Annotated in this window: 45 protein-coding genes and 1 tRNA gene (2 of these 46 cut by a window edge); 41 read left to right on the top strand and 5 right to left on the bottom strand. The window is 73.1% G+C overall.

What is annotated here, in order from left to right; genetic code table 11:
* Positions 1 to 736, bottom strand: the 5' portion of a protein-coding gene (locus tag IF27_RS19895; RefSeq protein ID WP_052851019.1) for a hypothetical protein. It extends 371 nt beyond the left edge of the window; only the first 736 of its 1,107 coding nucleotides appear in the window; it begins with the start codon at positions 734 to 736; its stop codon lies beyond the left edge, outside the window.
* 193 nt (positions 737 to 929) lie between these two features.
* Between IF27_RS19895 and IF27_RS19900 the strand changes: the two genes are divergently transcribed.
* From IF27_RS19900 to IF27_RS19990, 19 genes are all read left to right on the top strand, one after another.
* Positions 930 to 3,557 (top strand): valine--tRNA ligase, encoded by a 2,628-nt coding sequence (locus IF27_RS19900; RefSeq protein ID WP_052851020.1) that lies wholly within the window; start codon positions 930 to 932, stop codon positions 3,555 to 3,557.
* Positions 3,558 to 3,683: 126 nt separating this feature from the next.
* Complete coding sequence (folC, locus tag IF27_RS19905; RefSeq protein ID WP_052851021.1) at positions 3,684 to 5,234, top strand: bifunctional tetrahydrofolate synthase/dihydrofolate synthase; 1,551 nt, start codon at positions 3,684 to 3,686, stop codon at positions 5,232 to 5,234.
* The gene (locus IF27_RS19910) at positions 5,234 to 5,569 is read left to right on the top strand and encodes a DUF4233 domain-containing protein (RefSeq protein WP_052851022.1); all 336 of its coding nucleotides are present in this window, start codon (positions 5,234 to 5,236) and stop codon (positions 5,567 to 5,569) included. Before folC ends, IF27_RS19910 begins: the two co-directional genes overlap by 1 nt.
* Positions 5,570 to 5,699: 130 nt before the next feature.
* A complete protein-coding gene (ndk, locus tag IF27_RS19915; RefSeq protein ID WP_052851023.1) occupies positions 5,700 to 6,113 on the top strand; it encodes a nucleoside-diphosphate kinase in 414 nt (137 codons plus the stop codon).
* A 351-nt stretch (positions 6,114 to 6,464) separates the two neighbouring features.
* A complete protein-coding gene (locus IF27_RS19920) occupies positions 6,465 to 7,484 on the top strand; it encodes a rod shape-determining protein (protein WP_052851024.1) in 1,020 nt (339 codons plus the stop codon).
* Positions 7,485 to 7,586: 102 nt separating this feature from the next.
* A complete protein-coding gene (gene mreC, locus IF27_RS19925; RefSeq protein ID WP_110946064.1) occupies positions 7,587 to 8,708 on the top strand; it encodes a rod shape-determining protein MreC in 1,122 nt (373 codons plus the stop codon).
* 3 nt (positions 8,709 to 8,711) lie between these two features.
* Positions 8,712 to 9,419 (top strand): rod shape-determining protein MreD, encoded by a 708-nt coding sequence (mreD, locus tag IF27_RS19930; RefSeq protein ID WP_052851025.1) that lies wholly within the window; start codon positions 8,712 to 8,714, stop codon positions 9,417 to 9,419.
* Positions 9,416 to 11,524: a penicillin-binding protein 2 gene (gene mrdA / locus IF27_RS19935; RefSeq protein WP_052851026.1), complete on the top strand. Its 2,109-nt coding sequence runs from the start codon at positions 9,416 to 9,418 to the stop codon at positions 11,522 to 11,524. Before mreD ends, mrdA begins: the two co-directional genes overlap by 4 nt.
* A 53-nt stretch (positions 11,525 to 11,577) precedes the next feature.
* Positions 11,578 to 12,768 (top strand): FtsW/RodA/SpoVE family cell cycle protein, encoded by a 1,191-nt coding sequence (locus tag IF27_RS19940; RefSeq protein WP_052851027.1) that lies wholly within the window; start codon positions 11,578 to 11,580, stop codon positions 12,766 to 12,768.
* 119 nt (positions 12,769 to 12,887) lie between these two features.
* Positions 12,888 to 14,810, top strand: coding sequence for a TIGR03960 family B12-binding radical SAM protein (locus IF27_RS19945; RefSeq protein WP_052851028.1), 1,923 nt, complete (start codon positions 12,888 to 12,890; stop codon positions 14,808 to 14,810).
* A gap of 32 nt (positions 14,811 to 14,842) precedes the next feature.
* Positions 14,843 to 15,376, top strand: coding sequence for a GNAT family N-acetyltransferase (locus IF27_RS19950; protein WP_223291118.1), 534 nt, complete (start codon positions 14,843 to 14,845; stop codon positions 15,374 to 15,376).
* 177 nt (positions 15,377 to 15,553) lie between these two features.
* Positions 15,554 to 16,324: a TIGR03936 family radical SAM-associated protein gene (locus tag IF27_RS19955; RefSeq protein ID WP_052851030.1), complete on the top strand. Its 771-nt coding sequence runs from the start codon at positions 15,554 to 15,556 to the stop codon at positions 16,322 to 16,324.
* A gap of 198 nt (positions 16,325 to 16,522) precedes the next feature.
* Positions 16,523 to 20,596, top strand: coding sequence for an Rne/Rng family ribonuclease (locus tag IF27_RS19960; RefSeq protein WP_052851031.1), 4,074 nt, complete (start codon positions 16,523 to 16,525; stop codon positions 20,594 to 20,596).
* A 207-nt stretch (positions 20,597 to 20,803) separates the two neighbouring features.
* Complete coding sequence (rplU, locus tag IF27_RS19965; protein ID WP_052851032.1) at positions 20,804 to 21,127, top strand: 50S ribosomal protein L21; 324 nt, start codon at positions 20,804 to 20,806, stop codon at positions 21,125 to 21,127.
* 14 nt (positions 21,128 to 21,141) lie between these two features.
* Complete coding sequence (gene rpmA / locus IF27_RS19970; RefSeq protein WP_052851033.1) at positions 21,142 to 21,402, top strand: 50S ribosomal protein L27; 261 nt, start codon at positions 21,142 to 21,144, stop codon at positions 21,400 to 21,402.
* A gap of 136 nt (positions 21,403 to 21,538) precedes the next feature.
* Positions 21,539 to 22,981 (top strand): GTPase ObgE, encoded by a 1,443-nt coding sequence (obgE, locus tag IF27_RS19975; protein ID WP_052851034.1) that lies wholly within the window; start codon positions 21,539 to 21,541, stop codon positions 22,979 to 22,981.
* A gap of 290 nt (positions 22,982 to 23,271) precedes the next feature.
* Entirely contained in the window at positions 23,272 to 24,783 is a 1,512-nt protein-coding gene (locus tag IF27_RS19980; protein WP_052851035.1) for a bifunctional cytidylyltransferase/SDR family oxidoreductase, read from the top strand.
* Positions 24,784 to 24,848: 65 nt separating this feature from the next.
* Positions 24,849 to 26,840 (top strand): hypothetical protein, encoded by a 1,992-nt coding sequence (locus IF27_RS19985; protein WP_223291128.1) that lies wholly within the window; start codon positions 24,849 to 24,851, stop codon positions 26,838 to 26,840.
* A 48-nt stretch (positions 26,841 to 26,888) separates the two neighbouring features.
* On the top strand, positions 26,889 to 29,636 hold the full coding sequence (locus IF27_RS19990) for a CDP-glycerol glycerophosphotransferase family protein (RefSeq protein WP_223291119.1): 2,748 nt from the start codon (positions 26,889 to 26,891) through the stop codon (positions 29,634 to 29,636).
* A 52-nt stretch (positions 29,637 to 29,688) separates the two neighbouring features.
* On the opposite strand, the gene IF27_RS19995 is transcribed toward IF27_RS19990, so the two are convergent.
* Entirely contained in the window at positions 29,689 to 30,792 is a 1,104-nt protein-coding gene (locus tag IF27_RS19995) for an acyltransferase family protein (RefSeq protein ID WP_052851038.1), read from the bottom strand.
* A 72-nt stretch (positions 30,793 to 30,864) separates the two neighbouring features.
* Here IF27_RS19995 and IF27_RS20000 point away from each other — a divergent pair, with 72 nt between their 5' ends.
* On the top strand, positions 30,865 to 31,509 hold the full coding sequence (locus IF27_RS20000; protein WP_052851039.1) for an alpha/beta hydrolase family protein: 645 nt from the start codon (positions 30,865 to 30,867) through the stop codon (positions 31,507 to 31,509).
* Positions 31,510 to 31,564: 55 nt separating this feature from the next.
* On the opposite strand, the gene IF27_RS20005 is transcribed toward IF27_RS20000, so the two are convergent.
* Positions 31,565 to 33,802 (bottom strand): hypothetical protein, encoded by a 2,238-nt coding sequence (locus IF27_RS20005; RefSeq protein ID WP_052851040.1) that lies wholly within the window; start codon positions 33,800 to 33,802, stop codon positions 31,565 to 31,567.
* A 366-nt stretch (positions 33,803 to 34,168) separates the two neighbouring features.
* On the opposite strand from IF27_RS20005, the gene proB reads away from it, so the two are divergent.
* The 10 genes from proB (at position 34,169) to IF27_RS20050 (ending at position 43,346) form a co-directional block, all read left to right on the top strand.
* Positions 34,169 to 35,290, top strand: a complete 1,122-nt coding sequence (proB, locus tag IF27_RS20010; protein ID WP_052851041.1) for a glutamate 5-kinase — start codon at positions 34,169 to 34,171, stop codon at positions 35,288 to 35,290.
* 189 nt (positions 35,291 to 35,479) lie between these two features.
* Positions 35,480 to 35,881, top strand: a complete 402-nt coding sequence (locus tag IF27_RS20015) for a hypothetical protein (protein WP_052851042.1) — start codon at positions 35,480 to 35,482, stop codon at positions 35,879 to 35,881.
* Between the two features lie 74 nt (positions 35,882 to 35,955).
* Positions 35,956 to 37,242 carry a glutamate-5-semialdehyde dehydrogenase gene (locus IF27_RS20020; protein ID WP_052851043.1) on the top strand — a complete coding sequence of 429 codons (1,287 nt, stop codon included), beginning with the start codon at positions 35,956 to 35,958 and terminating at the stop codon, positions 37,240 to 37,242.
* 50 nt (positions 37,243 to 37,292) lie between these two features.
* Complete coding sequence (locus IF27_RS32065) at positions 37,293 to 38,204, top strand: SCO2584 family spore wall biosynthesis protein (RefSeq protein ID WP_052851044.1); 912 nt, start codon at positions 37,293 to 37,295, stop codon at positions 38,202 to 38,204.
* A 138-nt stretch (positions 38,205 to 38,342) separates the two neighbouring features.
* A complete protein-coding gene (locus IF27_RS20030; protein ID WP_052851045.1) occupies positions 38,343 to 39,413 on the top strand; it encodes an SCO2583 family membrane protein in 1,071 nt (356 codons plus the stop codon).
* Positions 39,414 to 39,604: 191 nt separating this feature from the next.
* Complete coding sequence (locus tag IF27_RS31195) at positions 39,605 to 39,778, top strand: hypothetical protein (protein ID WP_190233042.1); 174 nt, start codon at positions 39,605 to 39,607, stop codon at positions 39,776 to 39,778.
* Positions 39,779 to 39,785: 7 nt separating this feature from the next.
* On the top strand, positions 39,786 to 40,424 hold the full coding sequence (nadD, locus tag IF27_RS20035) for a nicotinate-nucleotide adenylyltransferase (protein WP_420822034.1): 639 nt from the start codon (positions 39,786 to 39,788) through the stop codon (positions 40,422 to 40,424).
* Between the two features lie 22 nt (positions 40,425 to 40,446).
* Positions 40,447 to 42,174, top strand: coding sequence for an LCP family protein (locus IF27_RS20040; RefSeq protein ID WP_052851047.1), 1,728 nt, complete (start codon positions 40,447 to 40,449; stop codon positions 42,172 to 42,174).
* Positions 42,175 to 42,255: 81 nt separating this feature from the next.
* A complete protein-coding gene (gene rsfS, locus IF27_RS20045) occupies positions 42,256 to 42,699 on the top strand; it encodes a ribosome silencing factor (RefSeq protein ID WP_052851048.1) in 444 nt (147 codons plus the stop codon).
* Complete coding sequence (locus IF27_RS20050; protein WP_052851049.1) at positions 42,696 to 43,346, top strand: histidine phosphatase family protein; 651 nt, start codon at positions 42,696 to 42,698, stop codon at positions 43,344 to 43,346. Before rsfS ends, IF27_RS20050 begins: the two co-directional genes overlap by 4 nt.
* Before the next feature lie 43 nt (positions 43,347 to 43,389).
* On the opposite strand, the gene IF27_RS20055 is transcribed toward IF27_RS20050, so the two are convergent.
* Positions 43,390 to 44,226 carry a helix-turn-helix transcriptional regulator gene (locus IF27_RS20055; RefSeq protein ID WP_052851112.1) on the bottom strand — a complete coding sequence of 279 codons (837 nt, stop codon included), beginning with the start codon at positions 44,224 to 44,226 and terminating at the stop codon, positions 43,390 to 43,392.
* Between the two features lie 108 nt (positions 44,227 to 44,334).
* Between IF27_RS20055 and IF27_RS20060 the strand changes: the two genes are divergently transcribed.
* The 5 genes from IF27_RS20060 to IF27_RS20080 all read left to right on the top strand — a co-directional run bounded on the left by IF27_RS20060 (position 44,335) and on the right by IF27_RS20080 (position 49,437).
* Positions 44,335 to 45,801: an MFS transporter gene (locus IF27_RS20060; RefSeq protein ID WP_110946065.1), complete on the top strand. Its 1,467-nt coding sequence runs from the start codon at positions 44,335 to 44,337 to the stop codon at positions 45,799 to 45,801.
* A 180-nt stretch (positions 45,802 to 45,981) separates the two neighbouring features.
* Complete coding sequence (locus tag IF27_RS20065) at positions 45,982 to 46,215, top strand: hypothetical protein (protein ID WP_052851050.1); 234 nt, start codon at positions 45,982 to 45,984, stop codon at positions 46,213 to 46,215.
* Positions 46,216 to 46,322: 107 nt separating this feature from the next.
* Positions 46,323 to 46,395: transfer RNA gene (locus tag IF27_RS20070), tRNA-Ala, on the top strand.
* 289 nt (positions 46,396 to 46,684) lie between these two features.
* Complete coding sequence (locus IF27_RS20075; protein ID WP_052851051.1) at positions 46,685 to 47,119, top strand: DUF6228 family protein; 435 nt, start codon at positions 46,685 to 46,687, stop codon at positions 47,117 to 47,119.
* Between the two features lie 578 nt (positions 47,120 to 47,697).
* Entirely contained in the window at positions 47,698 to 49,437 is a 1,740-nt protein-coding gene (locus IF27_RS20080; protein WP_052851052.1) for a hypothetical protein, read from the top strand.
* Between the two features lie 430 nt (positions 49,438 to 49,867).
* Here IF27_RS20080 and IF27_RS20085 read toward each other — a convergent pair whose 3' ends face one another.
* Positions 49,868 to 50,215 carry a DUF427 domain-containing protein gene (locus IF27_RS20085; protein ID WP_052851053.1) on the bottom strand — a complete coding sequence of 116 codons (348 nt, stop codon included), beginning with the start codon at positions 50,213 to 50,215 and terminating at the stop codon, positions 49,868 to 49,870.
* A gap of 104 nt (positions 50,216 to 50,319) precedes the next feature.
* Here IF27_RS20085 and IF27_RS20090 point away from each other — a divergent pair, with 104 nt between their 5' ends.
* The 6 genes from IF27_RS20090 to IF27_RS20115 form a co-directional block, all read left to right on the top strand.
* Positions 50,320 to 51,426 (top strand): pyridoxal-phosphate dependent enzyme, encoded by a 1,107-nt coding sequence (locus IF27_RS20090; RefSeq protein ID WP_223291120.1) that lies wholly within the window; start codon positions 50,320 to 50,322, stop codon positions 51,424 to 51,426.
* A 41-nt stretch (positions 51,427 to 51,467) separates the two neighbouring features.
* On the top strand, positions 51,468 to 53,156 hold the full coding sequence (locus IF27_RS20095) for an ABC-F family ATP-binding cassette domain-containing protein (RefSeq protein WP_052851054.1): 1,689 nt from the start codon (positions 51,468 to 51,470) through the stop codon (positions 53,154 to 53,156).
* A 2-nt stretch (positions 53,157 to 53,158) separates the two neighbouring features.
* The gene (locus tag IF27_RS20100) at positions 53,159 to 53,713 is read left to right on the top strand and encodes a GNAT family N-acetyltransferase (RefSeq protein WP_052851055.1); all 555 of its coding nucleotides are present in this window, start codon (positions 53,159 to 53,161) and stop codon (positions 53,711 to 53,713) included.
* 14 nt (positions 53,714 to 53,727) lie between these two features.
* Complete coding sequence (locus IF27_RS20105) at positions 53,728 to 54,186, top strand: GNAT family N-acetyltransferase (protein WP_223291121.1); 459 nt, start codon at positions 53,728 to 53,730, stop codon at positions 54,184 to 54,186.
* 170 nt (positions 54,187 to 54,356) lie between these two features.
* Positions 54,357 to 57,200, top strand: a complete 2,844-nt coding sequence (gene leuS / locus IF27_RS20110; RefSeq protein ID WP_052851056.1) for a leucine--tRNA ligase — start codon at positions 54,357 to 54,359, stop codon at positions 57,198 to 57,200.
* 84 nt (positions 57,201 to 57,284) lie between these two features.
* A protein-coding gene (locus IF27_RS20115; RefSeq protein WP_190233043.1) for a hypothetical protein crosses the window boundary here: on the top strand, positions 57,285 to 57,671 show its 5' portion. 234 nt of this gene lie beyond the right edge of the window; the window shows 387 of its 621 coding nt (coding positions 1-387); the start codon lies at positions 57,285 to 57,287; the stop codon falls past the right edge of the window.

A 57,671-nucleotide genomic window follows, 5' to 3' on the forward strand; every position in this document is an offset into this window, starting at 1 on the left:
CGATGACGTTGAGCGTCGTCACCGTGCGCTCGCCCAGCTCCGAGGGGTCGGTCATGCCGAGCAGCTCGGTGGGGGAGATGCCGCCGACGTACTGGGCCGTGGTGCCCTCCGCGTCCTGAAGGCCCAGGCGCGCCAGCTCCTCGGGCGGGGCGTCGCTTGAGTCCTGCGCCGGGGCGAGGATCGCGTAGTCGCCGGAGAGGCTGGGCAGGTCGAGCCGGTAGGAGACGCCTTCGGCGAGCTGCCCCTCGCCGTCCCCGCCGCCACCGCCGCCCGGCTCGTCGTCGTCACCGCCGGAGAGCAGCACGATCCCGCCGCCCACCAGGACGGCGAGGACCACGACGACGGCGCTCACGATGCCGATCGTCTTCCCCCGGCCGCCGCCGCCCGGCGGCGGCACCTGGCCGTAGGAGGGCTGCCCGTACGGCGGTTGCCCGGGGGGCTGCTGGCCGTAGGCCCCCGGCTGCCCGTACGCCCCCGGCTGCCCGTACCCGCCCGGCTGGCCCTGCGGCGGCTGCGGCTGCCAGTACGGGCCCGGCTGCGCGGGAGGCTGGTGCTGCGGGTATCCGTAGCCCTGTCCGCCGGGCGCCGCGCCACCCTGCCCGAACGGCCCGGGCCCGGCGGGCTGGCCGTAGCCACCGCCCTGCGGGGCGCCGTACGGGCCCGGCTGACCTGGCTGCCCCGGCGGCGGTCCCTGCGGGGGCTGCTGCCCGTACGGTCCGGGTTGGTTGTGACTCATCGTTGCATCCCCTCACAAGCGCTCCGTGCGGCGCTTCCGCTCATCCTGTCGGACGGCATGCATGTATGTACATCTGATCGCGGTGCGATGCCCCACACCCCCCTCGTCATCCTCCGTCATGCCGGGGGGTTCCGGACGGGGAGGGGGCATTCTGGTTCGAACTCGGGACACGCGTCCTCGTAGACTGACCGTCGTGACCGAGAACACTCAGCCGCCCGCCTCCGGGCCCCACAGCACCCCAGCCGATCTGCCGACGCAGTACACACCGGCCGACGTAGAGGGGAAGCTGTACGAGCGCTGGGTAGACCGGGGCTGGTTCAGGGCCGACGCGAAGAGCGACAAAGAGCCGTACACCGTCGTCATCCCGCCCCCCAACGTCACCGGCAGCCTGCACGTCGGCCACGCCTTCGAACACACGCTGATCGACGCCCTGACCCGCCGCAAGCGCATGCAGGGGTACGAGACGCTGTGGCAGCCCGGCATGGACCACGCGGGCATCGCCACGCAGAACGTCGTCGAGCGCGAGCTGGCCAAGGAGGGCCTGTCCCGCCACGACCTCGGGCGCGAGGCGTTCGTCGAGCGCGTCTGGCGCTGGAAGGACGAGTCGGGCGGCCAGATCTCCGGCCAGATGCGGCGCCTCGGCGACGGCGTGGACTGGGACCGTGAACGTTTCACCATGGACGAGGGCCTGTCGCAGGCCGTCCAGACGATCTTCAAGCGCCTGTACGACGACGGGCTGATCTACCGCGCCGAGCGCATCATCAACTGGTGCCCCCGCTGTCTGACGGCGCTGTCCGACATCGAGGTGGAGTACCAGGAGGACGAGGGCGAACTCGTCTCCATCCGCTACGGCGACGGCGAGGACTCGCTGGTCGTGGCGACGACCCGCGCCGAGACGATGCTCGGCGACACCGCCGTGGCCGTCCACCCGGACGACGCGCGCTACCGGCACCTCGTCGGCCGCCGGATCGCCCTGCCGCTGACCGACCGCACCATCCCGGTCGTCGCCGACGCGCACGTGGACCCGGAGTTCGGCACGGGCGCCGTCAAGGTGACGCCCGCGCACGACCCGAACGACTTCGAGATCGGCCGCCGCCACGACCTGCCGCAGATCACGGTCATGGACGAACGCGCCGTCATCACCGTGCACGGCCCGTTCCTCGGCCTCGACCGCCTTGAGGCCCGCTCCGCCGTCGTCGCCGCGCTGCGCGCCGAGGGCAGGATCGTCGCCGAGAAGCGCCCGTACACGCACTCCGTCGGGCACTGCTCGCGCTGCAAGACCACGATCGAGCCCCGCGTCTCGCTCCAGTGGTGGGTCAAGGTCGGCCCGCTCGCGAAGGCGGCGGGCGACGCCGTGCGCGACGGGCAGGTGACGATCCACCCGAAGGAGATGACCTCCCGCTACTTCGACTGGGTGGACAACCTCCACGACTGGTGCATCTCACGGCAGTTGTGGTGGGGCCACCGCATCCCGGTCTGGTACGGGCCCGACGGCGAGGTCCGCTGCGTCGGCGCCGACGAGGAGCCGCCGACCGGCGAGGGCTGGCACCAGGACACCGACGTCCTCGACACCTGGTTCTCCTCGGCCCTGTGGCCGTTCTCCACGCTCGGCTGGCCCGAACAGACCGAGAGCGTCGAGAAGTTCTACCCGAACTCGGTCCTCGTCACCGGCTACGACATCCTGTTCTTCTGGGTCGCGCGGATGATGATGTTCGGCCTGTACGCGATGGACGGCACCCCGCCGTTCCACACGATCGTGCTGCACGGCATGGTCCGCGACCAGTTCGGCAAGAAGATGTCCAAGTCCTTCGGGAACAGCGTCGATCCGCTCGTGTGGATGGACGCGTACGGCTCGGACGCCGTCCGCTTCACGCTCGCGCGCGGCGCGAACCCCGGCGTGGACGTCCCCGTCGGCGAGGACTGGGTCCAGGCATCCCGCAACTTCGCCAACAAGGTCTGGAACGCCACGCGTTTCGCCCTCCTCAACGGCGCGACGGTGACCGGCCCGCTGCCGGACGCCGCCGAACTCGGCCCCGCCGACCGCTGGATCCTCTCCCGGCTGAACGCCGTGGTCGCCGAGGTGGACGGCTACTTCGAGGACTACCAGTTCGCCAAGCTCAGCGACGCCCTCTTCCACTTCGCCTGGGACGAGGTCTTCGACTGGTACGTCGAGCTGTCCAAGACGACGTTCGCCGCGGGCGGCCGGGCCGCCGAGGTGTCCCGCCGCGTCTTCGGCGAGGTCCTGGACGTGACGCTGCGCCTGCTGCACCCGCTGATGCCGTTCGTCACCGAGGAGATGTGGACGTCGCTCACCGGCGGCGAGTCCGTCGTCGTCACCGACTGGCCGACCGACTCCGGCTTCCGCGACCGCGCCGCCGAGGACGAGCTGGCCGCCGTCAGGAAGCTCGTCACCGAGGTGCGCCGGTTCCGCGCCGACCAGGGCCTCCAGCCGGGCCAGCGCGTCCCGGCCACCCTGGACCTGTCGGGCACCGGCCTGGAGGCGCACGAGGAGGCCATGCGCGCCCTCCTGCGCCTCCAGGCGCCAGGCGAGTCCTTCGAGGCCACGGCGACCCTCCCGGTCGGCGGCGCCACCGTCGCGCTCGACCTCCACGGCGTCATCGACTTCGAGGCGGAACGCAGGCGGCTCACGAAGGACCTGGCCACGGCGGAGAAGGAGCTGGCCCAGACCACCGCGAAGCTGGGGAACGAGGCGTTCCTCGCCAAGGCCCCCGACCACGTCGTGGACAAGATCCGCGGTCGCCGCGCCGCCGCGGAGGCCGACATCGCCCGCATCGGGACACAGCTCGCACAGCTCCCGTAGCGGGCCTGTCGGTGGTCCTCCGTACACTGGCCCCATGAACGGCACACCCCGTGTCCGGCCCCGCCGTCAGGCGGCGGTCCGGGCGCGGGGTGGGGGCGTGGGCGGAGAAGCGAACGGAATGACGCAGTGACTGACAGTCCTACCGGTGGCAGCCCCAGGGACGAGTTCCCCGGGGACGAGGGGCACGTCCCCGCGGACCCGTTCGAGGAGATCGTCGCGGCCGAACGCGACCGCGACCCCGACCTCGCCGTCATCGAGGCGGGCAGCCGCACGCTGCGCTCCCAGCCCGGCACCGCGCGCGCCGAGGACATCCCGGCGCGCCCCGCCGACCCCGCGCTCGACCAGGCCCTGCGGGAGGTGGAGGCCGAGCTGTCCGGGCGCTGGCCCGAGACGAAGCTCGACCCCTCCGTCGTCCGCATCCAGGCGCTCATGGACGTCCTGGGCGAGCCGCAGCGCGCCTACCCGTCGATCCACATCACCGGGACCAACGGCAAGACCAGCACGGCCCGCATGATCGAGACGCTCCTCACCGCCTTCGACCTGCGCACCGGGCGGTTCAGCAGCCCGCACGTCCAGTCGATCACCGAGCGCATCAGCCTCGACGGCGCGCCGGTGTCGGCCGAGCGCTTCATCGCCGCGTACGAGGACATCAAGCCGTACGTCGAGCTGGTGGACGCCCGGCAGGACTACCGGCTGTCCTTCTTCGAGGTGATGACGGGCATGGCGTACGCCGCCTTCGCCGACGCCCCGGTGGACGTCGCCGTGGTCGAGGTCGGCATGGGCGGCACCTGGGACGCCACCAACGTCATCGACGCCCAGGTGGCCGTCCTCACCCCGATCTCCCTGGACCACACCGACCGGCTCGGCGACACCCCGGCACGGATCGCCGTCGAGAAGTCGGGGATCATCAAGCCGGACGCCCGCGTCGTCCTCGCCCAGCAGACCGTGGAGGCCGCCTCCGTCGTGCTGCGCAAGGCCGTCGAGGTGGACGCCACCGTGGCCAGGGAGGGCCTGGAGTTCGGCGTCCTGTCCCGCGAGGTCGCGGTCGGCGGGCAGCTGCTGACGCTGCGCGGCGTCGGCGGCGACTACCCCGACATCTTCCTGCCCCTCCACGGCGAGCACATGGCGCACAACGCGGCGGTCGCCCTCGCGGCGGTCGAGGCGTTCTTCGGCATCGGCGGCGGCCGGGAGGCGGGCACGCTCGACCAGGACGTCGTCCGGGGCGCGTTCGCCACCGTGACCTCGCCAGGACGCCTCGAAGTGGTCCGCAGCAGCCCCACCGTCATCCTCGACGGCGCGCACAACCCGGCCGGGGCCCAGGCCGCCGCCGCGGCGGTCACCGAGGCGTTCGGCTTCAGCCGCCTCGTCGGCGTCGTCGGCACGAGCGAGGGCAAGGACGCGCGCGGCCTGCTTGAGGCGTTCGAGCCGGTCATGACCGAGGTCGTGATCACCGGGAACACCAGCCACCGCGCCCTCGACCCCGACCGGCTGGCCGCGCTCGCCGTCGAGGTGTTCGGCGAGGACCGCGTGCAGGTCGAGCCCCGGCTCGACGACGCCCTGGAGGCGGCCATCGCGCTCGCCGAGGAGGAGCACGAGTACGCAGGGGCCGGTGTCCTGGTCACCGGCTCGATCATCACGGTCGGCGAGGCCCGCCTGCTGCTGGGGAGGAACCGCTGATGCGCACGCTCTGCGCCAGTACGCTCGTCGGGGAGTTCATCGTCATCGCGCTCGCCGGGCTCGCCCTCGGCCAGCTGTCCGACGTCCCCACCGGCACCCTGTGGACCGTCAGCGGCATCGCCATGGCGCTGTGCCTCCTGGTGTGCGGGCTCATCACCCGCCCCGGCGGGATCCAGCTCGGCTGGGTGCTCCAGGGCGGGCTGATCGCGTCCGGGTTCGCCCTGCCCGCCATGTTCGTCCTCGGCGCCGTGTTCGCCGGTCTGTGGTGGGCCTCGATCCACTACGGCCGCCGCGTGGACGACATACGCGCGGCCCGCGAGCGCGCCACCGCCTGACGTCGCGTCCCCACCCCGCGCCCGCTCCGGCCCACGGCCATGTCAACTGCCGGGCCCTGATGCGGAAGGGTGTGCGCCAGCGGGTAATCTTGCTGCCCCGCCGTCCTCCCTGTTGTCAGGAGCCGCGTCCATGAGCCAGCGCACCCTTGTCCTGTTGAAGCCGGACGCCGTCCGCAGAGGACTTGTCGGTGAGATCCTCGGCCGGATCGAGCGCAAGGCCGACTGGACCATCGCCGCGCTGGAGTTGCGCACCCTGGACCGCGCCACGCTGGAGACGCACTACGCCGAGCACGTCGGCCGCCCGTTCTACGAGCCGCTGCTCGCGTTCATGTCCTCGGCCCCCAGCGTCGCGCTGGTCGTGGAGGGGGAGCGGGTGATCGAGGGACTGCGCGTCCTCGCCGGTCCCACCGACCCGATCACCGCCGCGCCCGGCTCCATTCGGGGGGATTACGGCACGATCGTGCGCGAGAATCTGATTCACGCCTCGGATTCCGAGGACTCGGCCGAGCGCGAGTTGAAGATCTTCTTTCCCGGGCTCGACTGAGCGGAATGAGCGACACGGCCTGAGCTGACGTCACGTCAGCGGAAACGGGGCGCCACGCCCGGTTCACCTGAAAGCAGTCCGCCATTCCGGTATGTACAGTCGAACGAGGGAACCCTTCACCCGAACACGACGTCACCATGACGGAGGGTGGGCCGGGTTCCGCCGACAATGGCGAGAGCGGCGCTCCGGCGCTCCGTGTCCGACCGGCGGTGGCTACGATGGCAACACCGCGACTCTCCTCCGCCCCGGGCGGGGAGGGCCCGCCTGGCGCTCCGTTCCTCGCAGCCCCGCCGACCTCCCCGCACAAATCGCTCCAGCTGGAAGGCCAGATGTATCCCTATGGCGAACAATATGTCGTTCATCGGCCGTGACATGGCAGTTGACCTCGGGACGGCCAACACGCTGGTGTACGTCAGAGGTCGCGGGATTGTTCTCAACGAGCCGTCCGTCGTCGCCATCAACACCAACACGGGTGGCATTCTCGCGGTGGGTGCCGAGGCGAAGAAGATGATCGGCCGCACGCCCGGCAACATCGTCGCGGTCCGCCCGCTGAAGGACGGCGTCATCGCCGACTTCGAGATCACCGAGCGGATGCTCCGCTACTTCATTCTCAAAATCCACAAGCGCCGTTATCTGGCACGCCCGCGCGTGGTCGTCTGCGTCCCCTCCGGCATCACCGGGGTGGAGCGCCGCGCCGTCATCGAGGCGTCCACCCAGGCCGGGGCCCGGCAGGTGCACATCATCGAGGAGCCGATGGCCGCCGCGATCGGCTCGGGCCTCCCGGTCCACGAGGCCACCGGCAACATGGTGGTGGACATCGGCGGCGGTACCACCGAGGTCGCGGTCATCTCCCTGGGCGGCATCGTCACGGCCCAGTCGATCCGGGTCGCGGGCGACGAGCTGGACAACGCGATCATCCAGCACATCAAGAAGGAGTACAGCCTCCTCCTCGGCGAGCGCACCGCCGAGAGCATCAAGATCACGATCGGCTCCGCCTACGACCTCGACGCCGACGAGCACACCGAGATCCGCGGCCGTGACCTCGTCAGCGGCCTGCCCAAGACCGTGGTCATCTCCTCCGCCGAGGTCCGCAAGGCCATGGAGGAGCCGGTCAACGCCATCGTGGACGCCGTCAAGACGACGCTGGACAAGTGCCCGCCCGAGCTGTCGGGCGACGTCATGGACCGCGGCATCGTCCTCACCGGCGGCGGCGCGCTGCTGCGCGGCCTCGACGAGCGGCTGCGCCGGGAGACCGGCATGCCGATCCACATCGCCGAGGACCCGCTCGACTCCGTCGCGCTCGGCTCGGGCAAGTGCGTCGAGGAGTTCGAGGCGCTCCAGCAGGTCCTGGACGCCCAGCCCCGGCGCTGATCCGCGGCCCGCGCCGGTCCGCCGCGCACGGGCCGATCCGCCCGCGCGGCGGATCACCGGACCACCCCGTCAGACCCCTGCAGAAAGGCACGGCCGCCGCCAGTGAGGGACACCCGAGAGAGCCGGCTGCTTCTCATCCTGTTGGTATCCATCGCGTTCGCGCTGATCTCGGTGGACATCAGGGGTGGGGACAACTCTCCGCTGGACGGCCCGAGACAGGCGGCGGCGTCGCTGTTCGGTCCGGTCGAGGAGGGCGTCGCGGGCGCCGTCGATCCGGTGGCCAACGCCATCTCGGCCGTCCGCGAGTCCGGTGACCGGCACGACCGGATCAGCGAGCTGGAGCGCGAGAACGCGGAGCTGCGCCAGCAGCTCGGCTCCGACGCCCACCGCGATTCGCGGATAGAGCAACTGGACGAGATGCTCCAGACCGCGGGGGCGGGCCAGTACGGCATCGTCGGCGCGCAGGTCATCGCCATCGGCGCGGCCCAGGGCTTCTCCTGGACCGTCACCATCGACGCGGGCACCGAGGACGGCATCACCCGGGACATGACGGTGCTCAACGGCGACGGTCTCGTCGGCCGCGTCACCACCGTCGGCTCGGGCACCGCCACCGTGCTGCTCGCGAACGACCCTGGCTTCACGGTCGGCACGCGCCTGGAGGACAGCGAGGAACTGGGCTTCGCCACCGGCCGCGGCGACAACGAGCTGGAGGTCCAGCTCCTCAACCAGCAGGCCCGCGTCGAGGAGGGCGACCGCATGGTCACCTTCGGTTCCGACGACAACCGGCCCTTCGTCCCCGGCGTGCCGGTCGGCGAGGTCGTCAGCGTGGACCGCACCGCGGGCGACCTGACCAGGACCGTCCGCGTCCGGCCCTACGTCTCCTTCACCCAGCTCGACCTGGTCGGCGTCGTCGTCGAGCCGCCGCGGGACAACCCGCGGGACTCCGTCCTCCCGCCCAGGCCCGCGGACGAGGAGGAGGAGCGCGAGCGTGACCGCGAGGCCGACCGCGACCGGGGCGCCGACGAGGGCGAGGACGGCGAGGAGGACGCCCCGGCCGGGGAAGGCGAGGAACCGCCCGCCGGAGAGTCCCCCGACGGCGGCACCGCCCCCGGCGGCGTCACCGCCGACGGAACGCGGCCCGAGGACGATCCCGACGGCGACGGGCCACCCGCCGGGGGACCGCCCCCCGGACAGGACGAAGCCGACCCAGCCACCACGGAGTGACCGATGCGCGTAGCCCGCACCCTCCTCGCGATCCTCCTCGTGACCGTCGCGCTCGTCGTCCAGGTCAGCGTGCTCGCCAGGCTCCAACTGCCGGGCGCCGTCCCTGACCTGCTGCTGCTCACCGTCCTCGGCATGGCCCTGGTCTACGGCCACGTCGGCGGCTGCCTCGTCGGCTTCTCCGCCGGGCTGCTCGCCGACCTCGCGCCGCCCGCCGACCACGCCGTCGGCCGGTACGCGCTGGTCCTGTGCGTCATCGGCTACGCGGCCGGGCTCACCAAGCCGGACAACGGCCAGCACCGGTCGGCCACCGTGCCGATGCTCGTCGTCGCCGCCGGGGCCGCGTCCTCCACGCTGCTGTACGCCGGGGTCGGCGCGCTCGTCGGCGACTCGGCCGCCCGCGACGTCGGCCTGACCGGCCTGCTGGTCAGCGCCACCGTCTACGACCTGCTGCTCGCGCCGTTCGTCGTCCCCCTGGTCATGTCGCTGGCCCGCCGCCTGGAGAGCGACCCGCTCTCCGGCGACGGCGGCCCCGGCGGCGCGGGGGACGCCCCCGTCAGCTGGATCGGCCGCTCGGGCACCGGCCTGCGCACCCGCGCGCCGCGCCGCAGCCGCTACGGCAAGGCGTCCCGCCTCGCCGGGCAGCGATCCACCCTGCTCAGCCGCTCCGCGCGCAACCGGGCCGGACGTATCAAAGGGGTCAAGCGCCTGTGACGAACATCCCCGAGACCGGGCGTACCTCGCGGATCACCATCCGTCTGGTCGTCATCCAGATACTGGTCTTCTCGCTGCTGCTCACCCTGGGCGGCCGGCTCTGGTACCTCCAGATCAGGCAGGGCGACGAGTTCGCCGCCCAGGCCGCGGGCAACCACGTGCAGCAGGTCATCCAGCCCGCCGTACGCGGCGCCATCCTGGACGCGCGCGGCGTGCCCATCGCGGACAACGAGACGCGGCTCGTCGTCTCCGCCGACCGCACCGAGCTGAGCAAGCTGCCCGACGACGGCGAGCAGGTCCTCGCGGACGTCGCCGAACTCCTCGGCCTGCCCGCCGACGAGGTGGTCAACCGCGTCCGGCTGTGCGACGCCGAGACCCCCCAGCCCTGCTGGAACGGTTCTCCTTACCAGCCGATCCCCATCACGGACGAGGCCACCACCCGGCAGGCCCTCCAGATCCGCGAACGCACCGAGGACTTCCCCGGCATCAGCGCGGAACCCACCGCCGTCCGCCGCTACCCCTCGCCCGAGGGCGCCAACACGGCGCAGGTCCTCGGCTACCTCTCGCCCGTCACCGACGACGAGGTCGCCGACTCCGAGGACACCGACAACCCGCTCCTGCGCTCCGACCAGATCGGCCGGGCCGGGCTCGAACGGTCCTACGACGAGTACCTGCGCGGCCAGGCGGGCGTCACCCGCTACGAGGTGGACAAGTTCGGCCGCGTCCTCGGCCAGTCCGAGAGCGAGGCGGCCCGCGCCGGTGACTCCCTCGTCACCACCATCGACACCCGCGTCCAGGCCGTCGTCGAGCGGGAACTCGTCCAGGCCATGGAGGTCGCGCGCGGCCAGCACGACGACATCTCGGGCCGCAACTACGAGGCCGAGGCGGGCTCGGCCGTCGTCCTGGAGAACGACACCGGCCGCGTCGTCGCCATGGCCTCGGCCCCCGACTACGACCCCAACGTCTGGGTCGGCGGCATCTCCACCGACGACTACTCCCGGCTCACCGACGAGAACTCCGAATACCCGCTGCTGAACCGCGCCATCATGGGCCAGGGCCCGCCGGGATCGACGTTCAAGGTCGTCACCTCCACCGCCGCCGTCAACGCGGGCTTCGACTGGAACGGCAGCTACGACTGCTCCTCGTCCTACGACATCGGCGGCCAGACCTTCCGCAACTTCGAGTCGTCCTCCTACGGCCCGATCACCCTCGGCCGCGCCATCGAGGTCTCCTGCAACACCGTCTTCTACGGCATCGCCCACCGCGAGTGGCAGGCCGACGGCGGCAACGACCCCGTGGACGACCCGGACGACTGGCTCTTCCGCACCGCCCACGACTTCGGCCTCGGCGAGGCCACCGGCATCGACCTCCCCGACGAGGCCGCCGGGCGCATCCCCGACCGCCAGTGGAAGGAGGAGTACTGGGAGGCCAACCGCGACGAGTGGTGCGAGATCGCCGACTCCGACCGCGACGACTACGCCGCCCGCATCGCCAGGGAGAACTGCACCGAGGGCATGACCATGCGCGCCGGTGACATGCTCAACTTCTCCATCGGCCAGGGCGACGTCCTCGTCACCCCCGTCCAGCTCGCCTCCGTCTACGCCGCGCTCGGCAACGGCGGCACCCTCTACCAGCCGCAGGTCGGCCGCGCCGTCATCGGCCCGGACGGCACCGTCCGCGACGAGTTCGAACCCCAGGAGACCGGCCGTCTCCCGGCCGACGAACAGACCATGCAGAACCTGCGCGACGCCACCGAGAGCGTCATCACCACCGGCAGCGCCGCCTGGAAGTTCGGCGGCTGGCCGCAGGGCGAGATCCCCCTGCGCGGCAAGACCGGCACCGCCGAGGCGTCAGGCGACCAGCAGACCACCTCCTGGCTCGCCACCTACACCGACGACTACACCGTCGTGATGACCATCTCCCAGGCCGGTACCGGCTCCGGCGCCTCGGGCGACGCCGTACGGCACATCTGGGAGGCCATCTACGGCGTCCAGGGCGGCTCGGTGGACGACGACGCGGCCCTCCTGCCCGAACCCCACCGCGACCTGCCGCGCATCGACGAGAACGGCACGATCGTCCCGCAGCGCGACGACGACGACAACTGACGACAGCTGACGACGACAACCGACCACCACGAGGCTGACGAGGCACCACAGCGGTGAGCACGCGTAACCTGACCATCGACCGGCTCGCACCCACCAAGAGCGCCTGGCGCAGACTGGCGGACCGCGACTCCCTCGTCCGCCGGGTGGACTGGGTGCTGCTGCTCGCCGCGCTCGCCCTGTCGCTCATCGGCATCGTGCTCATCTACTCGGCCACCCGCAACCGGACCGAGATAACCGGCGGCGACCCCGAGTTCTTCCTCATACGCCAGAGCATCAACCTGGCCATCGGGCTCGCCCTCGCCGTCGCCGTCATGTGGCTCGGCCACCAGCGGCTCCGCAGCTTCGTCCCCGTCTTCTACGCCCTGTCGATCGGCGCCATCCTCCTCGTCTTCACCCCGCTCGGCACCGAGATCAACGGCCAGCGCGCCTGGCTGTCCCTCGGCGGCTACACGCTCCAGCCGGGCGAGTTCGCCAAGGTCGCCGTCGTCCTCGGCATGGCCGTCGTCCTCGCCGACCAGGTGGACGCGGGCGACCGCGAGTTCCCCGGCACCCGGGCCGTCCTCCAGGCCCTCGCCCTCGCCACCGCCCCGCTCGCCGTCGTCGTCATCGACGACATGGGCATGGCCATGGTGCTCAGCATGATCGTCCTCGGCATCCTCCTCGCCTCGGGCGCGCCCCTGAAGTGGTCGCTGGGACTCATCACCGCCGGGATCGGCGCGGGCGTCCTCGTCTGGGCACTCGGCCTCCTCGACAGCTACCAGATCGACCGCTTCGCCGCCTTCGCCGACCCCTCACGCGACCCCTCGGGCGTCGGCTACAACACCAACCAGGCCCGCATCGCCATAGGACAGGGCGGCCTGCACGGCATGGGACTGTTCAACGGCAGCCAGACCACCGGCCAGTTCGTGCCCGAACAGCACACCGACTTCATCTTCACCGTCGCCGGGGAGGAACTCGGCTTCGTCGGCGCGGGCGGCATCATCGCGCTCATCGGCGTCGTCCTGTGGCGCGCGCTGCGCATCGCCCGCGAGTCCACCGACCTCTACAGCACCGTCATCGCCGCCGGGATCGTCGCCTGGATGGCCTTCCAGTGCTTCGAGAACATCGGCATGGCCCTCGGCATCATGCCCGTCGCCGGCATACCCCTGCCGTTCCTCTCGTACGGCGGCACCGCCATGTTCGCCGTCTGGATCGCCATAGGGCTCCTCCAGTCCGTCCGCATGAAACGCGCGCTCACCGTCTGAGCCCCTGCCGCCCCACCGCCCCCACCCCGCCTCACGGCCGGACGGGCGGCACACGCGATGCCGGTACGCTGAGTGGCCGAGCCAGCTCCGGCCACGCCCCGAGGGTGAAAGGCGCCCACATGCCTGTCGAGTCGGTCTTCCCCCGCCTGGAGGCCCTGCTCCCGCACGTACAGAAGCCCATCCAGTACGTCGGCGGCGAGCTGAACTCCACCGTCAAGGACTGGGACTCCTGCGACGTCCGCTGGGCGCTGATGTACCCCGACGCGTACGAGGTCGGGCTGCCCAACCAGGGCGTCATGATCCTCTACGAGGTGCTGAACGAACGCGACGGCTTCCTCGCCGAACGCACCTACAGTGTCTGGCCCGACCTGGAGGACCTCATGCGCAAGCACGAGGTCCCGCAGTTCACCGTCGATGCCCACCGGCCGGTCGGCGCGTTCGACCTCCTCGGCGTCTCCTTCTCCACCGAGCTGGGCTACACCAACCTCCTCACCGCCCTCGACCTGTCCGGCGTCCCCCTCGCCGCCGCCGACCGCACCGAGGACCACCCGGTCGTCGTCGCGGGCGGCCACGCCGCGTTCAACCCGGAGCCGATCGCCGAGTTCATCGACTGCGCCGTCATCGGCGACGGCGAACAGGCCGTCCTCGACATCAGCGACATCGTCCGCGCCTGGAAGGCCGAGGGCAGGCCGGACGGCAGGACCGGCCTCCTGCTGCGCCTCGCGCGCACCGGCGGCGTGTACGTGCCGGGCTTCTACGACGTCGAGTACCTGCCGGACGGGCGGATCGGCCGCGTCGTGCCGAACCGCCCCGGCGTGCCGTGGCGCGTGTCCAAGCACACGGTGATGGACCTGGACGAGTGGCCCTACCCCAAGCAGCCGCTCGTCCCGCTCGCCGAGACCGTGCACGAGCGGATGTCCGTGGAGATCTTCCGCGGCTGCACCCGGGGCTGCCGCTTCTGCCAGGCGGGGATGATCACCCGCCCGGTGCGCGAGCGGTCCATCACCGGCATCGGCGAGATGGTGGACAAGGGCCTGGCCGCGACCGGCTTCGAGGAGGTCGGCCTGCTGTCGCTCTCCTCGGCCGACCACAGCGAGATCGCCGACATCGCGGGCGGCCTCGCCGACCGGTACACCGAGGACAAGATCGGCCTGTCGCTGCCGTCCACCCGCGTGGACGCCTTCAACATCGACCTGGCCAACGAGCTGACGCGCAACGGCCGCCGCTCCGGCCTCACCTTCGCCCCCGAGGGCGGCAGCGAGCGCATCCGCAAGGTCATCAACAAGATGGTCTCCGAGGAGGACCTGATCCGCACGGTCGCCACCGCCTACGGCAACGGCTGGCGGCAGGTGAAGCTGTACTTCATGTGCGGCCTGCCCACCGAGACCGACGAGGACGTCCTCCAGATCGCCGACATGGCCGTCAAGGTCATCGCCAAGGGCCGCGAGGTCACCGGCGCGAACGACATCCGCTGCACCGTCTCGATCGGCGGCTTCGTGCCCAAGCCGCACACGCCGTTCCAGTGGGCGCCGCAGCTGTCCGCCGCCGAGACCGACGCGCGCCTCGCGAAGCTCCGCGACCGTATCAGGGGCGACAAGCGCTACGGCCGCTCCATCGGCTTCCGCTACCACGACGGCAAGCCCGGCGTGGTCGAGGGCCTGCTCTCGCGCGGCGACCGGCGCGTCGGCTCCGTGATCCGCGCGGTGTACGAGGCGGGCGGCCGGTTCGACGGCTGGCGCGAGTACTTCTCCTACGACCTGTGGACGGCCGCCGCCGAGGCCGCGCTCCCGGCGTACGGCGTGGACGTCGCCTGGTACACGACGCGTGAGCGCTCCTACGAGGAGGTCCTGCCCTGGGACCACCTCGACTCGGGGCTCGACAAGGAATGGCTCTGGGAGGACTGGCAGGACGCGCTGGACGAGACCGAGGTCGAGGACTGCCGCTGGACCCCCTGCTTCGATTGCGGCGTGTGTCCTCAGCTCAACACCGAGATCCAGATCGGCCCGACGGGCAAGAAGCTCCTGCCCCTGACGGTGAAGTGACCGCCGCGGAGGGGCCGGGGGGTGGTGTGCTGGTGCCGCCTACGGTGGCGGTGCACGCGTCGTTCCTCGCGGCCGTGGAGGAGTTCCGCGCCGAGGGCCGCGCCCGGGCCGACGACAACTCGATGCTCGGGCGCGACATCCTCACCCACGGCGACCGCTGGGCCGACCCCGATGCGTTCGCCGCGTACGTCCGCCTGACCCTGGGGGACGCCGACGACGAGGCGCCACGCCCGCCGGGGCACGTGCCGTCCACCGTCCTGTGGTGGGTGGTCGGCGACACCTTCGTCGGGCGCCTGTCCATCCGGCACCGGATGACGCGACGGCTGCTGGAGTGGGGCGGCATCATCGGCTACGACGTCCGGCCGTCGCTGCGGCGGCGCGGACACGCCACGGCGATGCTCCGCGCGTCGCTGCCCGTGGCGCGCCGCCTCGGTTTCGACCCCGTCCTGGTGACCTGCGACTGGGACAACATCGGCTCCCGCAAGGCCATCGAGGCGTGCGGCGGTGTCCTGGAGGACCGCAGGGCCGAGAAGCTCCGCTACTGGATCGCCACCGGGGACACGTAACCTGGAAGCAGGCAACGGTCCGCACGGCCCCGGTCATCGACCGGGCCGCAACCGGACGGACGGCGCCGCGCCAGGCGCGCGCCGCGCACGACCGCACAGACCGACGAGACCGCACGTACGAGGGACTGAGAACCACTGGGCAAGCGACAGCCCGTAGGCCCGCCGCCCCCGCCAGCGGTGCAGCGCATCCGACTGCGCTACACCAAGCGGGGCCGCCTGCGATTCACCAGCCACCGCGACTTCCAGCGCGCCTTCGAACGGGCGCTGCGCCGCGCCGCGGTGCCGATGGCCTACTCGGCGGGCTTCACCCCGCACCCCAGGGTCTCCTACGCGAACGCGGCGCCCACCGGCACCGCGAGCGAGGCGGAGTACCTGGAGATCGCCCTCAGCGAGCGCCGTGATCCGGCCGCGCTGATGGCCGACCTCGACACGTCGCTGCCCGACGGCCTCGACATCGTGGCGGCCGTGGAGGCGCGTACCCCCGACTTCGCCGAGCAGCTGGGCGCCTCGTTGTGGGAGCTGCGGCTCGACGGCGTGGCACCGGCGGACGCGCGTGCGGCGGTCGCCGCGTTCCTCGCCGCCGAGGCGGTCGAGGTGCAACGGGAGACCAAGAAAGGGCTGCGCACCTTCGACGCGAGGGGGGCCGTCGTGTCCATGGATGTCGGGTCCGATGGGCCCGACCCCCACCCTTGTGCGATACTGCGCCTGGTAGTACGGCACCTCACACCTGCCGTACGACCTGACGACGTCCTGTCCGGTCTCCGCGCTACGGCCGACCTGGCGCCGCCGGTCCCCGCTGCGGTGACCAGGCTGGCGCAGGGGCCGCTCGATGAGGAGACCGGCACGGTGACCGACCCGTTCGCGCCTGACCGCGACGCTGCCCTGGCCGGCCCTTCCACGGCCGCCGGAGCGCAAGCCGCGGCGGCGCCGGGTACCGCCGGACAGTGATGCCGTTGCCGCGCCGCCGAACCGCAGGGTGCCAGGGAGCCACTCGGGTCCCGCAGTTCCGGGCGACGCACCGACCAGGAGACTTTCGCCGTAGCCAGACCGAGAAGGATCTGGAACCGGCGAGCTACACGACAGCTCCCGAGCGGCGCCCGCCGTCACCGGCGAGGCGCCCGGGAGCGTGACGGGAGAACCGCCCGCATGCACGAGCCCCACGAGTCCGCCGAGGCGGACGGTGCTGAACGCATCGACCCCAACGACCCCACGACCCCGAGCGACACGCTTCCGCCGCGTCGCCGTCGCCGCGCCACCCGCGCGGCGTCCGCCCCTGAGACGGCGGCGCAGACCGGCGAACAGGCCGACGTGACGCGCGTCACCGACACCGCCGCGGCGGACGAACCGGCCGCCGCCCCGGCGCCGCGCCGCCGCCGCGCCACCCGCGCCGCCACGGCGCCCGAGACCCCGGCGGAGAGCGCGACGACGCCGGTGGAGGAGACACCGGCGACCGTCTCCGAGACGGCGGAACCTGCCCCGCCGCGCCGTCGCCGCCGCGCCACGCGCGCCGCGACCGATGCCACGGAACCGGCGGCGGTGGACGCCGCCGAGGCGGTGGCCGTCTCCGAGGAGGCCGAGCCGGAGCCCGCTCCCGCGCCGCGCCGCCGCCGCGCGACCCGTGCCGCCGCCGCGCCGAAGGTGCCGGTCGATCCTGAGCCCGAGAACCCGCAGGCGGGGTCCGCCGAGGTCGGCGCGGAACTCGTCGCCGAGCCCGCCGCCGAACCCACGGCCGCCGAGGACCCCGTCGTGCCCGCGCCCGCAGCCGTGGAGGAGGAGGCCGCGCCGCCGCGCCGTCGCCGCCGTGCCACGCGCGCCGCCGCCAGCCCGGTCGAGCCCGAGGCCGCCGCCGCTGCGCCTGCCGCGCCTGCCGCGCCTGCCGAGGAAAGCGCGCCGGAGGCCGAGCCTGAGCCCGCTCCCGCGCCGCGCCGCCGCCGCGCGACCCGTGCAGCCGCCGCGCCCGAGCCCGTCACCGCTGAGCCGGTCGCAGAGCCCGCCGCCGAGCCGGTCGCGCCCGCCGCCGCGGAGGACGAGGCGGCGCCGCCGCGCCGTCGTCGCCGTGCCACGCGCGCCGCCGCCAGCCCCGTGGAGCCCGCGCCGCCCTCGCCCGCCGAGCCGGGGACGCCGGAGGCCGCCGAGGTGGTGGCCGTCTCCGAGGAGGCCGAGCCCGAGCCCGCCGCGGCCCCGCGCCGCCGTCGCCGCGCGACGCGCGGCGAGCAGCCGTCGCGCCAGGCAGCCGCCGCGGACGCGCCGTCCGCCGCGTCGCCCCCGGCCGCGGTCTTCAGGGCGCCGGTGTTCCAGGCGCCCATGTTCCAGACGGCGCAGCGTGCGGCCGAGGAGGCCGCCGCCGGGCGTCACCGGGTGGACGACGAGCACGACGACCGGTATCCCTTCCGCGCCCCCGAGCCGGTCGGCACGACGGCCGAGGCGGTCGAGGACGAGGAGCCGGAGGGTCCCGAGGGCCAGGAGGGCGCCGTCCGGGAGGTCGAGCAGGACGTCGTCACCCCGGCGCAGATCATCGACGCCGCCGAGGCGGGCGAGTACGACGAGGACGAGGGCCAGGACCGCCCGGCGCGCAGGCGCCGTCGTGGCGGGCGCAGGCGGCGTCGCGGCGAGACCGCGGAGCGCGCGGCCGAGGCCGCGGGGTCCGATGCGGAGGACGAGCGGGAGCAGGAGTCCGCGGACGGCGCCGCCGAGGCCGACGAGGCCGCGCACGCCGACGAGGACACCGGCGCGCACGCCGACGACGACGGGGACGGCGAGGCCGGGAACGGTTCGCGCCGCCGTCGTCGCCGTCGCCGCCGCAGCGGTGACGCGGACGGGGAAGGCGACGGCCAGGCCCAGGCCACCGGGGACGACCCGGAGCGCACCGTCATCAAGGTCCGTGAGCCGCGCCGCAAGCGCGACGGGACGACCGAGAGCGCGGACGGCGTCCAGTCCATCAAGGGCTCGACCCGTCTCGAGGCCAAGAAGCAGCGCCGCCGCGAGGGGCGCGAGCAGGGGCGGCGCCGTACGCCGATCATCACCGAGGCGGAGTTCCTGGCGCGCCGGGAGTCGGTCGAGCGGGTGATGGTGGTCCGGCAGAGCGGCGAGCGCACCCAGATCGGCGTGCTGGAGGACAACGTCCTCGTCGAGCACTTCGTGAACAAGGAGCAGTCCGCCAGCTACGTCGGCAACGTCTACCTCGGCCGGGTGCAGAACGTGCTGCCCTCGATGGAGGCGGCGTTCGTGGACGTCGGCAAGGGCCGCAACGCGGTGCTGTACGCCGGTGAGGTCAACTTCGAGGCGCTCGGCCTCGGCCACGGCCCGCGGCGTATCGAGTCGGCGCTCAAGTCGGGCCAGCCGGTGCTCGTGCAGGTGACGAAGGACCCGATCGGCCACAAGGGCGCGCGGCTGACGAGCCAGATCTCGCTGCCTGGCCGCTACCTGGTGTACGTGCCCGAGGGGTCGATGACGGGCATCAGCCGCAAGCTGCCCGACACCGAGCGGGCGCGGCTGAAGCAGATCCTCAAGCGGATCGTCCCCGAGGACGCGGGCGTGATCGTGCGCACGGCGGCCGAGGGCGCGACCGAGGACGAGCTGACGCGTGACGTCGAGCGTCTTCAGGCGCAGTGGGCGGAGATCCAGAAGAAGGCGAAGAAGGGCAACGCGCCCACGCTGCTGTACGGCGAGCCCGACATGACGGTGCGGGTCGTCCGGGACATCTTCAACGAGGACTTCTCCAAGGTCATCGTGAGCGGCGACGACGCGTGGGCGACGATCAGCGACTACGTCGCGCGGGTCGCGCCCGACCTGTCCGACCGCCTTCAGCGCTGGACCTCGGACGTGGACGTCTTCGCGACGTACCGGATCGACGAGCAGCTGATGAAGGCGCTGGACCGGAAGGTGTGGCTGCCGAGCGGTGGTTCGCTGGTCATCGACCGGACCGAGGCCATGATCGTCGTGGACGTCAACACCGGGCGGTTCACGGGGCAGGGCGGCAACCTGGAGGAGACCGTCACCAGGAACAACCTGGAGGCGGCGGAGGAGATCGTCCGGCAGCTGCGGCTGCGGGACCTCGGCGGCATCATCGTGATCGACTTCATCGACATGGTGCTGGAGTCGAACCGCGACCTGGTGCTGCGCAGGCTGCTGGAGTGCCTGGGCCGTGACCGGACCAAGCACCAGGTGGCGGAGGTCACCTCGCTCGGTCTGGTGCAGATGACGCGCAAGCGGGTCGGGCAGGGGCTGCTCGAATCGTTCTCCGAGCCCTGCGTGCACTGCAACGGCCGGGGTGTCATCGTCCACGTCGATCACGCGCACACGTCGGGTGGCGGCGGCGGTGGCGGGCGGAAGAACCGTAAGCGGGGCAAGGGCGGTGCCGAGCACGTCGAGCAGGCGGAGCACGTCGAGGCGGCGGACGCCGTCGAGGCCGTCGGGGAGGCGGAGGACGAGGGTCCGCTCGCGCTGCCCGAGCCTGCGGAGCTGACCGTCACCGCCGAGGCGGAGGCGGCGGAGGCCGCCGGGGCGCCCGAGCCGGAGCCGGAGGCCGTCGTGGAGGACCGTGCGCCGCGTCGCCGTCGCCGTGCCACCAGGAAGGTCGGCGCGCCCGCCGGGCCGCCGAGGGCCGCGGACGACGCCGAGGGCGCCGAGGCCGAGGTCGTGGTGCAGGCACCGGCCGTGCCCGAGGCGCAGGCCGAGCCCGAGGTGGCGCCCGCGTCCGCGCCCGAGCCCGAGCCCGCGCCGCGCCGGGGGAGCCGCAAGGTGACGGTGCCCGCCGGGGCGCCGCGCAGTGGTGACGAGCCGGAGGTGCTGGTCGTCCCGGCCGCCGAGTCGGTGGCCGAGCCCGCGCCCGTGGCCGAGCCCGAGGTGGCGCCCGAGCCCGCCGAGGCGGCTCCGCCGCGGCGCCGCGCCGTGCGGCGTGCGTCGGCGCCCGCCGGGTCCCCCGAGGGCGCGGAGGAGGCCGCGGTGACGGTCGTGCCGTCGGGTGCGGCGAAGACCGCGGAGACGGCGGAGGCCGCTGAGGCGGCTCCCGCGAAGAAGACCGTGAAGAAGGCGGCGGCCAAGAAGACGACGGCCGCCAAGAAGACCGCGGCGAAGAAGACGGCCACGAAGAAGGCCACCACCAAGAAGGCGACCACGAAGAAGGCGACGACCAAGAAGACGGCGGCGAAGAAGTCGGCCAAGGCCACCGCGGCCGAGGCGACGCCGCCGCCCTCGGTCTCGGCGTCCGCCGACGAGTAGGCGCGCGCGGGACGTCGGCGGGACGGGATTTGACCGTCTCGCCGACGTCTCCGTATTCTTGGCGGTCGGCGTGTCACCTGGCACGCCGCACCCCCTGAGCATCTTCCTCCCGCGGTGTGCGGGCCCGGCAACGGGCCGCGTGCGGGAGAGGCCGGGTCCGCCCGTTGCTGGCGTCAGGGGACCGAATCGAGCGAGAGAGAGTTCCGCGTGTACGCGATCGTGCGCACCGGCGGCCGTCAGCAGAAGGTTGCTGTCGGCGACGTCATCGAGGTTGACCGTCTTGCCGGGAACGAGGTCGGCGACACCGTCGAGCTCTCCACCCTGCTCGTCGTGGACGGCGACACCGTGACCAGTGACCCGTGGGTCCTGGCGGGGGTCAAGGTCACGGCCGAGGTCCTCGACCACACCAAGGGCGAGAAGATCCGGATCCAGAAGTTCAAGAACAAGACCGGCTACCGCCGGCGGATGGGTCACCGCCAGCTGCAGACGCAGCTGAAGGTCACCGAGATCCCCGCCCCCGCCGCGAAGTAAGGGACTGACGCGAGATGGCACACAAGAAGGGCGCCTCGTCCACCCGGAACGGGCGCGACTCCAACCCCCAGTACCTCGGTGTGAAGCGCTTCGGCGGGCAGCTGGTGAACGCCGGTGAGATCCTGATCCGTCAGCGCGGCACGCACTTCCACCCCGGCAAGGGTGTCGGTCGTGGCAAGGACGACACGCTGTTCGCGCTGCAGCCGGGCACCGTGCAGTTCGGCACGTACCGTGACCGCAAGGTCATCAACATCGTGCCTGTCGCCGCCGCGTAAGCACCGGCGACGCGTACACCCGAGGGCGGATCGCCTTCCCGGCAGGGGAGGCGGGTCCGCCCTTGCCCGTTGGGGCCCTGAGCGGGCTCCGGCCCTTCCCCTCCGATCCACCGCCCAACTGCCGGGAGGCACCCCCATGACCACCTTCGTGGACCGCGTCGAACTGCATGTCGTCGCGGGTAACGGGGGCCACGGCTGCGCCTCCGTGCACCGGGAGAAGTTCAAGCCGCTCGGCGGGCCCGACGGCGGGGACGGCGGCCGTGGCGGCAGTGTGACGCTCGTCGTGGACCGTGACGTCACCACGCTGCTCGACTACCACTTCCACCCGCACCGGAAGGCCACCAACGGCAAGCCGGGCGGCGGCGGGAACCGTACGGGCGCCCACGGGCAGGACCTCGTGCTGCCCGTGCCCGACGGCACCGTCGTGCTCGACAGGAAGGGCGAGGTGCTGGCCGACCTGGTGGGCGAGGGCACCACGTTCGTCGCCGGGGAGGGCGGGCGCGGCGGTCTCGGGAACGCGGCCCTCGCCTCGCCGCGCCGCAAGGCGCCCGGCTTCGCGCTGCTCGGGGAGCCGGGCGAGGAGCGGGAGATCGTCCTCGAACTGAAGACGGTCGCGGACGTCGCGCTGGTCGGCTACCCGAGCGCGGGCAAGTCGTCGCTGATCTCGGTGCTCTCGGCGGCCCGGCCGAAGATCGCGGACTACCCCTTCACGACGCTGGTGCCGAACCTCGGCGTGGTGACGGCGGGGGAGACCGTCTACACCGTCGCCGACGTGCCGGGGCTGATCCCGGGCGCGAGCGAGGGGAAGGGACTCGGGCTTGAGTTCCTGCGGCACGTGGAGCGCTGCTCGGTCCTGGTGCACGTCCTCGACTGCGCGACGCTGGAGCCCGATCGCGACCCGGTCACCGATCTCGACGTGATCGAGCGCGAGCTGGCGCAGTACGGCGGTCTCGACGGGCGGCCCCGGCTGGTCGTGCTCAACAAGACGGATATCCCGGACGGGCAGGATCTCGCGGAGATGGTCAGGCCGGAACTCCAGGCCCGTGGGCTGGCGGTGTTCGAGATTTCCGCGGTGTCCAGGAAAGGGCTGCGGGAACTCTCCTTCGCGCTCGCGGAACTCGTCGCGCAGGCGCGGGCGGCCGTGCCCGCCGAGACGGCGACGCGGGTCGTCATCAGGCCCCGCGCGGTCAATGACGCGGGCTTCACCGTGACGTCCGACGGCGAGGGTTTCTTCCGGGTGCGCGGCGAGAAGCCGGAGCGCTGGGTGCGGCAGACGGATTTCACCAACGACGAGGCGGTCGGTTACCTCGGGGACCGGCTGAACCGGCTCGGCGTCGAGACCGAGCTGATCAAGGCGGGCGCGCGGGAGGGCGACGGTGTCGCGATCGGCAGCGACGACGACGCGGTGGTCTTCGACTTCGAGCCCTCGATGACGGGCGGCGCGGAGATGCTGGGCAGGCGTGGCGAGGATCACCGTATCGCCGAGACCAGGCCGGCCGCGCAGCGGCGCCGTGACCGTGAGGCGCGGCGGAATGACAGTGCCCAGCGGGAATTCGAGGAATTCCGTCCCTTTGACTGACGGTTCAGGCGCGCGCTCCGCGCGGTGGTACGGGGGATGCCGCGCGGGGGAATCGCGTACGCGCGTGCGGGGAGTGACGGGAAATGTCCGGTCGCGCCGGGAATCATCCGGCGTGGACCGGACATCCGTCACGGAACGCGGTCTCCACGCGGGAGTGCCGGTGTGTGACGTCACCCTGTCACAAAGCGATAACCCCCGACAACGGTTCCGCTCGCTTAGGGGTCAAGCTTCCACGGGGGTTAACCTTCTCCTCGCGTAGGCGACACTTCTTGATACTGGCAGGAGCTGCCTTGTCCAACCAACCCAAAGGACCGTCCCCCCACACCACTGCGGTCGTGCTCGCCGGTGGTACGGGCCAGCGAGTGGGTCTCTCCATACCGAAGCAGCTGATCAAGATCGCGGGAAAGGCCGTCATCGAGCACACCCTCGCCGTCTTCGAGGAGGCCTCGGAGATCGACGACGTGATCGTGCTGATGGCCCCGGGGTACGTGCCGGACGTCGAGCGGATCGTCGCGAGGAGCGGGCTCACCAAGGTCAGCCGTGTCATCGAGGGCGGGGCCACGCGGAACGAGACCACGCAGCGCGCCATCGCCGCGCTGAGCGAGGGGCTGGCCGAGGGTGAGGAACGTCACGTCCTGTTCCACGACGCGGTACGGCCCCTGCTGTCGCGGCGCGTCATCGCCGACTGCGTGAGCGCGCTGGAGCGCTACCAGGCCGTGGACGTCGCGATACCCTCCGCCGACACGATCATCGTGACGCGCACGCACGGCGAGGACGGCGAGTTCATCACCGACGTGCCCGACCGTTCGCGCCTGCGACGCGGCCAGACCCCGCAGGCGTTCCGGCTCTCCACGATCCGCCGGGCGTACGAGGTCGCGGCGGGCGACCCGAACTTCCAGGCGACCGACGACTGCTCCGTCGTCCTCAAGTACCTGCCGGACGTGCCGATCCACGTGGTGCCCGGCGACGAGTTCAACATGAAGGTCACCCAGCCCGTCGATGTCTTCATCACGGACAAGCTGTTCCAGCTCGCCTCCACCGCCGCGCCGCAGCAGTCCGACGAGGACGCCTACCGCGAGCGGCTGTCCGGCCGGACCGTCGTCGTCTTCGGCGGCTCCTACGGCATCGGCAAGGACATAGCCGACCTGGCCGAGCGGTACGGCGCCCGCGTGTACGCCCTGGGCCGTTCCACCACCGGCACGCACGTCGAGAACCCGCAGGACATCTCCGAGGCGCTCGCCACCGCGTACGCGGACACCGGGCGCATCGACCACGTCGTCGTCACCGCCGGGATACTGCGGATAGGCAAGCTCGCCGAGACGGACGACGCGACCATAGAGGAAGCCCTCAAGGTCAACTACCTGGCGCCGGTGCGCATCGCCCGCGCCGCGCACAAGTACCTCGCCGAGTCCCACGGGCAGCTGCTGCTGTACACGTCCAGCAGCTACACGAGGGGCCGCGCCGAGTACAGCCTGTACTCGTCCACGAAGGCCGCGATGGTGAACCTCACGCAGGCGCTGGCCGACGAGTGGGCCGCCGACGGCGTCCGCGTCAACTGCGTCAACCCCGAGCGCACCGCGACGCCCATGCGCAGCAAGGCGTTCGGCCAGGAGCCCGCCGGGTCGCTGCTGTCGTCGGAGGCCGTCGCCCGCACCTCGCTGGACGTGCTGCTGTCCGCGCTGACCGGCCACGTCATCGACGTCCGCCAGCAGGACCCCACCGCCGACGCCAGCAGCGCCGGTTCCTTCGAACGCGCCCTGGCCGCCGCGCTCAGCGCCGACGCCACCGAGGAGGCCGTGTGAGCGGGACGCTGCTGCGCCGCATCGTCGGCACGGTCCCCGCAGCCGAGCTGACCGCCGCGCTCCTGATGGTGGTCAGCTATCCGGCGATGCTCGTCACGGCCCTCGTGCCGTCCGGCTACGCGTTCGCCGTGGCCGCCGCCGTGTCCTACCTCGGTGACCACTACCTGCACCGCCGGGGCAGCTACACGCTCGTCCGGATGGGCAAGGCCAGGCTCGGCCTGACCATCCGTTTCCTCATCCGCCAGCTCCTGCTGGTGCTGCTGCTGGCCCGCACCGAGGTCGCGGGCGACACGGTCTTCTACGCGGCCGTCGTCGGCTTCCTCGTGTTCTACGGCCTCCAGGCGCCGCACACCGCGCTGGTGATGATGCTGCGCCGCAAGCGCCGCCTGCCGATCGCGACCCGCAACATCGACCTGAGCACGCTGCCCGTGCCGGACGGCGCCCCGCGCTGGCTGACGCACCGGGCCGTGGAGAAGGTGCTGCACACCGAGGTCCCGACGTTCGTCGGCCTGCTGGCCGTCGCCGCGACCGGCACCGCCGCGTACGGCTACGCGGGCATGGCCGTGACGATCCTGCTGGTGTTCGCGTACATGGCGGTGCTGCTGCCGTTCTTCCGCGCGAGCAAGCTGCCGCCGACGCCCGAGCGGACGATGGCGTGGTTCGACGAGTGGCTGCGGACGTACCGGCCCGAGGTCGCGCTGTACTTCTCCGGCTCGAAGGACTCCGCCTACCAGGCCAACATGTGGCTGGAGACGATGGCGAGCCTCGACGCCCGGCCGATCGTCATCCTGCGGGAGCGGGCGATCCTGGCGCGGCTGGCGACGACCGGCGTGCCCGTCGTCTGCGTGCCGAGCGCCGTCGATCTGATGAACATGGACCTGTCGATGCTGCGGGTCGGCCTGTACCCGGCGAACGTCGGCAAGAACCTGCACCTGCTGCGGGTGCCGACGATGAAGCACGTCTTCATCGGACACGGCGACAGCGACAAGATCGCCAGCATCAACCCGTACTCGAAGGCGTACGACGAGGTGTGGTCCGCGGGCCGCGCCGGGCGTGACCGGTACGCGCTCGCCGACGTCGGCGTCCGCGACGAGGACATCGTCGAGGTCGGCCGCCCGCAGCTGGCGCCCATCCGCCCGGCGTCCGCGACCCCGCGGCCCGACCGGATCCCCACGATCCTCTACGCCCCCACCTGGGAGGGCTGGACGGACGACCCGGGCAACACGTCCCTCCTGCTCGCGGGCGAGAACATCATCGCGAAGCTCCTCGCCTCGGAGCGGCCGGTCCGCGTGCTGTACAAGCCGCACCCGTTCACCGGCACGCGCAACCGCGCCGCCGGTGTCGTCCACCAGCGGATCGCCGCGATGATCGAGCAGGCCGCCGCCGAGCGCGCCGCCGACCCGCGGTTCGCCGAGGAGGCCCGCAAGGGCGCCGCCGACCGCGCCGCCGCGCAGGCGGAGCTGAAGCGGGTGCGCGAGGCACGTCCCGTCGCGGCCGTCACCGGCCTGTGGGACGACGCGTCCGTCTCGCGCGACGCGATGACGCCGCCTGACCGCGCGGTCGTCGAGAGCTACGCCGCCCGCGAGTGGAACGACGTGTACTGGCGCTCGCAGGGCTGGTGGGAGCACCGCGTCATCACGGGCCCGGAGCCGCTGCTGTTCGACTGCTTCAACGAGTCGGACGCGCTCGTCTCCGACATCTCCAGCGTCGTGTCCGACTGGATCGCCAGCGGCAAGCCGTACGCCGTGACCGACTCGGCGGGCATCGGCGCGGAGGAGTTCACGCGGCAGAACACGGCCGTGCGCGCCGCCGTGATCCTCGACAACGACGCGACGCGGCTCGGCGAGCTGATCGACGCCGTGACCGTGCCGGGCGCCGACCCCCTCGCCCAGGACCGCGTCGATCTGAAGCGGTACCTGCTCGGACCTGACGAACCGACCTCCCTTGAGCGGTTCAACGCGGCGGTCACGGCGCTCGCCGCGCGGGCCGAGGCGCGTAACCGGGCCCTCGGCGAGGCGGGCACCGCCGACGCCACCACCGTGGTCCCGGCCCCGTAGGAAGCGGAAGCAAAGGCACTGAGTGACGTGGTAGCGAAGCCTGAAGACGTGATCCCCGAGGAGCTGAAGCGGCAGCTCCGATTCCTGCCGGAGGCGACCGAGGCGGAGCGCGCCGCGTTCTTCGCGGCGACCGCCGAGTTCCTCGGGACGGTGGACGCGGGCAAGCTCCGCAGGCTGCCGCCGATCAACCGTGTCAAGTGGCATCTGGCGAAGGAACGCCGCCTGGACGACCTGCTGGCGGTCATCGCCTTCGAGCGGGTCAACCCGAACGCGTTCCTCGTCAGGGGCCGGCTGCGCCCGCACGTCCACGTCCCCGGCGTGGACCCCAGGGCGCTGCCCGCCTCGGTGGCGCGGCTGCGGCTGCGCGAGATGCCGGTGCGCTCCAAGGCGACGGAGATCCTGTGGCAGGACGGCAAGCTCGTCCTGCGCGGCTACGCCTTCGTCGTCAACCTGCCGGGCGGCGGCACCGGCCCGATGCCGCGGCTGGCCTGGCTGCGCGCCCCCGGCGGGCGGCGCGTGCCGGTGCGCTACCGCGCCGAGGAGTCGCGCCGCGCGACGCGTGACTCCAAGCAGGCCCTGCACTCCTACGACGACGCCGGGTTCGAGATCACCATCGACCCGGCCAAGCTCAAGGTGCGCGGCAAGTGGAAGGCCGGGACGTGGGGCCTGACGCTGGCGCTGCCCCGGCCTGGCGGCTATGTGCCGGGCAAGGTCGAGCGGGTGGACGTCGGGTCGGCGGGCCACTCGCAGGCCCGGCACGTCGGCGACGGCGCCCGGCTGATCGCCGGGTTCGCCGAGGACAAGTTCCAGGTCACCATCGACATACCCGAGGCGGAGATCGTCGATCAGACCGCCACGGCCGACGCCCTGCGGCTCGGACTGCGCGCGCCGGTCGCCGCCAAGCACGCGACGAAGCTGCGCGTCGGCCGCAAGGGGCAGAAGGGCGGCGTCGAGTACCCGCTCGCCCCGGCCGACGGCGGCGGTGACGCCCGCTGGCGCCGCTACACCGCCGAGATCCCGTTCGCGGACCTGTCGGTCGGCGCGGACGGCGAGCGCAAGACGTACGACTTCCTCACGCACATCGAGTTCGCGGACGGCTCCTCGCGCCGCGCCACCGTCGTCGAGGGCTTCCTGCCGGGCCGTTACCTGCGCCCCGGCGGCCGGGAGATCGCCGTCACGACCGACGGCCCCGGGCTGCTGAAGCTCCACGACCGCGCGCGGCAGGCCGTCGTGGACCGGCTTGAGTGGGTCAAGAAGAACGAGCTGCTGATCGAGGGCTCCTACACCGGCCCTGGCGAGCGCATGCGGTTCGTCCTGCGGCACGGCGAGCGCTTCGAGGAGCACGCGCTGCCGCTGACGTGGTCCGAGTCGCAGAGCCGGTTCAGCGTGCGCGTCACGCCCGACCGGATGGCGCTGTACGACGCGGTGCTGCCGCTGCGCGCCGGGCGCTGGTACTTCTCGCTGCGCGACAAGGACGCCTGGGGCAACGGGCAGGACGTCCCGGTGAAGCTGCGCGCCGACCTCATCGACGCGCTGCCGCTGAAGACGCGGACCGGCGGGCGCTCGTACGCCGTCAACCGGCGCTACTTCGACCGCATCTTCCTCGGCTCGGGCCCGGTCCTGGCGGCCGAGGAGCGCGGCACGTTCCAGCAGCGGCAGCTGCGCGAGGTGCTGACGCCGCAGTTCAAGCAGGAGCCGCTGACCGACACGGTGTTCTACAACAGCTTCGGCGGCAAGCAGTTCTCCGACTCGCCGCGCGCCGTCTACGAGGAACTGGTGCGGCGCGGCGTCGAGATGGAGCACCTGTGGTCGGTCGCCGACGCGCAGGTGGACCTGCCGCCGGGCGTCCGCCCGCTGGAGTGGCACAGCCGCGAGTGGTACGAGGCGCTGGCCCGCAGCCGGTACGTCATCACCAACGTCGGCCTGGGCGACTGGTACGAGCGGCGCGAGGGGCAGGTCGTCGTGCAGACCTGGCACGGCACGCCGCTCAAGAAGATCGGCGCCGACCTGCTGGGCACGCCGCGCGCGAACCTCCAGTACATCGCCAGCCTCCCGCACCGCTTCCGGCAGTTCGACTTCGTCGTGTCGCCGAACGCGTTCACGACGCCGATCATGAAGCACGCGTTCCGCTGCGAGGGCGAGGTCCTGGAGGCGGGCTACCCGCGCAACGACATCTTCCACCGGCCCGACCGCGACAAGATCGCCCAGCGCGTGCGCGCCACGCTCGGGATACCCGACGGCAAGAAGGTCGTGCTGTACGCCCCGACCTGGCGTGACGACCAGCGGCACACGCAGTCGAAGTTCAAGCTGGACCTCCAGGTGGACCTGACGGCGGCCCACGAGGCGCTGGGCGACGACCACGTCTTCCTGTTCCGCAAGCACCCGAAGATCCTGGACGCCATCCCGGGCGCGGGGCAGGGCTTCGTCTTCGACGTGTCGGCGTACCCGGACATCGCCGAGTTGTACCTGATCACGGACGTGCTGATCACGGACTACTCGTCGGTGCTGTTCGACTACGCGCACTCCGGGCGGCCCATGCTCTTCTTCACCTACGACCTGGAGCACTACCGGGACACGCTGCGCGGCTTCTACTTCGACTTCACGGCGAAGGCGCCTGGCCCGCTCATCAAGACCTCGGCCGAGCTGATCCACGCGATCCGCAACGTCGAGAACGTCAAGCGGACCTACGCCGACAAGTACGCGGCGTTCGTCAAGGACTTCTGCGAGCCGTCGGACGGTCTGGCGACGGCCCGCGTCGTGGACCGGATGCTGGAGCTGGGGAAGCGGAAGGACTGAGCCGTACGCCGCCCCCGCGCCGCCTGGGCGCGGGGGCGGCGCCGCCGGGTGCCTACGACGCCCCGGCCCGGTGCGCCGGGCCGGGGCGTTCTTCACGCCGGAACAGCCAGTTCATGCGCGGCTCCACGATGGGCCGGAAGAGCCGCTGCACGAGCGGCGTGCACAGCACGGTGATGCACGCGACGGCGACGGCCGTGGCGATCAGCAGGGCGCCCGGCTGCTCGTTCATGACGTCCGCGTCGTACAGGTCGAGCCACTGCGCGCCGCGGATCAGGAAGCCGTGCAGCAGGTAGCCGTACAGCGTGCCCGCGCCCAGCTTCGTGAACCAGTGGTGCTTCCCCGGCACGAGCGCGAAGAAGCAGACGGTCAGGATCACGGACACGGCGAAGATGAGGCCGGTCGCGACGATGCCCATCCACCAGGGCTGGCCCAGCTCCTGCGCGCTCTCGCGGTGGTAGAACCACGTGTACCGCATGCCGCGCGGCACGGCCCAGTAGGCGGCCAGGGCGGTGACGGCCAGCACCGGCAGGGCCAGCAGCCGTACGACGCGGTGGCGCGCCATCCGGAAGTGCTCGGGCCGCAGCACCAGCCCGAGCACGAAGAACGGCAGGAACTGGAGCACGCGCTGGATCTGGAGGTCGTCGCTCAGCGAGGGCTGCATGCAGGCGACGGCCGCCAGGCACAGCGCGAGCGGCACGGGCCAGCGGACGGCCTTCCACAGCGGGATCGTCAGCCGCCAGATCAGCAGGGCCAGCAGGAACCACATGAGCCAGCGCGGCTCGTACATCGCCAGGTAGGTGCTGTCGTTGTCCTGCACGCGGCGGATGTACAGCGTGTAGGCGATCTGGAAGATCACGTAGGGGACGACGACGCCCGTCACCAGCCGCTGCACGCGGTCGGCGCGGCCGTCGAAGTTCCGCGAGAGGTAGCCGGTGATGATGATGAACGCGGGCATGTGGAAGGCGTACATCGTCATGTAGAGCGCGAGGACGGTGCGGGAGTCGCGCAGCGGCTCCCAGGCGTGGCCCATGGCGACCAGCACGATGGCGAAGTACTTCGCGTTGTCGAAGAACGCGTCGCGGGTCTTCGGCGCGGGGGTCTCGGCAGGCTGCCGGGGGACGGCGACTGTCCCCGCTATCTGTCGGGAGTCGTTCATCACCCCGGCACCCTAACGCCATCCGCCGTTCAGTGGCCCGGCGGGCGTTCGCGGCCGTGCAGACTGGCCCCCATGCGACAGGTGCGGCAGGCGCTGCGGACGGTGGAGACCCCGGCGGGGGACGCGCGGATCACGTGGCATCGGGCCAGGGGCGCGCGTGCCGTGCTGGCCCTCGGGCACGGCGCGGGCGGCGGGATCGAGGCGCCGGACCTCGTGACGCTGGCGGACGTGCTGCCCGCGCGGGGCGTGACGGTGGCGCTGGTCGAGCAGCCCTGGCGCGTCGCCGGGCGGAGGCTGGCGCCCGCGCCGCGTGCGCTGGACGCGGCCTGGACGGCGCTGTGGCCCGCGCTGGCCGAGGAGGGGCCGCCGGTGGTGGCGGGCGGCAGGAGCGCGGGGGCGCGGGTGGCGTGCCGTACGGCGGCGGCGCTGGGGGCGCGGGCGGTGCTGGCGCTGTCGTTCCCGCTGCACCCGCCGGGCAGGCCGGAGCGGTCCCGGGCGGCGGAGCTGGCGGGGGCGGGCGTGCCGGTGCTGGTGGTGCAGGGCGGGAACGACCCGTTCGGGCGGCCCGAGGAGTTCCCGGACGGCACGGAGCTGGTCGTGGTGCCGCAGGCGGACCACGGGTTCGCCGTGCCGAAGCGGGCCGCCGTGGACCGTGGGCGTGCGCTCGCGGAGGCGGCGGGTGAGGCGGCTGCCTGGCTGGAGCGGCTGCGGCTGTGAGGGGCCGCCGCCCGGCCGGTGTGACGGTGGCCCGGCCGGGTGGCGGCATGCGCGGTCAGCGGGTGGCGCCCTGCGGGGCGGCCGGGGGCGCTATCGGCAGCTCGGAGGAGTCCGCCGCGACAGCCTGGTCCCCGCCCGCCTCGCTCTCCGCCGTCTCGGCCAGCTCCGCGACCTCGGCGGCGTGCGCCTGCGCCGCGCCCGGCAGCGTCCCGTGCCGCGCGCGGCGCGCCTCGGCCGCCGCGCACAGGGCGCGTACGGCGTCCTGGAAGCGGGTCAGCGACGGCGGCTGGGCCGGGCCGAGGAGGTAGGCGGTCAGCTCCGTCCTGGCCTCGGCCAGCTTGTCCTGGCCAGGGTCCACGACCGCGTCGAGCAGCGCGGGCACCCCGTCGGCCTCGGGCGTGAGGACGGTGGCGCCGCGCACGGTCGCGTTCGCGGCGCGGAAGTCGTCCTCCGACAGGCCCGTCGTGTTGACGACGGCGTACGGCTTGCCGGACGCCAGGTGGTCGGCGACGACGCTCGACACGTCGGAGACGAGGACGTCCGCCTCGTTGAAGCAGGAGTACAGGTCGGGCCGCGAGCCCGTCAGGACCAGGTGCTCGGCCGGGTCCTGCGCCGCCCAGAACGCCGCGCGCCACGCGTCGGTCGCCGCCGCGACGGCCTCGGCGTGGCCGGGGCGCGGCAGGCCCTGCGCGGCCATGCGCTCCATCTCGTCGGCCGCGAGCCGTCCGGCGCGTGCCGTCAGGGCGGCGAGGGCCGCGTCCTGCCGTTCCAGTTCGGCGGCGGGGGAGTCGGGGCGGGGGCCGTCGGCGCTGCCGGGGCCCGCCACGGAGACGGCGCCGCGCTCGGCCACCGGGTCGCCCGTGGGCAGGCGCAGCGGGGCGCGGCGCGGGCCGGGCGCGGGCCGCGCGGCGGCGGGCGCGGCCGTCCGGCCCGCGTTGGCCTCGGCGATCAGCGCGCGGACACGGGCGTCGGCTGCGCCCGCCTTCGGGTTGACCGAGCCGGTCATCGGGTGCGGCCGGTACAGGAGCCGTACGCGCGGGTCGGCGAGCAGGGCGCGGACGACGTTCTCGCCGGCGAGGATGACCGAGGTGTTCCCCGGGTCGTTGGTCCAGCCCTCCCACGTCGGCGCGTACAGCACGGTGACGGGACGGGTCGCGGGCGGCGGGCCGTCCGCGCGCCGGATCGGCGCGAGCTGCGGGCGGCCCACCTCGACGACGTCGCGGTCGTCCACGCCGACGTCGGCCCGCGCGTACCGCAGGCGGGCGGCGGGGCCCGCCACCCACACCTGGTCGTAGACCTTGGCGTACGGGTTGCAGCTGGACAGCTTGTCGCTCTCTCCGTGGTTGGTGAACGCGTGCTTGATGGTCGGGATGCGCAGGACCTGCGAGGTCTTGGGCGCGTTCGCCGGGTGCAGCAGCATCTTCAGCGAGGAGTGTTCGAGCTCCATCAGGTGGGCGACGCGCGGGATGCAGACGATGGGCACGTCCGTGTCGGCGAGCTGCTGCGTCATGGGCCGCTCGCGCAGGACGACGAGGGGCCGCGGCAGCGTGGCGAGCGTGCTCAGCCACATGTTGGCCTGGTACGCGGTGCCCGAGCCGCCGGAGAAGTACAGGCCGACCTCGGGCCGGTAGTCGGCCAGCCAGTCGCGGAACCAGCGCAGGACCTTCTCCTCGCCCGGCGGGCGCTTGCCGGGCAGCAGCCACGTCGCCAGGTACGCCGTGCCGCCCGCGAAGAGCAGCAGCGACGTGCCGACGCCGATCAGGCCCCAGACCACGTGCTGCGCGGCGATGGTGGCGATCATCCCCGACGTGGCGGGCACGGAGAACAGCAGCATGCGGCGGCCGGGGTAGGCGAGGAGCCGTGGCGGGGCGGGGGAGAGGCGCAGCGCGTCGGTGTCCACGTTGCGGGTGACGACCGGCAGCGTCCGCGCGCGGCGCACCAGGACGCCCAGCGCGCGGCAGACGAACTGCGCGCCGTAGCAGGACAGCAGGCCGCCGACCAGGACGAGTCTGGCCGCGGTGTCCACGGCGGACAGGTGCGTGAGGCCCATGACGAGCAGCAGGTCGCGCAGGAGCTGTCTGACGGTCTCGTCGCAGTGCACCCGGCCGAGCACGGCGAGCACACCGGGTTTCCAGAGGCGCAGCCCCAGGTCGAACGCGAGGCAGGCGGCCCCGGCGGCGCACAGCAGCGGCGCGCTGGGCAGCTGTGCCCCGACGAGTTGGGCGGCGAAGAGACCGAGCAGCGTGCCCAGGGCGAGTGGGGTGCCGCGGCGGAGCGACGGTCCAGCGGGCAAGGTGAGGCTCCGGTTCGGAGAAGGACGGGCGTGGGGGCGTGAGAGGGGGGTGGGGCGCACGCCGAGGCGCGACGGCCTCCGTGAGGGATCAACTGCCGCGCGCGGACAACCGCAGCGCTGAATCAGTCGAAGGAGTGAACCGGCCGTGCCGGGCGGGCGCGTGCCGCCGAGCGGCCGACGCGCGAGGGTCGGCCCGCTTCGTGCGGTTATATGAGAGGGCGGCCCGTCCGGGCGGTGGCATAGATTACGGAGAGCAGCCCGGCCCCGCCGGGAACGAACGAACGCACGGGCGGTACGACGGCCGTGGGCGATCCAGGCCCGTCCGTGCCACCGCCGGGCAGGCGGCGCAGCGAACAGGGAGCAGCAGTGGCAGCGGCACCACGCCAGGACGTCTCCGACGCCCGCAGGATCGTCGTCAAGATCGGCTCATCCTCGCTGACCACCGCGGCCGGGGGGCTGGACGCCGACCGGGTGGACGCACTGGTCGATGTGCTGGTGAAACAGGACGGGAGGCAGATCGTACTGGTTTCCTCCGGTGCGATCGCGGCAGGGCTCGCCCCCCTCGGGCTCACCGGACGCCCCGCCGACCTGGCCAGGCAGCAGGCCGCGGCCTCGGTGGGACAGGGGTTGCTGCTGGCCCGCTACACCGCCTCGTTCGCCCGGTACGGACGGCGTGTCGGGCAGGTGCTGCTCACGTCCTACGACACCAGCCGCCGCACCCACTACCGCAACGCCTACCGCACCCTCGACCAGCTCTTCGCCATGAACGTCGTGCCGGTCGTCAACGAGAACGACACCGTCGCCACCGACGAGATCCGCTTCGGCGACAACGACCGCCTCGCCGCCCTCGTCGCCCACCTCGTCCGCGCCGACCTGCTCGTGCTCCTGTCGGACGTGGACGGCCTGTACGACGGCGACCCGTCGCGGCCGGGCGCGCGCCGCCTCACCGAGGTGACGGGGCCGGACGACCTGGCCCACGTCGAGATCGGCAGGGCCGGGCGCGCCGGGGTCGGCACCGGCGGCATGGTCACCAAGGTCGAGGCCGCCGCCATCGCCACCGGCGCGGGCATCCCCGTCGTCCTCACCTCCGCCGGCCACGCGGGCGAGGCGCTGTCCGGCGCCACCACCGGCACCTACTTCCGCCCCACGGGCCGCCGCGCCGCCGGGCGGCTCCTGTGGCTCGCCCACGCCTCGGCGCCGCGCGGCGCGGTCGTCCTGGACGCGGGCGCCGTCGAGGCGATCACGCGGCGCCACAGCTCGCTGCTGCCCGCCGGGATCACCGGCGTGGAGGGCGAGTTCGCCGCCGGGGAGCCCATCGAGCTGCGCGACCCGGCGGGCCGCCCGGTCGCGCGCGGACTGGTCAACTTCGACGCGCGCGAGATCCCCCGGCTCATCGGCCGCTCCACGCACGACCTGGCGGCCGAGCTGGGCCCGGCGTACGAGCGGGAGGTCGTCCACCGCGACGACCTGGTGCTGCTGCGGCCGTGACGGATCGCGCCCGTCCGTGCCGACCGGGTGACCGCGGGCGGGCGTCCACGAGCGCAGATGTGTGAAAGACCGGTCTTTCCACGGAAGGTTCGGAAAACGGCCCACGCCGTGGCGCGTGAGCTGGTCAACTCGTGCGGGGGCACCAGCCCGTACCCTTCCGTACGTTCGCACCATGTCAGGAGGCCGCCGGTGAGACGACTGGCCAGCGTCGAGGGAGGCCGCCAGGGCCACGCGCCGACCCGACCCGACACCAGCCGCCTGTGGCACATCACCCTCAGCGTCGCCGGGCCCGCCGCGCCGCTGCCCGAGGTCAGACGCGGGCTCGAACAGCTCGCCCACGACCACCCCTTCCTCCTGACCAGCCGCTACGCCCGCGACCGCGCGGAGATCCGGTACTGGGAGGAGGCCCGCGACCTGCACGACGCCGCCGCCGTCGCGCTGCGGCTGTGGGGCGAGCACCGGCGCACGGCGGGGCTGCCGCCGTGGGAGATCGTCGGCCTTGAGGTCATCGGCCGCGAGACGTACCACCAGCGCCTCGCCGAGGGGCACGGGCTCCCGGCGGCCGTGCCCGTGGGCGTGCACCCGTTCTGACGGCCGCCGGTGCCCGGTGTCCACCCCTTGTCGCGCCGGTCCGCCCGGCGGGGGGACGACCTAAGCTGTGGCCCATGAGCGCCGCATCCACCGACACCGCGTCGTCCCCCGTCCTCGCCGCAGCCGCCCGCGCCAGGGAGGCCGCCGCCGAGCTGGCCCCGCTGCCGCGCACCGCGCGCGACGCGGCGCTCCTCGCGGTCGCCGACGCCCTGGAGGCCAGGTCGGCCGAGATCGTCGCGGCCAACGCCGAGGACCTCGCCCGCGCCCGCGCCGCTGGCACCCCCGACGGGATGATCGACCGGCTCACGCTCACCCCGCAGCGCATCGCCGCCATCGCCGCCGACGTGCGGCACATCGTGACGCTCGCCGACCCCGTCGGCGAGGTCGTACGCGGCTCGACGCTCCCCAACGGCCTCGAACTGCGCCAGGTCCGCGTGCCGCTCGGCGTCGTCGGGATCGTGTACGAGGGGCGGCCCAACGTCACGGTGGACGCCGCCGCCCTCTGCCTCAAGTCGGGCAACGCGGCCCTCCTGCGCGGCTCCTCGTCCGCGTACACCTCCAACACCGCGCTCGTCGGCGTGCTGCGCGACGCCGTCGTGAGCGCCGGGCTGCCCGCCGACGCCGTGCAGCTCGTGCCGGGCGAGAGCCGGGAGTCGGTGCGCGAACTGATGCGGGCGCGCGGCCTCGTGGACGTCCTCATCCCGCGCGGCGGCGCCTCGCTGATCCAGACCGTGGTGCGCGAGTCCACCGTGCCGGTCATCGAGACGGGCACCGGCAACTGCCACGTCTACGTGGACGCGGCGGCCGACCTCGACATGGCCGTGGACATCCTCGTCAACTCCAAGGCGCAGCGCCCCAGTGTGTGCAACGCGGCGGAGACCGTCCTCGTCCACGCGGACGTCGCCGACAGCTTCCTGCCGCGCGCCCTCGCCGCGCTCACCGCGGCCGGGGTGACCGTGCACGGCGACGAGGCGTGGCAGAAGGCGGGCGCCGCCGCCGGGACCGAGGTCGTCCCGGCCACCGACGCGGACTGGGAGACCGAGTACCTGAGTTACGACATCGCCGCCGCCGTCGTGCCCGACCTGGACGCCGCCGTCGCGCACATCAGGCGCTGGACGTCCGGGCACACCGAGGCCGTCGTCACGCGCGACACCGCCGCCGCCCGGCGCTTCGTGTCCCGCATGGACTCGGCGGCCGTCATGGTCAACGCGTCCACCCGCTTCACGGACGGCGGGCGGTTCGGCTTCGGCGCCGAGATCGGCATCTCCACCCAGAAGCTGCACGCGCGCGGCCCGATGGGTCTCGCCGAGCTGACCTCCACGACGTATGTCGTCACAGGTGATGGTCACACCGTTGAGTGAAATCCCAATGGCCCTCCCCCTCGTCCGGTATTCGGCCTACGCTGGATGGCGTGCCGGACGACGTGGGGGGCCTGCCGTTCAGTGACGGCGACGGCCCCGACAGCGAAGACCGCCACGGGGCAGCCGACGAGGCATTCGCCGCCGTGGTACTGGACGAGGCGTTCGTCGATGCCGCCGCGATACATGAACCGACCGCGGCCGAGCGGCTGCTGTACGCGGCCATGGAACGCGCCGAGGAACGTGAGCGTGAGCGCGACGCGGCCGACGAAGGGCCGGGCGCAGGGCCCCTGTTCTACCGCGACCCCGATCTCGACCCGGGCAGCTCCACGGGGCTCGCCGGGTTCGCCGCAGGGGACGACGCCGGTGGGCCGTCCGGAGCGGCGGACGGGCCCGACCCGTTCGGGAGGTTCGCGCGGTTCGACAACCGCGCCGCCCCCGACCCGGCGGACGACGACCCCGACGCGCTCGAAGCCCTCGACGCGCTCGACGCCTTGGACGACGACGAGGCGGACGACGACGAGGACGACGAGGGCCGCTTCGACCGCTCCGACTACCTGAGCTACCTCCCGGAAGAACCCGAGGAACCCCTCGGCACCGACCCCCACGACCACGCCCCCGGCGGCCCGCACCCCGACCGGCGGCCCACGGTACGCGGCGGGGGCCGCGGCTTCTTCGACGCGCCACCGCCCCGCGCCGCGATATCCCGGGCCGCACCGCACGGCGCCGGTCCCGTGCGCTGGCAGCGGCCGGTGGCCTGCGTGCTGGCCATGGTGATGGGCCTGAGCGTCCTCGCGTTCGCCGTCATCGCGATCCAGCGCGCGGGCTCCTTCCCGTCGGGCGATCCCGACCCGCTGCCCCCTTCCCCCTCGGGCGACCCGGGGGACGCGGCCGGGGAGCCACCCCACGGCGACCGCCTCACCGGCCCGACGGCCGACGAGGACGGGCCCGGCGAGGGCTTCTAGACGGCCAAGGACGGGCCGCCGCAGTGCGTCCGTACACGCCACACGGGCGCACGTCCCGTGACCCCTCGTGCCTCGGTGTGCCGAAAGTCCCTCCTGCCGGGGCTTCTTGAACCAGCCCCGGCGTTCTACGCTGGAGCGGTGGCCGGGCGTTACGACCCTCCTGGAGCATCCGGGAGTGCCCCGGGAGCCGGGGACGACGAGTACGGTGCGACCGTCTTCGACGAGTCGTTCGTCAACGCTGCCCGCATACAGGAGTATTCGGCGCAGGAACGCCTGGAGGACCACACCACGGCCGTGCGCCGCAGGCCGTCCGACGCGGCGGGGCCGCTGATACGCGCCGTGCCCCGGCAGGGCATAGCGCTCGCCGTCATCGTCCTGCTCGCCTTCGCCGCCGCCATCTACCTCGGCAGCCGCAACCCGTACGGCGCCAGCGGGCGGCTCATCCCCGACCCGCCCTCGGGCACCACCGTCGTCCTCGCGCCGGGCGAGGACGTGCCGGGCGCGGCCGACGCCGAGTCCCTCTTCGAGAACAGCCCGGCGAGCGCCTTCGGCATCGGCCCCGGCGGCGTCGCCCTCCCCGACCCGCGCCCCACCGAGAACTTCTCCCGCGAACAGGTCCTCACCGCCCTGACGCTCGCCAAGGAGTACCTGGTGGCGAGCGCGCTCACCCCCGACGTGTACGCGGGCGCCACCGCCGTCCCCGTGCGGCAGCTCCTCGGCGAGGAGCAGCAGCGGCAGCTCGACGCCGCGCTCGCCGGGCGCGGCGGCCGGTCGGCGGCGACGGACTGGCTGGTCAGGTTCGACCCCGAGGAGGTCACCCCGGCGGGCACCCAGGTGCGGGTGGACGGCCGGTTCACGTTCGCCGAGTCGGACGAGGACGTCCTCCAGGTCACCGGCCACCACGCCGTCGCCTACGCGCTCCAGCCCGCCGGTGAGCCGACCGCGCCCGTCGTCCTGTTCACGGTGCAGCGCGAGGTGCGGCTGCTGTTCGGCGACGACGAGCTGCGCGACCGCCGTATCGTCCTGCGCCAGGTGGACACGCTTGCCGGCCCCATGGACTGCGCCAGCGACCCGGCGGACGCCCTGCACCCGCTGCTCGCCGGGCAGCACGCGTCCCTGCCCGGCACCTCGGGCATCGACCCGTACGAGCTGGAGGCCGAGCACCCCGTGCTGTGCGCGGCGTACGCGCCGGGCGGCGCCGTCTCCTGACGCCCCGCCGCCGTCCCGCGCCGCCCCCCGCGGCCGGGCGTTTCCCCGGGCGTCACGGCGGATTCCCGCCGATTCCGCGCCGCCTCGGCGTCCCGGGGGTGGGGGCGGGAGGCCGGGGCGCGCGGCTCCGCTTACGATGACCCTACGTTTCAGCAGTCCGCCCCGTCCCCGGATACCGGATAGGCCAGCCCATGACTCCGCTGCTCCAGCCCGCCGCCGAAGCCCTGACGCTGCTCGCCAGCGAGGAGGGCGGCGGCCACGGCCACGGACACGACAGCCTGAACCCGTACGCCATCGGCGGCGGCGCGCTCCTCGCGCTGCTGGTCCTCCTGTGGATCACGACGCGCCTCAACCGCGACCGCTGAGCCCGCCGTGCGAGACCGGATAGGCACACCGGGCAAGCGGCGGATCGGGGTGATGGGCGGCACGTTCGACCCGGTCCACCACGGTCACCTGGTCGCCGCCAGCGAGGTGGCGGCCCGGTTCGCACTGGACGAGGTCGTGTTCGTGCCGACGGGCCAGCCCTGGCAGAAGGAACACCGGGAGGTCTCCGCGCCCGAGGACCGCTACCTGATGACGGTCATCGCCACGGCGTCCAACCCGCAGTTCTCCGTCAGCCGCACCGACATCGACCGCGGCGGCCGGACGTACACCATCGACACGCTGCGCGACCTGCGTGCCGAACACCCCGATGACGACCTGTTCTTCATCACGGGCGCCGACGCGCTGGCCCAGATCCTCGGCTGGCGCGACGCGGCGGAACTCTTCTCCCTCGCCCACTTCATCGGCGTGACGCGGCCCGGCCACGTCCTCGCCGACCCGGGCCTGCCCAGCGGCGGCGTCTCGCTCATCGAGGTGCCCGCCCTGGCGATCTCCTCCACGGACTGCCGGGAGCGGGTGGCGAGGGGCGACCCCGTCTGGTATCTGGTGCCGGACGGCGTGGTGCGCTACATCAGCAAACGCGCGCTCTACCGCGACGACCCGGACGCGACGACGGGTGTCACGGCCTGATCCCCACGGAAGGGCGGCATTGGTGAACGACCGGCAGGACCCGTACGGGGGGCAGCAGATCTACGGCTACGACGAGTACGGTCGGCCGTTGTACGGCCCCGGCGGCGACGAGCAGCCGCCCGAGGGGCAGCAGTACCAGGCCCCCGTGCAGGGGCAGGACGCCTACCAGCAGCAGGGGCAGGGGTACTACCAGCAGGGCTATCACCAGGGCTACGACGGGGGTTACGCGCAGCAGGGCGGCCAGCAGGGGTACGCCGACTACGGCACGGCCCCGAGCTACGGCGGGCAGGACGCGCAGGCTTACCAGGCCCCGTACCAGCCGCAGCAGCCGCAGACACCGCAGCAGCCCGACCCGTACGGCGGCTGGGACACCGGCACCGCCCAGCAGCCCGCCGTGCAGGACACCCCCGAGCCGCCCGTCCCGCCGCAGCGCCCCGCCGAGGCGCGCCCCGAGCCGTCCCCCGCCCCCCGCCGTACGGACGGGCCGGGCGAGTCCGACGACCCCGAGTACCGCACCGAGCAGTTCGCCTTCGTCGATGAGGAGGACGAGCAGGGCGAGGACGTCATCGACTGGCTCAAGTTCAGCGAGAGCCGCACCGAACGCCGCGAGGAGGCCAAGCGCCGCGGCAAGTCCCGCCGCCGTCTCCTCGTGATCACCCTCGTCCTCGCCGTCCTCGGCGGCGTCGGCGGCCTGTGGGCCACCGGCAACCTCCCCGGCGTCGCCGGTCCTGGCGAGGAGGGCACGGGCGGCCCCGGCGGCGAGGCGCGCGACGTCATCCTCGTCCACCTGCGGCCCGTGGACTCCGACGTCAGCTCCACCGCCCTGCTCGTCGCCGACGGCGGCGCGGGCACCGGCACCACGCTCCTCCTGCCCGGCGACCTCGCCGTCATCGCCGAGGGCACCGGCACCACCCTCACCCAGGCCGTCGCCGAGGAGGGCACCACCGCCGTGCAGGACGCGGTCGGCGGCCTCCTCGGCGCCGAGATCGTCGGCACCTGGCGCCTCGACACCCCCTACCTCGAACGGCTCGTGGACCTCGTCGGCGGCGTCAGGCTCGACACCGACACCGACGTGCCGGGCGAGAACGGCGAGCCCCTCGTCTCCCAGGCCGAGGACACCCGCCTGTCCGGGCAGCTCGCCGTCGCCTACGCCACCTACCGCGGCCCCGACGAGCCCGCCACCGCCCAGCTCGACCGCTTCGGCCAGGTCATGCAGGCCGTCCTGTCCGCCCTGCCCACCGGGCGCGACGAGGCCACCGAGGTCGTCCGCTCCCTCGAACAGATCGTCGTCCCGCCGCTCGGCGTCGAGGAGCTGGGCGCCAGCCTCGCCACCCTCGCCGGCTACGCGCAGGACGACGCCTACACCACCACCGTCCTGCCCGCGGAGGAGGACGGCACGATCAGCGACGAGACGGCCGACGGCCTCGTCGCCGACGTCCTGGGCGGCACGGTCAGCGACGTGGGGCTCGACGGCGTGGTCCGCGTCGGCGTCAGGGACGCCACCGGCGTCGAGGGCAGCGCGGAGGAGGCCCGCATCGCGCTCGTCAACGGCGGCTTCACCGTCGTGGACGCCAGGCCCACCGACGACACGGCCGAGACGTCCCAGGTCACCTACGCGGACGAGGCCGACCAGCCGACCGCGCTGGAGGCCGCGCGCACCCTGGGCCTGCCCGAGGACGCCGTCGTCCAGGGCGACCCGGCGGGCAATGCCGATGTGACGATCGTCCTGGGCGGGGATTATGGACAGTGACCCCGCCCGAGGCCGTGAGACCCTGGGAGACCACGCCCCGGCCACCGGGCCGGCCATGAGAACGAGGAGACAGCCGCACCTGTGACCGCCACGGACCGCGCCAAGGAACTGGTCGGCGTCGCTGCCCAGGCCGCCGCCGACAAGCTCGCGCACGACATCATCGCCTACGACGTCAGCGACGTCCTCGCCATCACCGACGCCTTCGTCCTGGCCTCCGCGCCCAACGACCGGCAGGTCCGCGCCATCGTGGACGGCGTCGAGGAGGCCCTGCGCACCCACTGCGACGCCAAGCCCGTGCGCCGCGAGGGCGAGCGCGACGGCCGCTGGATCCTCCTCGACTACGTGGACATCGTCGTCCACGTCCAGCACTCCGAGGAGCGGGTCTTCTACGCCCTGGAGCGGCTGTGGAAGGACTGCCCGGAGCTCGACCTCCCGGCCGACGCCGAGGCCACCCGCACCAAGGGCGCCGAGCGCGCCGAGGAGCAGCCCGCGGCCACCGGCGCCCCTGGCGGTGAGTTCAGCTGAGCGGCACGTCCGGTGCCCCCCGCCGCGTCATCCTGTGGCGGCACGGCCAGACCGCGTGGAACCTGGAGGACCGCTTCCAGGGCCAGCTCGACATCGACCTGACCGACACCGGACGCGCCCAGGCCCGGCGCGCCGCCCGGCAGCTCGCCACCCTCGCGCCGCACGCCGTCATCTGCTCCGACCTGCGCCGCACCCGTGACACGGCGGCCGAGCTGTCCGCCGTCACCGGCCTCGACGTCACGTACGACGAGGCGCTGCGTGAGACGTACGCGGGGGAGTGGCAGGGGCTCACGCACACCGAGATCCAGGCGCGCTTCGCCGACCAGTACGCCGCCTGGCGGCGCGGCGAGCCCGTGCGGCGCGGCGGCGGCGAGCTGGAGACCGAGGTCGCCGACCGGGCCGCCACCCTCGTCGAGCGCACCGTCGAGAAGCTGCCGCCCGGCGCGGTGCTGGTCGTGGTCAGCCACGGCGGCACGATCCGCACCACCATCGGACGGCTCCTCGGGCTGCCGTCGCAGAGCTGGGAGGCCCTTGGCGGGCTGACCAACTGCTGCTGGTCCGTGCTCGGCGAGAGCGTCCGCGGCTGGCGCCTGCTGGAGCACAACGCCAGCTCCCTGCCCGAGGCCGCCATCGGCGACGACGTCTGAGCCCCGTTCCCGTTCCCCGTTCCGCGGAGCGCCGCGCCGGGGGTCAGACGGCGCCCGTGCGCTCCAGCAGCAGGTCGAGGCGGCGCTGCTGCGTCGCGTCCTCCGTGAAGAACACGTCCATCCGCGCCTCCGGCATGCCGTCCACCGACAGCGACTGCAACCGCGTCCTGATCTCGCCCAGCATCGCGTGCCGGAAGATCTTGGGCCGCGGCCCCGGCGGCACCACGTCGCCGTTCGCCCACATCTGCGCGAACTCGGCGCTCCCGCGCGTCAGTTCGGCGATGAACGCCTCCCACACCGGCTCGCCCGCGTGGTTGCCGTACGACCAGCGCAGCGTCGCCACCAGCCGCCGCCGCTCCGGCTCGGTCAGCACGATCGGACAGTCCCCGCCGCCCTCGCCGCAGAACACCGTCCGCAGCACGTTCCGGCCCGGCCGCGCGCTGCTCAGCGCGGCGTAGGCCCGGTTCAGCCCCAGCGCGTCGAAACGGGCGCTCAGCACGACCGCCGGGAGCGGGTGGAGCGCGTCCAGGATGCCCTGCACGTCCCGCGGCAGCTCCGCGCCCGCCGTCGCCTCCGCGCCCGACCCGCCGTCGTGCGGCACCTCCGCCAGGTGGTAGAGATGCTGCCGCTCGGCCTGGTCGAGCCGCAGCGTCCGCGCCACCGCGTCCAGCACCTGCGCGCTCACGTTGATCGGCCTGCCCTGCTCCAGCCACGTGTACCACGTCACACCGACACCGGCGAGCTGCGCGACCTCCTCACGCCGCAGCCCCGGCGTCCGCCGCCGGAAGCCCGGCGGCATCCCGACGTCCTCCGGCCTGATCCGGCCGCGCCTGCTCCGCAGGAACGCCCCCAGCTCCGGCCGCCGCCGTGTCGTCGTCATGGCCACCTCCCCAGCTTCCTCCCCGGCCGGGCGCCCAGCCAGGTGTCCGCCACTACCAGTATCGAGCGGCTCTCGTTACCCGTACCGGCCCGGCCGGAGGGTGGGGGCATGACCCTCTCCTCCCGGACCGCCACGACGGCACCGCCCGCCGCTGCCGCCGCGGTCGCGCCCCCGCCCGCGTCGCGTGACGGACGGCTCCTCGCGGTCGTGCTCGCCGGACAGTTCATGGCGCTGCTCGACGTCTTCGTCGTCAACGTCGCCGCCCCCACGATCCGTACCGACCTCGGCGCCTCGGGCAGCCGCCTCCAGCTCGTCGTCGCGGGGTACACGATCACGTACGCCGTGCTGCTCATCACCGGCGCCCGCCTCGGCGGACGCCTCGGTCCTGGCCGCCTCTTCCTCACCGGTCTCGGCGTCTTCACCGCCGCCTCCCTGGCCTGCGGCCTGGCGGGCGGCACCGACGCGCTGATCGCGGCGCGGGCCGTCCAGGGCGTCGGCGCGGCGCTGATGGTGCCGCAGGTGCTCAGCCTGATCCAGCGCACGTTCGCCGGGCAGGCCAGGGCGCGGGCGCTCACGTACTTCTCGGCCGTCGTGGCCACCGGCGCCGCCGCCGGGATGATCGTCGGCGGGGCGCTGATCGAGGCGGACGTCCTCGGCCTCGGCTGGCGGTCGGTGTTCCTCGTCAACGTGCCGATCGGCCTGGTCCTCCTCGTGGTCGGCGCCCGCGTCCTGCCGCTGTCCCGGGCCGGGACGGACCGCGCGCGGGGCCTCGACCCGGTCGGCCTCGTGCTGCTCAGCGGCACGGTGCTCCTCGTCACCGTGCCCCTCGTGCTCGGGCAGGAACGCGACTGGCCCGCCTGGTGCTTCGCCTGCCTCGCGGGCGGCGCGCTCCTCGCCGCCGCCTTCGGCGTGTACGAGACGCGGCTCGCCCGCTCCGGCGGCCAGCCCCTGATATCCCCGCGCGCGCTGCGCACCCCCGGCGTCCTGCCGGGCGCGGCGGGCATCCTGCTGACGATGGTGGTCAACGGCGGCCTGACGTTCTCGCTGTCCCTCCACGCGCAGGGGCCCGAGGCGGGCGGCGGCCTCGCGTACCCGGCGCTGCGCTCCGGGGCGATGTTCGTGCCCATGGCGGTGTGCTACGGGCTCACGTCGCTGTACTGGCGCCGCCTCCCCGCGCGCCTGCACGGCGTCCTCGCGCCGGTCGGCTTCCTGCTGGCGGCCGTCGCGCTGCTGGTCACGGGACTGCTGCTGCGCGACGGCGACGGCATGGGCCCCGCCGTGATCGCCGCGCTCGCCTGCACCGGCCTCGGCATGGGCCTGGCGTACGCGCCGACGCTGGCCCGCACCCTCGGCTCCGTCCGCCCCGAGGACGCCCCGGACGCGAGCGGCATCACCGTGCTGTGCACGCAGCTCGGGATGCTCCTCGGCATCGCGATGATCGGCACCCTCTTCCTCGACCGCGCCGACGCCGACGGGTCCACGGCCGGTGCCCTGTGGCCGGTGGTGATCGCCCTCGCCGTGATCGCCGTGGCGGGTGCGGCGGCCGGGACGGGACGGCGGGTGAGGACGCCCTGACCGGCGGCCCGGCAGCGTGTATCGATCCCGTCTCCCTTCCGTGGAGGCGGGATCTCCCGCTTATCGGCCGCTCGTTGCCGTGGCACAATCCGGGGTAGACGCCGGGCTACGGGAGCCCGAGCCGACGAGGGGTACGCCACGGTGAGCACGGCCCACGACAGAGGGTGGAGCTGATCGCTCTTGGGTGCACACAGCAGGAAGTGTGACTGGTGCGGGACCGGTACACCGATCGTCCGTGACCTCCAGCCCGTCAACACGTCCTACCAGTACTGGTGCGTCGAATGCGCCCGCGCCCTGATCATCAGAGGCGACCCGATCGAGGTCTACCGGGAGCTGGAGGGCGAGCCGATCTACGGCCGTCTCCTGGACGAGCACTGCGCGCTGAAGCGGTTCTACTCCTTCGCCAGCGTGTGACCCCCGGCCCGCCCGATCCGCCCCTCCCGCGGATTTGGCAATCGGCCCGGGGGTGCGTGTAAAGTAGGGATCACCGCGAAGGGGACACCCGGAGCGGGGACAGGCAAGGGGCTATAGCTCAGTTGGTAGAGCGCTTGCATGGCATGCAAGAGGTCTGGAGTTCAATTCTCCATAGCTCCACAGATCAGAGGCCGTCTCCCATGAGGGAGGCGGCTTCTTTCGTGCGCTGCGTGACTGTCTGCGTGACTACGGAGTCGGGTCAGCTCTTGAAGAGCCGGTCCCTGGCCGTGGCGCCGGTCCGGATGGCGACGGGCCTTGTCGCTCCTGTCCCTGCGGACGCCCACGGTCGGTGGCCTGCCCATGCGCCAGCGGGCACGTGCTCCCGCCACCCGCCCGGATCGATGCACGGGCGCGCGATGCATGGGGATAAGAACTGGTCGGCGAATCCGCCGACTTCTAACCTGCCCACATGAGCGAAGGTGGCGCCACGATACGCGTAGGAGACCCAGGACCCCGACCGGTCCACCTGCTCTTCTCCGAGCCGACAAGGCCCTACGGGGACGACCTCACACTCGACTTCCTCGTGAGAGCCCGCGGGCAATCGGTGAGCATCGAGACCCTGGTGCGGACGTGGGACGGCGACGGCCTCGACGCCTTCCTCTCCGCACTGGCCGAGGACTTCCGCGGCTGGGGAGGAGCGCGCGCCTGGCGCTCCCTGGAACGCGACCTGACGATCTCGGCGGAACACCGCTCGGGCGGCTACGTCCACCTGACGTGGGGCATCCACGGCCGCCCGCCGTTCGAGGAGTGGCACTTCGAGACCACCACCGTGCATGCGGCCGGCGAGGAGATGCGCACCCTCGCCGCCGAATTCCGCACATTTCTCACGAGCGCGGTCGAGTAACGGCGTCCGCGGCTGGCCGCGCAGGTGCCTGGCTGACGGGGCCTGGAGGAGTTCTTCACCGCAGGGAAGATCCCCTTCCGTTGGGAGGGGATCTTTTGCTTTGCCGAAGGCCGGGGTGCGCGCTCCGGCCTCGCCTCGGGGGGTGTCGGCGGCGGCGCATTGTGGCGGTGGCGGGGGGTGCTGCGCAGGTAGTCGGCCCTCTTCGGCTCGAAGTCCGCTTCCCCGGTGGTCGGTTCGAGCCGGTTGGGCGGGAGCGCGCTTGCCGGGGCGTCCGCGGGGACAGTTCTGTTCCCGGGTGTGCTGACGCGAGGCCGTGGGGGGGATCGTGAGGGGAAGACGCCGGAGGGGGACGGCCGGACGGCTCGCGCGTCGGGGAACCCCGAGAGGCCGCGCCGTGCGGCGGCCGTCGTGCGGAACCCGTCCGCCGAACGCCGCGTGACGACGCGGTTCCTCCCTTCTCCGTACCACTCGACGGCACGGTCCGTGTCGGTCGGACGTCCCGACTCCTCCTCCCGCCTCCCGTGCAGCACGCCTTCCGCCCTGACCGGGCCGAACGCCGAGCTAAAGGAGTTCTCGCCATGCCGGCTCTGCTCAACTACTCCGTCGTCACGGACCCGACCGCACTGGCGGCGTCCCAGCCCGGGGCGCCCTCGGTGGGGAGCCTGTACGTGATCGTCTCCAACCACCATCTGCGGACCGTGACATGGGAATCCATCGAGGTGGACCTGTCCGGGCTGACCGCGTCCCCGCAGGACGTCACCCTCGGCGTCAGGACCGATCCACCCACCCCCTCGGCGGCGCTGCTGAACTTCCGCTGGGACGGCGCCACGGGGTCCTTCCGGCTGGACGGCTCCTCGGGGGCCGTGATCAACCTCGCCCCCGGGCACTCCCTGACCCTGGAGTTGGAGAACATCGCCGTCTCAGGCGCCGGGGGGCTGGTGCCGCTGAAGATACGTGAGGTCGCCTGGGGTGGGGACGACCATCGCGGCTTCCCCTCGGCAGGGGAGTCCTACGGGCTCACGCTCGGGCTGGTGACGAGCACGCCGAAGGTCCCGCGGAACTTCCGTCCCGAGGGGCCGTCCCAGGTCGATGTGGACGCGGGCGCCAACGTCGTCCTCGCGTGGGAGGGGCCCGACAACCTTGACTACTGGATCCGTGGCGCGGACGGGGGCGACGTCCTCGTCCACACGGCCAATCCCGGGCCCCAGGTGACGCAGGGGTCCCACACCTGGTCGCCGCCCTCCGCCCCCAGGAGGGGCACGACCTACACGCTGGTGGCCGGGACCGGCGGCGGGACCGGGCAGTTGGAGCAGGGCTACTTCCTCACGACGACCGTGCACGCGCGCGTTCCCGAGTTCGAGAGCGGGACGCGTACGCCCTGGGTCGAGGGGACGACGGACAAGGGCCGGGTCGCCTTCACGGCGACGGGGGCGGAGGTCCGCGACGGGGCCGGGAAGTGGGGGACCGTCTCGGCGGACAAGGCGGACGTCAACGGGGTCCGCACGAAGTGGGTCTGGGGGCGGGACGACAGTGACGGGTGGATCGAGTTCCCGTCGTCCGGGATCAACGTGTACCACGGGACGGGGAAGGACTGGGGCACGGTCTCGGCGGACAAGGCCGATGTCAACGGGGTCCGCACGAAGTGGGTTTGGGGGCGCAACGACAGCGATGGCTGGATCAGCTTCCCCGAGTCGGGGGTCAACGTGTACCACGGCACCGGGAAGGACTGGGGCACCGTCTCGGCCGACACGGCGGACGTGAACGGCGTCCGTACGAAGTGGGTGCGGGGGCGGGACGACAGTGACGGGTGGATCGAGTTCCCGTCGTCGGGGATCAACGTCTACCACGGCACGGGCAAGGAGTGGGGCACCGTCTCGGCGGACAAGGCGGACGTGAACGGCGTGCGCACGAAGTGGGTCTGGGGGCGGAGCGACAGTTCGGGGTGGATCGACTTCCCCGACTCCGGGATCGACGTGTACCACGGGACCGGCAAGGACTGGGGCACCGTCTCCGCCGCCAAGGCGGATCTGAACGAGCTGGTCACCGGCGGCGCGCTGGTGAAGGAACGGCTCGTCGTGGAGGGCGGGATCACGGTCAACGACGTGCAAGGGCCGGTGTTCGACACCTACCCCAGCGGCTGGCTGGACATCAAGGGCGGCGCGGACTTCCTGGACTCGGACGGCCAGAACATCATGCGCGTCGGCAGCCGGGTGAACGGCAGGATCGCGCACGGCGCGAGCATCGACGGACCCCTGAACGTCGGCGGCGACGTCACGGCGAACATCACCTCCACGGGAGGAACCGGCAGGAAGCTGTAGGACCACCGGAGCGCATCCGCCCCCACCGCCTGCTGCCCGACCCCCACCGGTCGCCCAGCAGGCGGCTCCACGCTCCTGCACCCCGCTTGTGCGGGAGCCCAGTTCGCCTTCCCCGCCCATGTGGACGACGAAAACAGCCCCGCGTGCGCGGGGAGGAGCGCGCCTGGTCGCATGGCGGATACGAGATGCGGGGAGCAGCCCCGCGTGCGCGGAAAGGAGCGCGAGGCCGTCGCCCAGGGCGCCGAGCAGCCGGGAGCAGCCCCGCGTGCGCGGGGAGGAGGACCGGAAGATGATCGGCGGCTACGCGGCCGTGGGAACAGCCCCGCGGGTGCGGGGAGCAGAGTAATTGACCTGCGGGTTCAGGGGCGGGGGTGCTGAATTTTGCTTACCTCACCTTTGGTGCGCGCGTGAGGTGGCGGTCCGGCGGTGGTCACGGTGTGACCGTCACCGTCGCCTGGCGGTCGTAGAAGGCGAGGTGGTCCTTGATCACCGCCACCGACGGGATCGGCTCCGGGTACGCCCAGGCCACCGTCCGGTCGGGGGAGGCGCCGCGGAGCGTCCAGTAGGACGCCTCGCCCTTGAACGGGCACGTCGTGTGCAGGTCAGCCGGTGCGAGGAGGTCGAGGCGTACGTCGGCCGGGGGGATGTACCAGCGGTCGGGGAGCCCGGTCTCCTTGAGCAGCACGGGCCGCCGCGTCTCGGCGACGACCTGGCCGCCGATCTCCACGCGCACGTGCCGCTCGACGGTCGCGGCCTCGACGGTGTGTCCTGATCCCACGGCTCTCCCTCCGGGACCGGCCCCCGCCGGTCCGCGTCGCCGTCCATTGTCCCTCGCCCGCCGCCCACCCGTCCGGCGTCAGGGCACGCCGTTAGGGTGGGGGCGTGCGTGCGAACGGGGCCGGTGGCTGGGCGGCGGAGGCGATCCTGCGGCTCATGGCGGACGCCGGGCCGGCCACGCCGACCCCGCTGCGCCGCGTGCCGCTGCCCGCGCTGCCGGACGTGGATCTCTATCTGAAGGACGAGTCCGCGCTCCCCACCGGAAGCCTCAAGTACCGCCTCGCGCAAGCGATGTTGTGCCAGGCCATCGGCACCGGAGCCCTCGCGCGCGGCATGACCGTCGTCATGGGGACGGGCGGCGCCGTGGCCGTCGCGACGGCGCGGCTGGCGACGCTGGCCGGGCTGCCGTTCGTCGCCGTCGTCCCGGCGAAGACGCCGCGGGCCGTGCGGGCGGGCATCGAGCGGCAGGGCGGCGCGTGCCGTGACGCCGAGGGCCCCCCGGCCGGGCTGCACGAGGAGGCCCGCGCGTTCGCCGCCCGCGTCGGCGCCCACTTCCTCGACCACTACACCGACGCCGCCCCCGCCCTCGCCGCCTGGCCCGGCCCCACGGCGGCCGACGAGATCTTCGCCGCCCTGCGCACGCACCGCCACCCCGTGCCCGCCTGGCTGGTGGCCGGGGCGGGCACCGGCGCGACGTCGGCCGCCCTCGGCCGTCACATCCGCGGGGGCGGTCACCCGACGCGCCTCGCCGTCGCCGACCCCGAGAACTCCGCCTACTTCCCCGCCTGGGCCAGCGGTTGCCGCGACTACGCCACGGGGATGCCGTCGCGCGTCCCCGGCATCGGCCGCCCCCGCGTGGAGCCAGGGTTCGCGCCCGAGCTGATCGACCTGGTGATCCCCGTGCCCGACGCCGCCGGTGCGGCGGCCCTGCGCTGGCTGCACGGCACGGCGGGCGTCCCGGCTGGCCCCGCCACCGGCACGGTGCTGTGGGCCGCCTGCCATCTCGCCGCCCGCCTGCGCGAGGCGGGCACGGGCGGCAGCGTCGTCGCCGTCATGGGCGACGGTGCCGAGCCCTACCGCGCCACGCACCTCGACCCGGCCTGGGCCGACGCCCACGGCCTGGCCCCCGGGCGCTACGCGGCGGACCTGGAACGCTTCGCCGCCACCGGCGCGTGGCGCTTCGGCAGCGGTGCGCGGCGGGCGTCGGCCTAAAGGCGTTGGGCATCCCCCTGCCGCTCCGGCAGACTGCGGGCGTGGGACATATCGAGATCGCCGGAGTGCACTACTCCCTGCCGGACGGACGTCCGCTGCTGTCGGACGTGTCGCTGCGCGTCGGCGACGGCCATCGCACGGCCCTCGTCGGCCCGAACGGCGCGGGGAAGACGACGCTCCTGCGCATCGTCGCGGGCGATGTCGCCCCGCACGAGGGCGCCGTCACGCGTTCCGGCGCGCTGGGCGTGATGCCGCAGAACGTCGGCGACGACTGCCCGCTCGTCCGCGACCTGCTGCTGAGCCTGGCACCCCCCGCCGTACGGGCGGCGGCCCGCGCGCTGGACGCCGCCGAGCTGGCGATGATGGAGGCGGACGACGAGCCCACCCAACTCGCCTACGCCCAGGCCATCTCCGACTGGGGCGACGCCCAGGGCTACGAGGCCGAGGTCCTGTGGGACGTCTGCTGTCAGGCGGCGCTGGGCATCCCCTGGGAACGCGCGCGCTGGCGCGAGGTCGCGTCGCTGTCGGGCGGCGAACGCAAACGGCTCGCGCTTGAGGCCCTGTTGCGTGGCCCGCACGAGGTCCTGATGCTGGACGAGCCGGACAACGCCCTCGACGTCCCCGGCAAGCGCTGGCTTGAGGACCGCCTCACCGAGTCGCCCAAGGCCGTCCTGCTGGTGAGCCACGACCGCGAACTCCTCGCCCGCACGGCCACCCGCATCGCGACGCTGGAGCCGGGCGCCGCCGGGGCCGGGCTGTGGGTGCACGGCGGCGGCTTCGGCACGTACGCCGAGGGCCGCGCCGAGCGCATGAGCCGCCTGGAGGAGCTGCGGCGGCGCTGGGACGAGGAGCACGCGAAGCTGCGCCAACTCGTCCTCACCCTGGGTCAGAAGGCGAAGTTCAACGACGGCATGGCGTCCCGCTACCAGGCGGCGCAGACCCGGCTGCGGCGCTTCGAGGAGGCGGGCCCGCCGGAGGAGGTGCCCGTGACGCAGCGCCTCGGGATGCGGCTGCGCGGCGGCCGTACGGGCAAGCGCAGCATCGTCTGCACGGGCCTGGCGCTCCCCGGGCTCGTCCAACCCTTCGACCTGGAGGTGCACTTCGGCGACCGCGTGGTCGTGACGGGTCCCAACGGCTCGGGCAAGTCGCACCTGTTGCGGCTGCTGGCGCTCGGCGGCACCGACCCGGACCAGGAACACCAGCCGGTCGGCGACGAGTTGCCCGAGCCGGTCGCGGCGACCGGCGTCGCACGGCTGGGCGCGCGGGTGCGGCCCGGCTGGTTCAGGCAGTCGTCGGCCACGGCGAAGCGCTCGGAGAAGCTCACGCTGCTTGAGGTGCTGCACCGGGGCGAGGGGCCGCGCCAGGGCATGCCGCGCGAGGAGGCGTCCCGCGCGCTGGACCGTTACGGCCTCGCCAAGTCGGCCGAGCAGCGCATCGCGAACCTGTCGGGCGGCCAGCGGGCGCGTTTCCGCATCCTCCTGCTCGAACTGTCGGGCGCGACGCTCCTGTTGCTCGACGAGCCCACCGACAACCTCGACCTCGTCTCGGCCGAGGCGCTGGAGGACGCGCTGGGGCTGTTCGAGGGCACGATCGTGGCCGTCACGCACGACCGCTGGTTCGCCCGCTCGTTCAACCGCCACCTCTTCCTGCGCGACAACGGCTCCCTCGTCGAGACGGACGAGCCCGTGTGGGACGACCGCGCCATGTCGGGCGCCACGAAGGGAAGATGACCATGTACGCGATCCCCCTCGGCGGCGAGGGCGCCGAGCTGCGGCCCCTGGAGCCCTGGCGGGCGCCCGAGTTCCTGGCGCACATGGACCGCGCGCGGGACTTCGTCGGGCGGCGCAACGGCCTGCCGGACATCGTCACCGACCTGGAGTCCGCCCGCGCCTACCTGCGGACCTACGCCGAGAAGGCCGCCGCCGACGCCGGGCGCCTCGACGGGATCTGGCTCGACGGGACGCTGGTCGGCGGCGTCCTGCTGCGCACCATGGACACCGCGCAGGGCACGGCCGAGGCGGGCTGCTGGCTTGAGGAGGCGGCGGTGGGACGCGGCCTGGTGACGCGGGCCGCGCGCGTGCTGATCGACTGGGCCGTCGAGGAGCGGGGCGTGCACCGCGTGGAGTGGTGGGTGTCGGCGTCCAACGGGCCGAGCATCGCCGTCGCGCGGCGGCTGGGGATGACGCGGGACGGCGTGCTGCGCGAGAGCTACCTGCGCGGCGGTGAGCGGCACGACATGGAGATCTGGTCGGTGCTCGCCCGCGAGTGGCGCGCCGGGCGGGCGTAGGGATGGCGGACAGGGTGACACGTACCGCCGTCGTCCCGCTGGCCGAGGTGTACGGGCTGCGCTGGTCCGTGCTGCGGCCGGGGCGTCCACGGGAGAGCGCCGTGTTCGCCGAGGACGCGGCGCCCGGCACGTTCCACGTCGCCGCGTACGACGGGGAAGGGCCCGAGGTGCTGGCGTGCGTCAGCGTCTTCCCCGACCCGTTCGAGGGGGCGCGGGACGCGTACCGGTTCCGGGGGATGGCCTCGGCGCCCGCCGCGCGGGGCCTGGGCTTCGGCGCGGCCGTCCTGGAGGCCGCCGCCGCCGAGGCCGCCGCGCGCGGCGCCGACCTGCTGTGGTGCAACGGGCGCATGGACGCGGGCGGCTTCTACCTGCGGCAGGGCTTCGGGACGGTCGGGGACACGTTCGTCGTCGAGGGCTTCGGCGCGCATCGCGTCTTCACCCGCGCTACCTCACCGGCCGGTCACGCAGCGTGACCCGGCGGGGGCTTGACGGCCGTGCGGTACCCTGACCGCATGCGTGCCGCACGCCTTCTGCTTACGCGGCCGTGCTGACGGACGGCGAACGACGTCAGCACGGCGGACCCCTCCTGCGCGAGGGGTTTTTTCATGGCGTGGCAGAGACGACCGATGGAGCTTCGAAGACGATGAGCGAGACCCACAAGTACGACGCCGCCCTGGCCGGTGAGATCGAAGCGCGCTGGCAGGACTACTGGGAGGCGAACGGCACGTACGAGGCGCCCAACCCGTCGGGCGCCCTGGCCGGTGACCCGGAGATCGCGGCGCGGCCCACCCAGTTCATCATGGACATGTTCCCCTACCCCTCGGGCGCGGGGCTGCACGTCGGGCATCCGCTGGGGTACATCGCGACCGACGTCTACGCCCGCTACCGGCGCATGACCGGCCACAACGTCCTGCACACGCTGGGCTTCGACGCCTTCGGCCTGCCCGCCGAGCAGTACGCCGTCCAGACCGGCACGCACCCGCGCGTCTCCACCGAGGCGAACATCGCGACGTACCGCACGCAGCTGCGGCGCCTGGGCCTGGGCTACGACCGGCGGCGCTCGTTCGCGACGATCGAGCCCGAGTACTACCGCTGGACGCAGTGGATCTTCCTCCAGATCTTCACCTCCTGGTACGACGCCGACGCGGGCCGCGCGCGGCCGATCTCCGAGCTGGTCGAGCAGTTCGCCTCCGGCGAGCGGCCCACGCCCGACGGCCGCCCGTGGGACGAACTGACCGCCGCCGAGCGCGAGGACGTGCTGGGCGGCCACCGCTTGGCGTACGCGTCCGACGCGCCCGTCAACTGGTGCCCGGGTCTCGGCACGGTGCTGGCCAACGAGGAGGTCACCGCCGACGGACGCTCCGAGCGCGGCAACTTCCCGGTCTTCAAGTCCCGCCTGCGGCAGTGGAACATGCGGATCACCGCGTACGCCGACCGGCTGATCGACGACCTGGACACCGTCGAGTGGCCCGAGGCGATCAAGATCCAGCAGCGCAACTGGATCGGCCGCTCGCACGGCGCCAGGATCGACTTCCGCGTCGGGGACGCGGGCGACGCCGTCACCGTCTTCACCACCCGGCAGGACACCCTGTTCGGCGCGACCTACATGGTCCTGGCGCCGGAACACCCCTTGGTGGACAAGGTCGTTCCGGCCTCCTGGCCCGAGGGCACGCGCCACGCGTGGACCGGCGGGCACGCGACCCCGGCCGACGCCGTCGCCGCCTACCGCAAGCAGGCGGCCGGGAAGTCCGACGTCGAGCGGCAGGCCGACTCCCGTGAGAAGACCGGGGTGTTCACCGGCGCCTACGCCGTGAACCCGGCGGACGGCGCGCGCATCCCCGTCTTCGTCGCCGACTACGTGCTGCTGGGCTACGGCACCGGCGCCATCATGGCCGTCCCGGCGCACGACAGCCGCGACTTCGCGTTCGCCCGCGCCTTCGGCCTGCCGATGCGCTGCGTCGTGCGCCCCGACGACGGGCGCGGCGAGGACCCGGCCGACTGGGACGACGCGTACGTCTCCTCCGACGCCGTGCTCACCGGCTCGGCCGGGGAGGGCGTGACGCTGGACGGCCTGTCCGTCGCCGACGCCAAGGCCCGCATGACGGACTGGCTGGTCGCCGCGGGGCTGGGCGAGGGCACCGTCAACTACCGCCTGCGCGACTGGCTGTTCAGCCGCCAGCGGTACTGGGGCGAGCCGTTCCCGATCGTCTACGACGAGGACGGCGTCGCGCACGCGCTGCCCGAGTCGATGCTGCCGCTCGAACTGCCCGAGGTGGACGACTACTCGCCGCGCACCTTCGACCCGGACGACGCGGACACCCGGCCGGAGACCCCGCTGTCCCGCAACGAGGAGTGGACGCACGTCACCCTCGACCTGGGCGACGGGCCGAGGAAGTACCGCCGCGAGACCAACACCATGCCCAACTGGGCCGGTTCGTGCTGGTACCACCTGCGCTACCTGGACCCGCGCAACGACCGCACGCTGGTCGATCCCGAGATCGAGCGCTACTGGATGGGCCCGCGCGAGGGCGCCCCCACCGGCGGCGTGGACCTGTACGTCGGCGGCGCCGAACACGCCGTGCTGCACCTGCTGTACGCCCGCTTCTGGCAGAAGGTCCTCTTCGACCTGGGCCACGTCTCCTCGGCCGAGCCGTACCACAAGCTGTACAACCAGGGCATGATCCAGGCGTACGTCTACCGCGACGCGCGCGGCTTCCCGGTGCCCGCCACCGAGGTCGCCGAGGGCGAGGGCGGCACCTGGACGTGGCAGGACGAGCCGGTCAGCCGCGAACTGGGCAAGATCGGCAAGTCGCTGAAGAACGTCGTCTCCCCCGACGAGGTCTTCGCCTCCTACGGCGCCGACACCCTGCGCCTGTACGAGATGGCCATGGGCCCGCTGGACATGTCCCGGCCGTGGGAGACGCGCGCCGTCGTCGGCCAGTACCGGCTGCTGCAACGTCTGTGGCGCAACGTGCTGGACGAGGCGACGGGCGAGGTCACCGTCACGGACGCCGCGCCGGACGACGCGACGCTGCGCGCCACGCACAAGGCCGTCGAGGGCGTCCGCCAGGACCTGGCCGCCCTGCGGTTCAACACGGCGATCGCCAAGATCACCGAGCTGAACAACCACGTCACGAAGCTGGCGTCCGTGCCGCGCGTCACCGCCGAGACGCTGGTGCTGCTGGCCGCCCCGCTCGCCCCGCACCTCGCCGAGGAACTGTGGCGGCGGCTCGGCCACGAGGGCAGCGTCACCACGGTGGACTTCCCCTTGGCCGACCCGGCGTACCTGGTGGACGAGACGGTCGTCTGCGTCGTGCAGGTGCGCGGCAAGATCAAGGCGCGGCTCGACGTGGCGCCCGACATCTCCGACGAGGAGCTGGAGGCGCTGGCGCTGGACGCCCCCACGGTCGTGGAGGCGCTGGGCGGCGCCGGGGTCCGCAAGGTCGTCGTGCGCGCCCCGAAGCTGGTCAACATCGTTCCCGCCTGACCGGCGCGCCGGTTTCCGGCCGTGCGGCCCTACCCTTGGAGGGAAAGGCACGGCCGGATACGGCGGATGTGAGGTGGGCCGGACATGGAGATCGTCGCCATCGCCGGGGTGTTGGGGCTGACGTTCCTGGTGTTCGCGATGCTCGTCGTGCGGGGTACGCGCGCGGTGCGGCGTGGCGTGGACACGGCGCGGCGGGAGGTGCGGCGCACGGTCTCCGACGTCAAGCTGACCGCGCGCGCCGCGCAGCCCGGCATCGTGGGTGAACTCTCTCGCGTACGCAAGGAGTTGCGCGCCTCCTTGGACAGCACGCGGATCACGCTCCAGGGCGGCGCGACGGACGACCCGGCGCTCGGCGAGGCGTTGACGCTCTTCGGGCAGCTGGAGGCCCACGCCCGGCAGCTCGACGGCGAGCTGACGACGCTCGCCGAGACCGAGCCCGACCGCGCGCGGATCGCCGCCCGACTGCCCGAA

The sequence above is a fragment of the Streptomyces avicenniae genome (genome assembly GCF_000719135.1).
GTDB lineage: Bacteria > Actinomycetota > Actinomycetes > Streptomycetales > Streptomycetaceae > Streptomyces > Streptomyces avicenniae.

Excerpts from the sequence above, each read along its gene's own strand:
- IF27_RS19910 (WP_052851022.1), top strand. The coding sequence starts at position 5,234 with ATGCGCACGCTCTGCGCCAGTACGCTCGTCGGGGAGTTCATCGTCATC.
- ndk (WP_052851023.1), top strand. The coding sequence starts at position 5,700 with ATGAGCCAGCGCACCCTTGTCCTGTTGAAGCCGGACGCCGTCCGCAGA.
- IF27_RS19920 (WP_052851024.1), top strand. The coding sequence starts at position 6,465 with ATGTCGTTCATCGGCCGTGACATGGCAGTTGACCTCGGGACGGCCAAC.
- mreD (WP_052851025.1), top strand. The coding sequence starts at position 8,712 with ATGCGCGTAGCCCGCACCCTCCTCGCGATCCTCCTCGTGACCGTCGCG.
- IF27_RS19945 (WP_052851028.1), top strand. The coding sequence starts at position 12,888 with ATGCCTGTCGAGTCGGTCTTCCCCCGCCTGGAGGCCCTGCTCCCGCAC.
- IF27_RS19960 (WP_052851031.1), top strand. The coding sequence starts at position 16,523 with ATGCACGAGCCCCACGAGTCCGCCGAGGCGGACGGTGCTGAACGCATC.
- rpmA (WP_052851033.1), top strand. The coding sequence starts at position 21,142 with ATGGCACACAAGAAGGGCGCCTCGTCCACCCGGAACGGGCGCGACTCC.
- obgE (WP_052851034.1), top strand. The coding sequence starts at position 21,539 with ATGACCACCTTCGTGGACCGCGTCGAACTGCATGTCGTCGCGGGTAAC.
- IF27_RS19985 (WP_223291128.1), top strand. The coding sequence starts at position 24,849 with ATGGTGGTCAGCTATCCGGCGATGCTCGTCACGGCCCTCGTGCCGTCC.
- IF27_RS19995 (WP_052851038.1), bottom strand. The coding sequence starts at position 30,792 with ATGAACGACTCCCGACAGATAGCGGGGACAGTCGCCGTCCCCCGGCAG.
- IF27_RS20000 (WP_052851039.1), top strand. The coding sequence starts at position 30,865 with ATGCGACAGGTGCGGCAGGCGCTGCGGACGGTGGAGACCCCGGCGGGG.
- IF27_RS20020 (WP_052851043.1), top strand. The coding sequence starts at position 35,956 with ATGAGCGCCGCATCCACCGACACCGCGTCGTCCCCCGTCCTCGCCGCA.
- IF27_RS31195 (WP_190233042.1), top strand. The coding sequence starts at position 39,605 with ATGACTCCGCTGCTCCAGCCCGCCGCCGAAGCCCTGACGCTGCTCGCC.
- IF27_RS20055 (WP_052851112.1), bottom strand. The coding sequence starts at position 44,226 with ATGACGACGACACGGCGGCGGCCGGAGCTGGGGGCGTTCCTGCGGAGC.
- IF27_RS20060 (WP_110946065.1), top strand. The coding sequence starts at position 44,335 with ATGACCCTCTCCTCCCGGACCGCCACGACGGCACCGCCCGCCGCTGCC.
- IF27_RS20075 (WP_052851051.1), top strand. The coding sequence starts at position 46,685 with ATGAGCGAAGGTGGCGCCACGATACGCGTAGGAGACCCAGGACCCCGA.
- IF27_RS20080 (WP_052851052.1), top strand. The coding sequence starts at position 47,698 with ATGCCGGCTCTGCTCAACTACTCCGTCGTCACGGACCCGACCGCACTG.
- IF27_RS20100 (WP_052851055.1), top strand. The coding sequence starts at position 53,159 with ATGTACGCGATCCCCCTCGGCGGCGAGGGCGCCGAGCTGCGGCCCCTG.
- leuS (WP_052851056.1), top strand. The coding sequence starts at position 54,357 with ATGAGCGAGACCCACAAGTACGACGCCGCCCTGGCCGGTGAGATCGAA.